This is a genomic window from Sorangium sp. So ce1504 (genome assembly GCF_051521635.1).
GTDB lineage: Bacteria > Myxococcota_A > Polyangia > Polyangiales > Polyangiaceae > Sorangium > Sorangium cellulosum_B.
The window spans coordinates 13,156,751-13,214,421 of sequence record NZ_CP150365.1 but is presented as its reverse complement, the minus strand read 5'-3'; the positions used below and the strand labels follow the sequence as shown (position 1 = coordinate 13,214,421).

The 57,671-nt window shown below is 71.6% G+C and carries 44 protein-coding genes and 1 pseudogene (1 of these 45 cut by a window edge); 9 read left to right on the top strand and 36 right to left on the bottom strand.

All coding sequences use genetic code 11. From position 1 onward, the window contains the following. On the bottom strand, positions 1-308 hold the 5' portion of the coding sequence (locus WMF39_RS49895) for a DNRLRE domain-containing protein (RefSeq protein WP_437748135.1). The gene continues 865 nt to the left of window position 1, outside the view; the window shows 308 of its 1,173 coding nt (coding positions 1-308); its start codon is at positions 306-308; its stop codon lies beyond the left edge, outside the window. Here WMF39_RS49895 and WMF39_RS49890 point away from each other — a divergent pair. After that, positions 277-471 carry a hypothetical protein gene (locus WMF39_RS49890; RefSeq protein ID WP_437748158.1) on the top strand — a complete coding sequence of 65 codons (195 nt, stop codon included), beginning with the start codon at positions 277-279 and terminating at the stop codon, positions 469-471. The two genes, WMF39_RS49895 and WMF39_RS49890, sit on opposite strands and share 32 nt — an antisense overlap. A gap of 366 nt (positions 472-837) precedes the next feature. Here the strand turns inward: WMF39_RS49890 and WMF39_RS49885 are convergent, their stop codons facing one another. From WMF39_RS49885 to WMF39_RS49865, 5 genes are all read right to left on the bottom strand, one after another. Then, on the bottom strand, positions 838-2,526 hold the full coding sequence (locus tag WMF39_RS49885; protein ID WP_437743467.1) for an alpha/beta hydrolase: 1,689 nt from the start codon (positions 2,524-2,526) through the stop codon (positions 838-840). 162 nt (positions 2,527-2,688) lie between these two features. Continuing rightward, entirely contained in the window at positions 2,689-3,498 is an 810-nt protein-coding gene (locus WMF39_RS49880; RefSeq protein ID WP_437743466.1) for a metallophosphoesterase family protein, read from the bottom strand. Positions 3,499-3,504: 6 nt separating this feature from the next. Further along, complete coding sequence (locus tag WMF39_RS49875) at positions 3,505-4,470, bottom strand: diacylglycerol/lipid kinase family protein (protein ID WP_437743465.1); 966 nt, start codon at positions 4,468-4,470, stop codon at positions 3,505-3,507. Positions 4,471-4,647: 177 nt separating this feature from the next. After that, positions 4,648-6,420 carry a sensor histidine kinase gene (locus WMF39_RS49870; RefSeq protein ID WP_437743464.1) on the bottom strand — a complete coding sequence of 591 codons (1,773 nt, stop codon included), beginning with the start codon at positions 6,418-6,420 and terminating at the stop codon, positions 4,648-4,650. Positions 6,421-6,623: 203 nt separating this feature from the next. Further along, the gene (locus WMF39_RS49865; RefSeq protein WP_437743463.1) at positions 6,624-9,293 is read right to left on the bottom strand and encodes a protein kinase domain-containing protein; all 2,670 of its coding nucleotides are present in this window, start codon (positions 9,291-9,293) and stop codon (positions 6,624-6,626) included. 58 nt (positions 9,294-9,351) lie between these two features. On the opposite strand from WMF39_RS49865, the gene WMF39_RS49860 reads away from it, so the two are divergent. Beyond that, complete coding sequence (locus tag WMF39_RS49860; protein ID WP_437743462.1) at positions 9,352-10,281, top strand: FHA domain-containing protein; 930 nt, start codon at positions 9,352-9,354, stop codon at positions 10,279-10,281. A 228-nt stretch (positions 10,282-10,509) separates the two neighbouring features. After that, the gene (locus WMF39_RS49855; RefSeq protein ID WP_437743461.1) at positions 10,510-11,166 is read left to right on the top strand and encodes a hypothetical protein; all 657 of its coding nucleotides are present in this window, start codon (positions 10,510-10,512) and stop codon (positions 11,164-11,166) included. Between the two features lie 67 nt (positions 11,167-11,233). On the opposite strand, the gene WMF39_RS49850 is transcribed toward WMF39_RS49855, so the two are convergent. From WMF39_RS49850 to WMF39_RS49795, 12 genes and pseudogenes are all read right to left on the bottom strand, one after another. Beyond that, positions 11,234-12,082 (bottom strand): mechanosensitive ion channel family protein, encoded by an 849-nt coding sequence (locus WMF39_RS49850; RefSeq protein ID WP_437743460.1) that lies wholly within the window; start codon positions 12,080-12,082, stop codon positions 11,234-11,236. An 84-nt stretch (positions 12,083-12,166) separates the two neighbouring features. Beyond that, entirely contained in the window at positions 12,167-12,823 is a 657-nt protein-coding gene (locus tag WMF39_RS49845) for a hypothetical protein (RefSeq protein WP_437743459.1), read from the bottom strand. A 292-nt stretch (positions 12,824-13,115) separates the two neighbouring features. Next, positions 13,116-13,418 (bottom strand): annotated as a pseudogene (locus WMF39_RS49840) (hypothetical protein); the annotation flags it as partial. Between the two features lie 412 nt (positions 13,419-13,830). Further along, entirely contained in the window at positions 13,831-15,498 is a 1,668-nt protein-coding gene (locus WMF39_RS49835) for a cytochrome-c peroxidase (protein WP_437743458.1), read from the bottom strand. 414 nt (positions 15,499-15,912) lie between these two features. Continuing rightward, the gene (locus tag WMF39_RS49830; RefSeq protein WP_437743457.1) at positions 15,913-16,188 is read right to left on the bottom strand and encodes a hypothetical protein; all 276 of its coding nucleotides are present in this window, start codon (positions 16,186-16,188) and stop codon (positions 15,913-15,915) included. A 323-nt stretch (positions 16,189-16,511) separates the two neighbouring features. After that, the gene (locus tag WMF39_RS49825) at positions 16,512-17,366 is read right to left on the bottom strand and encodes a carbohydrate ABC transporter permease (RefSeq protein ID WP_437743456.1); all 855 of its coding nucleotides are present in this window, start codon (positions 17,364-17,366) and stop codon (positions 16,512-16,514) included. Further along, complete coding sequence (locus tag WMF39_RS49820) at positions 17,363-18,244, bottom strand: carbohydrate ABC transporter permease (protein WP_437743455.1); 882 nt, start codon at positions 18,242-18,244, stop codon at positions 17,363-17,365. Before WMF39_RS49820 ends, WMF39_RS49825 begins: the two co-directional genes overlap by 4 nt. After that, the gene (locus WMF39_RS49815; RefSeq protein WP_437743454.1) at positions 18,241-19,569 is read right to left on the bottom strand and encodes an ABC transporter substrate-binding protein; all 1,329 of its coding nucleotides are present in this window, start codon (positions 19,567-19,569) and stop codon (positions 18,241-18,243) included. The genes WMF39_RS49820 and WMF39_RS49815 overlap by 4 nt, the downstream gene beginning before the upstream one ends. After that, positions 19,566-20,675 carry an ABC transporter ATP-binding protein gene (locus WMF39_RS49810; protein ID WP_437743453.1) on the bottom strand — a complete coding sequence of 370 codons (1,110 nt, stop codon included), beginning with the start codon at positions 20,673-20,675 and terminating at the stop codon, positions 19,566-19,568. The genes WMF39_RS49815 and WMF39_RS49810 overlap by 4 nt, the downstream gene beginning before the upstream one ends. Positions 20,676-20,684: 9 nt before the next feature. After that, entirely contained in the window at positions 20,685-21,488 is an 804-nt protein-coding gene (locus tag WMF39_RS49805; protein WP_437743452.1) for an HAD family hydrolase, read from the bottom strand. 246 nt (positions 21,489-21,734) lie between these two features. Continuing rightward, positions 21,735-23,066, bottom strand: a complete 1,332-nt coding sequence (locus tag WMF39_RS49800; RefSeq protein ID WP_437743451.1) for an aspartate kinase — start codon at positions 23,064-23,066, stop codon at positions 21,735-21,737. Positions 23,067-23,204: 138 nt separating this feature from the next. Further along, entirely contained in the window at positions 23,205-24,470 is a 1,266-nt protein-coding gene (locus tag WMF39_RS49795; RefSeq protein WP_437743450.1) for a YkgJ family cysteine cluster protein, read from the bottom strand. Positions 24,471-24,946: 476 nt separating this feature from the next. On the opposite strand from WMF39_RS49795, the gene WMF39_RS49790 reads away from it, so the two are divergent. Further along, the gene (locus WMF39_RS49790; protein WP_437743449.1) at positions 24,947-26,407 is read left to right on the top strand and encodes a hypothetical protein; all 1,461 of its coding nucleotides are present in this window, start codon (positions 24,947-24,949) and stop codon (positions 26,405-26,407) included. Between the two features lie 75 nt (positions 26,408-26,482). On the opposite strand, the gene WMF39_RS49785 is transcribed toward WMF39_RS49790, so the two are convergent. From WMF39_RS49785 to WMF39_RS49745, 9 genes are all read right to left on the bottom strand, one after another. Further along, positions 26,483-28,066: an MSCRAMM family protein gene (locus tag WMF39_RS49785; protein ID WP_437743448.1), complete on the bottom strand. Its 1,584-nt coding sequence runs from the start codon at positions 28,064-28,066 to the stop codon at positions 26,483-26,485. Between the two features lie 251 nt (positions 28,067-28,317). Then, entirely contained in the window at positions 28,318-28,743 is a 426-nt protein-coding gene (locus WMF39_RS49780; RefSeq protein ID WP_437743447.1) for a hypothetical protein, read from the bottom strand. Positions 28,744-29,641: 898 nt separating this feature from the next. Continuing rightward, positions 29,642-32,875 carry a DVUA0089 family protein gene (locus WMF39_RS49775; RefSeq protein WP_437743446.1) on the bottom strand — a complete coding sequence of 1,078 codons (3,234 nt, stop codon included), beginning with the start codon at positions 32,873-32,875 and terminating at the stop codon, positions 29,642-29,644. A 438-nt stretch (positions 32,876-33,313) separates the two neighbouring features. Next, positions 33,314-33,955: an NAD(P)-dependent oxidoreductase gene (locus tag WMF39_RS49770; protein ID WP_437548267.1), complete on the bottom strand. Its 642-nt coding sequence runs from the start codon at positions 33,953-33,955 to the stop codon at positions 33,314-33,316. A 101-nt stretch (positions 33,956-34,056) separates the two neighbouring features. Then, on the bottom strand, positions 34,057-34,830 hold the full coding sequence (locus WMF39_RS49765) for an endonuclease/exonuclease/phosphatase family protein (RefSeq protein ID WP_437743445.1): 774 nt from the start codon (positions 34,828-34,830) through the stop codon (positions 34,057-34,059). An 18-nt stretch (positions 34,831-34,848) separates the two neighbouring features. Continuing rightward, positions 34,849-36,081 carry a phospholipase D-like domain-containing protein gene (locus tag WMF39_RS49760; protein WP_437743444.1) on the bottom strand — a complete coding sequence of 411 codons (1,233 nt, stop codon included), beginning with the start codon at positions 36,079-36,081 and terminating at the stop codon, positions 34,849-34,851. 84 nt (positions 36,082-36,165) lie between these two features. Further along, positions 36,166-36,732 (bottom strand): cytochrome c maturation protein CcmE, encoded by a 567-nt coding sequence (locus WMF39_RS49755; RefSeq protein WP_437743443.1) that lies wholly within the window; start codon positions 36,730-36,732, stop codon positions 36,166-36,168. A 270-nt stretch (positions 36,733-37,002) separates the two neighbouring features. Then, positions 37,003-38,616, bottom strand: coding sequence for a sigma-70 family RNA polymerase sigma factor (locus WMF39_RS49750; RefSeq protein ID WP_437743442.1), 1,614 nt, complete (start codon positions 38,614-38,616; stop codon positions 37,003-37,005). Positions 38,617-38,738: 122 nt separating this feature from the next. After that, positions 38,739-39,392 (bottom strand): sigma-70 family RNA polymerase sigma factor, encoded by a 654-nt coding sequence (locus WMF39_RS49745; RefSeq protein WP_437743441.1) that lies wholly within the window; start codon positions 39,390-39,392, stop codon positions 38,739-38,741. A gap of 496 nt (positions 39,393-39,888) precedes the next feature. On the opposite strand from WMF39_RS49745, the gene WMF39_RS49740 reads away from it, so the two are divergent. Further along, positions 39,889-40,269 carry a hypothetical protein gene (locus tag WMF39_RS49740; protein ID WP_437743440.1) on the top strand — a complete coding sequence of 127 codons (381 nt, stop codon included), beginning with the start codon at positions 39,889-39,891 and terminating at the stop codon, positions 40,267-40,269. Here WMF39_RS49740 and WMF39_RS49735 read toward each other — a convergent pair. Further along, on the bottom strand, positions 40,232-40,699 hold the full coding sequence (locus tag WMF39_RS49735; protein WP_437743439.1) for a hypothetical protein: 468 nt from the start codon (positions 40,697-40,699) through the stop codon (positions 40,232-40,234). The two genes, WMF39_RS49740 and WMF39_RS49735, sit on opposite strands and share 38 nt — an antisense overlap. A 956-nt stretch (positions 40,700-41,655) precedes the next feature. Between WMF39_RS49735 and WMF39_RS49730 the strand changes: the two genes are divergently transcribed. After that, positions 41,656-42,741 carry a hypothetical protein gene (locus tag WMF39_RS49730; RefSeq protein ID WP_437743438.1) on the top strand — a complete coding sequence of 362 codons (1,086 nt, stop codon included), beginning with the start codon at positions 41,656-41,658 and terminating at the stop codon, positions 42,739-42,741. Positions 42,742-42,903: 162 nt separating this feature from the next. Here the strand turns inward: WMF39_RS49730 and WMF39_RS49725 are convergent, their stop codons facing one another. The 4 genes from WMF39_RS49725 to WMF39_RS49710 all read right to left on the bottom strand — a co-directional run bounded on the left by WMF39_RS49725 (position 42,904) and on the right by WMF39_RS49710 (position 47,072). After that, positions 42,904-43,980, bottom strand: coding sequence for a hypothetical protein (locus tag WMF39_RS49725; RefSeq protein WP_437743437.1), 1,077 nt, complete (start codon positions 43,978-43,980; stop codon positions 42,904-42,906). A gap of 256 nt (positions 43,981-44,236) precedes the next feature. Continuing rightward, on the bottom strand, positions 44,237-45,010 hold the full coding sequence (locus WMF39_RS49720; protein WP_437743436.1) for a phosphoenolpyruvate--protein phosphotransferase: 774 nt from the start codon (positions 45,008-45,010) through the stop codon (positions 44,237-44,239). 495 nt (positions 45,011-45,505) lie between these two features. After that, on the bottom strand, positions 45,506-46,420 hold the full coding sequence (locus WMF39_RS49715; protein WP_437743435.1) for a DUF2726 domain-containing protein: 915 nt from the start codon (positions 46,418-46,420) through the stop codon (positions 45,506-45,508). Between the two features lie 145 nt (positions 46,421-46,565). After that, positions 46,566-47,072: an alanyl-tRNA editing protein gene (locus tag WMF39_RS49710; RefSeq protein ID WP_437743434.1), complete on the bottom strand. Its 507-nt coding sequence runs from the start codon at positions 47,070-47,072 to the stop codon at positions 46,566-46,568. A gap of 330 nt (positions 47,073-47,402) precedes the next feature. Between WMF39_RS49710 and WMF39_RS49705 the strand changes: the two genes are divergently transcribed. Next, complete coding sequence (locus WMF39_RS49705) at positions 47,403-50,792, top strand: hypothetical protein (RefSeq protein ID WP_437743433.1); 3,390 nt, start codon at positions 47,403-47,405, stop codon at positions 50,790-50,792. Here the strand turns inward: WMF39_RS49705 and WMF39_RS49700 are convergent. Next, positions 50,760-50,939, bottom strand: coding sequence for a hypothetical protein (locus WMF39_RS49700; protein ID WP_437743432.1), 180 nt, complete (start codon positions 50,937-50,939; stop codon positions 50,760-50,762). The two genes, WMF39_RS49705 and WMF39_RS49700, sit on opposite strands and share 33 nt — an antisense overlap. A gap of 94 nt (positions 50,940-51,033) precedes the next feature. On the opposite strand from WMF39_RS49700, the gene WMF39_RS49695 reads away from it, so the two are divergent. Further along, a complete protein-coding gene (locus tag WMF39_RS49695; RefSeq protein ID WP_437743431.1) occupies positions 51,034-52,197 on the top strand; it encodes an acyl-CoA dehydrogenase family protein in 1,164 nt (387 codons plus the stop codon). 204 nt (positions 52,198-52,401) lie between these two features. After that, positions 52,402-53,592 (top strand): glycosyltransferase, encoded by a 1,191-nt coding sequence (locus WMF39_RS49690; protein WP_437743430.1) that lies wholly within the window; start codon positions 52,402-52,404, stop codon positions 53,590-53,592. Between the two features lie 76 nt (positions 53,593-53,668). Here WMF39_RS49690 and chrA read toward each other — a convergent pair whose 3' ends face one another. The 3 genes from chrA to WMF39_RS49675 all read right to left on the bottom strand — a co-directional run bounded on the left by chrA (position 53,669) and on the right by WMF39_RS49675 (position 57,543). Continuing rightward, the gene (gene chrA, locus WMF39_RS49685) at positions 53,669-54,874 is read right to left on the bottom strand and encodes a chromate efflux transporter (protein ID WP_437743429.1); all 1,206 of its coding nucleotides are present in this window, start codon (positions 54,872-54,874) and stop codon (positions 53,669-53,671) included. A gap of 63 nt (positions 54,875-54,937) precedes the next feature. Next, on the bottom strand, positions 54,938-57,106 hold the full coding sequence (locus WMF39_RS49680) for a VWA domain-containing protein (protein ID WP_437743428.1): 2,169 nt from the start codon (positions 57,104-57,106) through the stop codon (positions 54,938-54,940). A 242-nt stretch (positions 57,107-57,348) separates the two neighbouring features. Further along, positions 57,349-57,543: a DUF5522 domain-containing protein gene (locus WMF39_RS49675; protein WP_437530338.1), complete on the bottom strand. Its 195-nt coding sequence runs from the start codon at positions 57,541-57,543 to the stop codon at positions 57,349-57,351. Positions 57,544-57,671: the final 128 nt, after the last annotated feature.

The window sequence follows — 57,671 nt, the reverse complement described above, 5'->3', positions numbered from 1 at the left end:
GCGCTTCCGACCGTGACATCGTCCGGCGCCGACGCAACCGGGATCGGCGTGACATTGAGATCGCCCGCGCCTCTGGCAGTCACGACACAGACATCATAGTCGTTGTTGAACACGTTGTAACATGGGTGAAGCCTGGCCGAATCAACATCGACATCAAGCATCGTCGACGGTTCCAAGAAGTCGGGGCCGACCAGAACCTTCTTGGGAGGGGACGGCAAGCAGCAGTGCGCGGCGGTGAGCACGTAGACCTTGTCGCCATCGGCGCTCCGGCGAACGATGGTGCCGCTGCAGCCTCCGTCGAGGGACACCACCGCCGTGTGCGTGTTGTCCGCCCGGGCGTCGGCGCCGACGATCGCCGACCGCTCCTCCCCGCTCTCCTCGCGCGAGCCGTTCTCGGTCGGTTGCGCGCAGGCCGCCGGCAAGAGCGCGGAGATGACCAGCCGGGCCACCGTGAGCGTTCTCATGATTTGACCTCCCCCAGACCACCAGACGCTCGGCCGGCGCGCGCGACGCCATCACGCGTTCTCGACCGCTCCCGATGTTCATCCGTCCGAGAGGAATCTTGCTGGCGGTCCAGGCGCTGTCAATCGATCGTGCAGCGCTCCCGCGCTCGCGCTGCACCCCGCACCCAGCCCAAACGGCGGTCCCGATCAGCTTGAAAAGCTCATTTCCACCCATCTCGCGAAGAACGAGACGACGCGCATTCTCCAGAGATCGCCCATTTCGCATCGCGAGCGCACGGATTGAGTCGGCACCACGCATAACGTGCCTGTCGGATCGCAGCGCGCGTCGTTCTCGTGCGCGACCGCGAGCGGGACGCGCCTGGCGGGTCGCGGGCTACCGGGGCCTCGGGCCCGTGCCGAGGATGTAGCGAATCCAGATCGGGAGCGCGGTGTGAAAGTCCGGCGAGAAGGAGTGCTGTTGCTGCTCCGCGTAGGGCTTGTGGAAGACCTCGGCGCCGAGCGCGCGCAGCCGCGTGGCGTCGCGCTCGGCGAGCCGGACGTTGCCCGGCGACTCGCCGGCGCCGACCACCACGACACAGCGGCGCTGGGCGAGCTCGGGCGAGCGCGGCACGCCGCCGAGCGAGAGCTCGGTGACGGACCCGGGAGACATGACGACGGCACCGGCGTAGTTGCGCGGATCCCGGGCCGCTATCTCGGCGGCCATCTGGCCGCCCTGCGAGAAGCCGATCAGGATCACCTGGCCGGGGGCAACGGTCACCCGGTCGCGCACCTCGGCGAGCGCCTCGTCGAGCCGCGCGCGGTCGCGCGCGGGCGACTCGGACCATACGAACTTGCGTGGTCCGCGCGGCAGGGTGCCGCTCACCGAGACGAAGGCGACCGAGAGCGCGTCGGCGGCGCGCTGGACGCTCTCGTCCATGAAATCCTCCGGCTGCGACCCCAGGCCGTGCATGCCCATCACGACCGGGATCGGCTTGCCGGTGCGATAGCCCTTCGGGAGCACCAGGAGCGTCTTCTTGATCCCGGACTGCCCCCAGTAGCGCCCGGCCCGCGCCAGGTAGGGATAGACCGTCGCCCATCGCGCATCGCTGCGCAGCGCCTCCAGGTCGGAGTCCCGGGCTGCCCAGTCCGGGTCGACGCCCTCCTCGACCGCAGCGCGCTCCAGCCAGTGGAAGGAGGCGTCGATCTGCCCGGTGCGGGCGTAATAACACGCCAGGTCGTATCTCCCGTCCACCCCGCCAGCCACGGCCCAGTGCTGGATCTGCGCCGCGGCCTGGTGATCGCCGTGCGCGGCAGCCCTCCGCGCTTCCATGAAGAGCCGCGCGGGCTCGCTCTTGCGGAGATCGTGGCCATCGCGCTGCGCGGGCGGCTCGGGCGGAGCCGGGAGCGCGAGGGGGCGCTCGGGGAGCGCGCGCTGGGGAGGCTCGGGCGGCGGCGGCTCGAAGGAGCGAAGCATGGCCTCGATGTCCGGGCGCACCTTGGCCATCGCCTCCGCGGGGACGATGCCGGCCAGGTGATAGCCGATCTGGTCCTGGACGAAGACGCCCGTCATCAGCTCGACGCGGTGCGCGTCCTTCTGATCGCGCGCGTGGACGACCACCCCGCCGGCGGCGCGGCCAGGGAACGGCTCGCGGCGAGTCTCGTCCAGACCGGGCATCCCATCCCGCATCCTCTGCACGAAGGTGTTCGCGACGTCATCCGCGGTGAGCGCCTCGTTGGCGACGGGAAGCACCTTCACCGAGAGCGAGGCGGACGTAGGCTCGTGAAGGAACGCGATATCCACGCTCCCGTCCTGCGCGGACGGCCCCCGCTCGAGGTGAATCCTCTTCCATGCAGGGCTCGCCGGCGTGATGCGGTAGCGCGCGGCGATGCCCTCGACGGCCGCGCCCGGGCGCGCTCCGGGTTCGACGGCGCCGCTGTGCGCGGTCGGGCTGGGCGGCGAGCCCTCGGGGCCGCCCGCAGGCCGCGCGGTCCACCAGGACGTCAGGCCGACGGCTCCCGCGACGACGAGGGCGATCAGCGCGATCCTGGCATTCCCTGGGCGCGGCAGCGCTACGGGCGGCACGCCAGAGCGTTCACGGGACGAGCTCTTTGTGCGGGGCGGGGCCAACGTGACCCCATGCTACGCCCACCGCGGCGCGCAGCGCGCGAGATTCAAGCGAGCGGCGTGGCCGCCGCGCGCAAAGGCGCAAGGTCGCAAAGGCGCAAGGAGAAGACTCTCTTTTGCCTACGCCGCCCGCACCCAGCCGCGCGACGTCTCCTCGAAATGCTCGGTGCTCGCGACCCCGAAGAGGCCGCCTCCCGGCTGCCAGAAATACCGCTCGATATGGATCTTCTTCCCATCGACGCGGATCACATTGAAGGCGTTCTGCTCGCCCCGGCCACGCGTGGAGGTCGCGGTCCCGGCCTGGACGATCAGCGAGGAGTGGCCGCCGACCTCGAAGCGCTCCGCGGAGTGCCCCGTGTGGCTGAGGTGCAGGTGCCCCGACAAGATGACGTCGACGCCGCAGCCCGCGAGCGCCGCCATCGCCTGCCTCGCGCGCCCGACGATCGCATGCGGCGAGTTCTCCGGCAGATCGAACGGGTGGTGCGTGACCACGATCTTCGTGATCTCGGGCCCGAGCTCGCACATCCTCGCCTTGATCCCCTCGACCTGCCGCGCGTTGATGCGCCCCTCCTTGATGGTCAGCGAGCGCGCGGTGTTGATGCCCAGGATGGCGATCTCCGCGTCGAGGTGGAACGGCGAGAGGTCGTCCGTGATGTGGCTCCGGTACCTGTCGAGCGGGCGGAAGAACCGGTCGAACAGGTTGTAGAGCGGGACATCGTGGTTGCCAGGCACCACGATCTGCGGCGAGGGCAGCGCGTCGAGGAAGGCGCGCGCCTCGGCGAACTCGGTGTCGCGCGCCCGCTGGGTCAGATCGCCGGAGATCACGACCACGTGCGGCTCGAGCCCCCCTATCCTGTCGATCAGCGGGCGGAGGATGGCCTTGTCGACGCGGCCGAAGTGCAGATCCGACAGGTGCACGAGCGTGCGCACGGCGCCTCATCCCCCCAGCGCCGCGACCGGGCGAGGCGGGTCCTCCTGCCGCCGCGAGCCCGCGCGGAGCTCGGACGACAGCGGCACGATGACGCGCAGCGCTGCAGGCCGCACGCGATAGCAGAGCGGCGGCGTCATCCTGAGGACCTCGCCGTCCGCGGCCACATGGAGGCGCCGGTGGGGCGCCTCCACCCGGAGCTCCGTCGTTCGTAGGATACTGAAATCGTTCGATTGATGAATGCGCCCGACGGCCGCGCTGGCGATGAGCTTGATCGTGGAGAGGCGGCTCTCCGCGTGCGCCACGCACACACCGAGCTCACCCGAGCACGGCGGGCGCTGGCGGCCGATGTCCACGTCGCCAAGCTTGAAATCGTTGTTCGCGACGAACACGAACGGCGTCTCCAGCTCGACCTCCTGCCCATCCAGGACGAGCCGGAGACGGACGCTCTCGTGCCGCCGGATCCCGGAGATGGTCGACAGCGCCAGGGCCATCCACTTGTTGAGCCCACGCCGCTTCCGGAGCGCCTCGCGGGCGCGCACGATGCCCGGGTAGATGCCCAGCGTCGAGTTGTTCACGAAGACCCGGCCGTTGACCTCGCCGACATCGACCCGGACGCGCCGCCCCTCGACGAGCGTGCGCACGGCCCCCTCGAGGGACAGCGGAACGCCGAGGTGCTTGGCGAAATGGTTCACCGTGCCGAGCGGAAGGACACCCATCGTCTTGTCCGTGCCGGCGATCGCGGCAGCGACGGTGTTCACCGTCCCGTCGCCGCCGCCGGCCACGACGAGGTCGCAAGGCCCCCGCGCCACACGGCGGGCGAGCTCCCCGAGCTGCTGCCCCTTCTCGGCGCACAGCACCTCCGCCGTGAGGCCGCTCTCTTTCAGGAGCTCCCCGAGCCGCGCGCGCTGCGCCGCCGCGCGGTTCGACCGGGAGGAGCAGTTCAGGAGGATCGCCATGGATCGATGTTTCACCGTCGCGCTCCCGGCATGGGGCAAGGGCCCATGCCCACCCGACAGCGAGAAAGCAGATCGCGCGCCACCGCCCCGCGGCGAGCGGCCGCGACGCTCCGGCTCCGTCAGGCGGCGCGGAGCGTGGCGGATTGCCACGCTCGCCTCGCGCCGCGCGCGCCGCGCCACAGCCGGCGCTCCTCAGCGCATGCCGAGCCCGCCGTCCGTCTCCATCCGAGGCCAGGTGAAGAAGAACGTGGCGCCGGCGCCCTGCTCGGACTCGACCCACACACGCCCCCCCTTGCTGAGCACGATCTTCTGGACGATCGCGAGCCCGATGCCCGTCCCCTCGATGTTGTCGCGCGCGTGCAGGGTCTGGAAGATCTCCCATACCTTCCCGTGGTATCGCGGGTCGATCCCGGGTCCGTTGTCCTTCACCGAGAACTCCCAGAGATCGCCCAGCGCCCGCCCCCGCACATCGACGCGCGCGTCGGGGCGTTCGGCATACTTCAGCGCATTGCCGATCAGGTTCAGGAACACCTGCTCCAGCGGGATCCGCTCGGCGAGGAGCGTCGGCATGCCCGTCGCGACCTCGATCGACGCGCCCGCAGGGACGGTGAGCAGGGCGACGACGTCCTCGAGGAGCTTCTGGACGTCCACGATCTCGGGCTTGTCGCGGAGGCGTCCAGCGCGCGAGTAGCGCAGGATCCCGTCGATGAGCGCCTCCAGCCGGACCACGCGCGAGCGGAGGAGCTCCATGTACTGGCGCGTCTCCGGCGTCGCCTTGTCCACGAGATCGTCCTCGATCCACTGCGAGAGGTTCGCGATGGCGCGGAGCGGCGCCTTCAGGTCGTGGCTCGCCACGTAGGCGAAGCGGTCGAGCTCGTTGTTGCTCCGCTCGAGCGCCTGGATGAGCTGCTGCGCCTTCCGGAACAGATGCGCGTTATCCATCGCGATGGCGGCCTGAGCCGCGAGGCCGACCACCAGCTTCTCCGCCCGCTCGGTGAAGACACCCCGCTCGGAGTGCCCGAAGAACAGCCCGCCGATGACATGCCCCGAACGGGAGACCACCGGCACGGCAAGGTAGCTGACGACAGGCAAGTGGCCCTTCGGCATCCCGTGGTAAGGGGCGTTGTTCCCGTAGCGCGGGTCCTTCGTGACATCGTCGAGCCGCACCACGCCCTCTCCGTTGAAGGTCGGCGCGAACACGGCCGTGTTGCGCGGCATCGGGAACCCGGAGAAGTGCTCTCGGGGCACGCCAGAGATGGTGTAGAGCATGTAGCTCTTCCCCTCGGCGTTCGTGACATTGTAAAAGAACGCGCCGAACTGGGCGCCGCTCAGGCGGGTGGCCGCGTCGGTCACCGCCTGCACGAGCTTCTCCAGATCCAGCTCGGCGGCGAGCTGCTTGCCGGCGCGATTGAGCAGCTCGAGCGTCTCCCCTTCTTCCTGGAGCCTGTCCTCCGTCTGCTTGCGCTCGGTGATGTCGAGGACGATCGTCCCCACACCCATGACGGGCCCGCCATTCGCCCGTACAGGAGCGTAATTGACCAGCCAGGAGCGCGGTCGCTCCGACGCCCGCGTCGTCCCCGTCACCTCGGCGGTGAACGCCTCGCCCGTCTCAAGGACGCGCCGGAGATTGGCGACGATCACGTCGCTCATCTCCGGGAGCAGCTCGGGGATCGTCCTGCCGAGGTGCGCCTCGAGGGGGATCCCGTTGATGTCCGCCAGCGCCTGGTTGAGCCGCACCACGCGGAGATCGCGGTCGATCACCGCCAGCCCCGCGGTCGTGGCCTGGAAGAAGGCGTCGACCAGCGCGCGGTCCGCGGGGGAGTCGTGCAGCGCGAGGCGCTCCTGATCGAGCCGCGCAGCCCCCGCCTCGCCGCGCTGCAGGGGCGCCGCAGCGGGCTCTGCCGCCGCGGGCGAGGCCGCTTCGGAGAGCTCCGCCGTTTCTTGACGCGAATCCGTGTTCTGCATGGACCTCGTGGACACAGGCTGTCCCCACGACCTTAGCGCTCGAGTGCAAACGCGACATCCGCCGTCTGTCGCCGTCTGTCGCCGTCTGTCGCCGTCTGATACCAGGCCGTTCCCCGGCGCCAGCGCTGCGATGCGGGCTCAGCAGCCAACCACGGCCGGTCGCCGCGTCCGACCGCATCCCCCTGCGCGCCGGCGACCGCCGGCTACCCGCCAGCGACGACTGGCCGGGCGAGACGGAAGCCCACGGCGCTGAAGCGATCTTCCGGGCGCGCGGCGAAGCGACCTGCCGCGCGGCACACCGCGGGGGGCCCGGAGCTCCACGCGCCCCCGCGGATCGAGCGGAGCCCCGGAGCCGCCGCGTCCGCTGGCTGGAGGCGCGCGATGCGGTCGACCACCGTGGGGCCGTCGGGCATCCACAGCTCGGCGCACCAGTCGCGGATGTTGCCCGCGAGGCCCCGGGCGCCGTGGGGGCCCTCGTCCGTCGGATGGTCGTCCACCGGCGCCGGGCTCGCGGGGCCGGGGCGGCCGCCCACCATGCAAGCCCACGTCGGCTCGGGCTCGTCCCCCCAGGGGAAGAAGCGCCCGTCGACGCCGCGCGCGGCCTTCTCGCGCTCGAGCTCGCCGACGAGGCGCCACGGCGCGCCGGTGCGCGCCTCCAGCCAGGACGCGTAGGCGACGGCGCTGCGCCAGTCCACCGAGGCGACCGGGTGCCGCGCCTGCTCCGCGCGCGCCTGCGGGCCGAGCACGAAGCGCCCGTCCCCGTCGCGCGCGAACAGCGGGATGTCCACGTTGCCGGCGATCGCGCGGGCCGCGCGCGGGCACGCCGCCGCGGCCTCCGCCTCGCGCCCGCCCGCGAGCAGATCGTTCAGGAAGGCGAGGTACTCGGCCTGCGTCACCGGGTGCCGCCGCACCACGAAGCCGTCGACCCAGATCCGGCACGCCGGCAAGCCGTCGCCGGCCTGCGGGTCTCCGCCGGCCGAGAAGAAGCCCGCCGGCACGTAGACGTCCTCTTCGCCGAGCGCCTCCGAGGGCAGGAGGGGCACGACGAACGGCTCCGCGCCGCCCGGACGCACGCCGTCCCAGTGCTCGCCGCGGCCGATCTTCACGGGGTACGACGCCTCGCAGTACCCGGGCGCGCGGATCGAGAGCAGGTAGCTGCCGCGCGCGAGCGGGACCTCGCAGAGCGGCGTGTGACCGAGGAGGCCCTGGGGCTCGGCGCGAAGCCGGCGCCCCTGCTCGACATAGCGGAGCAGCCAGACCTGCGCCCCCTCGGGGTCGGTCCGCAGCGAGAGGGCCCCGGTGCCGCGGAGCAAGACCGCGTGCCGCTCACGCGCGTGCGCCCTGAGGAACGCCTCGGCGCGCGCCGCGGCCTCGGCGTCGCGGGCCTCCTCGGCGGCCCGCAGATCGGCCAGGTGGGCATCGGCGAGCGCCGCGTGCGCTTCGTCGAAGTCCGGGGCCTCGTTGAGCGCGGCGCGGAGCTTCTGGTGCCAGGTCGCCTCGTCCAGGGCGGCGGCGCGGTCGAGCGCGCGCGCCTCGTCCTCGAGCGCCCACCCCTGCGCCTTCTCGGCGGCGGGCGCGAACGAGTCGAGGCGCCCGAGCACCGCCTTCGCCTCGGCCCGGAGGGCCCGGGCGCGCGCGCGCAGGCCCTCGATCTGCGGCGCCAGCGCGCGCGACTCCTCGACCAGGGCGCGCGCCCGCTCGCGGCGGCGGGCGCCGTCGAGGAAGCCGCGGATCTCCGCGGCGAGCACCTCGGCGCTCGCGTAACGCGAAGGCGGCTCGCGCGCCATCGCCCGCTCGCAGATCGCGATGAGATCCCGAGGGATCTGGTCAGGGCACCGGACGGCGAGCCGCTCGGGCGACCGCTGGACCACCTGCGCCAGGACGGCCAGCGCCGTCCCCCGGAACGGGGGCTCGCCGCAGAGTAGCTCGTACAGGACGGCCCCGAGGGCGTACACGTCGCTGGGGGGCCCGAGCTGCTCGGCCTCGCCGCGCGCCTGCTCCGGGGGCATGTAGACCGGCGTCCCCAGGACCAGGCCCACGTGCGTGTGGTGGCCGCTGTCCGGGAGCGCGTCCGCCAGCGCGCCGCGCGCGGTCGCGCGGGCGATGCCCCAGTCCATCACGAGGACCTCGCCGAACTCGCCGATCATGACGTTGTCCGGCTTGAGATCGCGGTGGAGGACGCCCTGGCCGTGCGCGTACGCGACGGCCTCGCAGACGCGGACGAAGACGTCGAGCACGCGGCGCAGCGCCTCGGGCGAGGGGCCCGCCTCGCCCGAGGCGTGGAGCGCGCGGATCAGCGCGCTCAGCGTGCGGCCGCGGACCTCCTTCATCGTGAACCAGAGCTGGCCGTTCGGGAGCATCCCGCAGTCGTGGACGGGGACGATCCCTGGGTGCTGAAGGCACGCCGTGAGGCGCGCCTCGTCGAGGAAGCGCGCCCGGCCGTCCGCGTCGTCTTGCCCCTCGATGCGCAGCAGCTTCATGGCGAGCACGCGGCCCATCACGCGATCGCGCACGCGCCGCACCTCGCCCATGCCCCCGCGGCCGATGAGCCCGAGATCCTCGTAACGGTCCCAGGGCCACGCCGCGACCGGCGCGTGGACCGCCGGAGGCGCGGCGCTCGGGCGGCGCTCGGCCGCCGCCGATGCGTCCCCGGTCAGCCCGGGCGCGCCCCCGGCCGCCGCCGGCGCCTCCCCGCTGGGCCCCGGCGCGCTTCTCGGCGCCGCCGGCGCGTCCCGGACCACGGTCGCCGGCAGCTCTTCCGTGAGGCTGCGCGCGGCGTGCTCGGCGAGCGCCCGCTGGATCTCCGCGCATGCCGAGGGAGACAGGTGCAGCTCACCCGCCAGCTTCCTGAGGAGTGCCGCGGGATCGCTCATGGGGGCCTTGCCTTCGACGCCGTTGATGTGGTCGGCGGCAGCATCTTACGCTGCATCCATGGCGGTCTTGAAGCATGAAGCCCACGGCGTTCGCGTGACGCTCCCGGCGCGCGCGCGGGTCGGCCGAGCGCGCGACTGCGCCGTGCGCCTCCGGGACCGCTGCGCCTCCGGCGAGCACGCCGTCCTGTTCTGGGACGGGGCTCGCTGGTGGATCCGCGACCTCGGCAGCACGAACGGCACGCACGTCAGCGGCCGGCGGCTCACGTCCGCCGAGCGGGTCGCGCTCGACGCGGGGACGGAGCTCGTGTTCGGCGGCGACGCCGAGCGCTGGACCGTGGAGGAGGCCGGCGCGCCCGTCACGAGCGCGCGGGCCGAGCTCACCGGCGAGGTGCGCCCGGCGGAGGAGGGCCTGCTCGCGCTGCCGGACGCCGCCGACCCCCGGGTGACGCTCTTCGAGGATCAGCACGGCGTCTGGCAGATCGAGATCGACGGGAGCACGCGCCCGGCCGTGGATCAGGAGCGCATCGAGGCCGGCGGCGCCTGGGTCCTGCGCGTCCCGCCGCAGGCGCTCGACGCCGTCGTGCCGACGACCGCGTCGAGCGCGGCGAGCCCCAAGCTCCTCGGCCTCACCGTCCTGCGCTTCGAGGTGAGCCACGACGAGGAGCACATCACCGTCGCCCTGGTGCAGGGGGAAAAGGTCATCCAGCTCGCCGCGCGCGCCCACCACGAGCTGCTCCTCATGCTGGCGCGCTCCCGGCTGCGCGACCGGGAGACCGGGCTGCCCCCGGCCGAGCGCGGGTGGCGCTACGTCGATGACCTGCTCGGCAAGCTGCGGCTCGACCTCCATCACCTCAACGTCAACGTCTTCCGCGCCCGCCAGCAGCTCGCGCGCGCGGGCGTGCTCGACGCCGGCTCGCTCGTCGAGCGCCGGACGACGTCGCGGCAGATCCGGCTCGGCACCGAGGCGGTCGAGGTGGTCCGGTACTGAACATCGGGCCGCGGCCGGAGCGCGCCGGCCCTCGCGCGTGACCGCCTGTCATCGACGCCGCGGCCGGGAGGATCCAGGTTTCCTTTCGTCGACGCCGGGTGAGGCCGCGCGGGTCGCGCGTCGTGAACACACACGCGCGACCGCGCCGCCGCCGGAGCGCGGGCTGGGCAGGGCCTGCGCGCTGCGATCGATGCTGTCGTGATCGTCATCCCAGGAGAGAGCGCAACCATGAGCAACGATGCAGACTCAACGTTCGGTGCGCCCGCCGCCGGCGCTTCCATCTCGACGCGCAGCCCGGCGAAGGCCAAACCGGGCTCCGGTGTGACCGACCAGATCCCGCCGGACGTGAGGCTCAGGATCTTTTCGAACGCGGATCTCGTCCGGATCGTGGCCCTCGGGAGCAACGGTGTTTCCAATGGCCAGCTCACCTTCCAGGCGCAGACGGAGTACTGGCGGTGGGCGAACACGCTCACCTTCTCGAACACATTGACCTTCACGTCCGAGGTGATCCCGAGCTTCACGGCGCCGGCGCTCGACGCGTTCCTGGACGTCGTGAGCCCGAGCAACCAGTTCACGGCCCCCCGGAACCCGACCCAGGGCGACTGGACGCAGGGGACGCGCTCCGTCCCGGGGACCCGGACCGGGTACCTTTACCGGTTGCCGAGCCCCGACGACAGCCAGGTGAAGATGGGAGTCCTGTTCGAGAAGGACAACCAGACATCGGCCCTGATGGCGGCCGCCTGGTACGTGAATACGCAGGCGCCGAGCAACGGCCTTGCGTTCAACAAGAAGATCTTCACGCGCACGCTGACCCGGGTGAGCGGGACGCACCCGAACGCCATCGAGGTGGGCACCTGGTATTATCTCCTGATGGGCACGCCCTGACCTGGCGCAGGGGCGAGAGGCGGCGCGGCGGGGTCGCCTCCGGGCCCTCTCGAACGCGCGCGCCGCCTCAGAGGAACGGGGTAGAGCGCCGCTCCGGCTCGCGAAGGGGGATATGCAGCTCGCGCTGGGGGATCGGGACGACGATCCCCTCGGCGTCGAGCCGCTCCTTGAAGTGGCGCGTGAGCTCGAGCCGCGCCGGGAAGAAGTCGGCGGGGAGGGTCCAGGCGCGGACGAGCAGGTTGACCTTCTCGTCCGCGAGCTCGACAACGTCGACCGACGGCGCCGGCTCCGGCAGCACGCGCGGCTCGTTCGAGAGGACGTCCCGCAGCGTGGCGATGGCGTGAGCGATGTCGGCGGTGGCGCTCACGCCGATCGTGAGGTCCATGCGCCGGCGCTGCGCCCGGGTGAAGTTCTGGATCTTGGCGGACCGGACCTTGGAGTTCGGCAGCGTGATCGGGACGCCATCGAAGCTCGTCAGCTTGGTCTGGAACACGTCGATGGCGTCGACGACGCCGGAGGTCCCGTCGACCTCGATCGCGTCGCCGACATCGAACGGACGGAGCACGAGCAAGACCAGCCCGGCGGCCACGTCCGACAGCGTGTCCTTGAGGGCGAGGCCGACGGTCAGACCCGCGGCGCCGAGCACGGCAAACAGGCTCTTCGTGTCCACGCCGAAGCGCTCGAGCACGGCCATGGCGGTGACCGTCAAGATGGTGAGTCGGCTTACGCTGGCCAGCAGGGGGATGAGGGTCGCGTCGACCTGCGTCCATTTCTTGCCGAGCGACCGCACGCTCCGCGCGGCCCAGGCCGCGGCCGTCCACCCGACGACCGCGATGAACAGCGCGCTCGAGACGCCGGGCCCGTGGCTCTCCAGGAGCTCGATAGGCGTGCCCCACGTCGGAATCCCCTGCTCCACTGCGCATCCTCCTCGGCTTCGACGCAGCGCGCGACGCCGCGCGCGGCCCAGCGCCGGGGTGTCTCCGCGCGCGGCCGGCGGGAGTCAACCCGCGAACGTGACGAGGCGGCGGAGCCGCTGCGCCGCGAGCTCCATGCCGTTCACGAGGCCCCGGAGGAGGTGGGCGGCGACGTCGTCCTTCGCCGCCCGCGTCGCGCGCATCGGGCGCGCCGCGAACCACGCGAGCTCGTCGGCGACCGCCTCGACCAGAGGCCTGCGCATCGACAGCCAGCGCGCGCACCACGCGGCGAGGGGCGTGTCGCCCTCCACGGTCGCGACGTACTGGAGCAGCTCGACGAGGTCGACGCCGTGCCGCATCCCGAGGAGCGTGCCGCGGTAGGACCTCTCGGTGCTGAGCAGGTGATCGGCGAGGTGATCGCGCAAGGCCGAGAAGGCCTCTCCCACCATGCTGCCGCCCGCGCTGATGGGCAGCCCGCGCTCGCGGAGGAGCGGGCGGACCTCCGAAAGCGCGGCCTCCGCGTGGGTCGAGACCGCCCGCATGGCGTGCGCCGGCGGCACATCGCCGAGGCGCTCCGCCTCGATCCGCGGGTGGATCATCGCCGAGCGCTCCGTCTGAAACAGCTCCCGGACAAGGGTCGTGAGGAACGCGCGCCCTCTCCGGCTCTCTACCTGCGGCCCGGACTCGTCGCCCAGCAGGCCGCCCTCGCCATTCGTCGCTCCGTTGCTCTGAAGTTCCTGCATGGTCGCCCCCTCTCCTCTTCTTGCCGGGGCGTCAGGACCCGCTCGCGGCGCGCCGCGCTCCGGTCCTCGCCCCCGAGGTCGTCTTGCGCGAGGCCCCGCGCCGCGCTCCGGTCTTCGCCCCCGAGGTCGTCTTGCGTGAGGCCCCCGCACCGCCGCGGCGGGCCGTGCCCTGCGCGGCGCGGGAGCGGCCGCTCGTCGACGTGGCCGAGGAGCTGCGCGAGCGAGCGCTGGACGCGGCCCTCTTCTTCGCCCTCGCCGGCGCCTTCTTCGCGGCCGTGGTCCGTCCGGCGCTCGCCGCGGCGTTCCGCTTGCGGGTCGCGGCCGCCTTCTTCGCCGCCGCGCTCCTCGCGGCGGCCGGCCGCGCCTTGGACGCGGCGCCTCCCTTGCGGCCCCCCTTCTTCGCCGGCTCCTTGTTCACTGGCTTGCCCACCCCCGATCCCGACTTCTTCCCCCCGCCGGTCATCTTGTTGACGGTCGCCCAGGCCCGCCGCTCGGCCTCTTCCTCGGAGACCCCGCGCTTCTCGTACCCCTCTTCGATGTGCTCGGCCTGCCGCTTCTGCTTGGTCGTGTAGCTGGATTTGTCGCCTCTAGGCATGGTGCCCTCCTTGCGCCCGCTCCACCTCGCGGGTCGGCAGCTTCGTCGGAAACGCCGGCTCGCCCCGTCGTGAGAGCGTGAGAATCGCGAGATCGTGCGAACGTGGGAACGTGCGGAAACATGCGGGGAAGACAGACCGTGCGTGTGGCCCGGGTCCATCGAGCCGCGATGTCCGTTGCGTCGGTTGCGTCGGTTGCATCGACTGCGCCTGTTTCGATGGACGAGCAACGGCTGTGCCGTCGGAGAGCGCGGCGCCAGCCGCTGGCGGCGCGTCCGGGCCGGGCGCCCCGTCACACGCGGTTTCCCCGCTCCGCGGGCGGCCGGGTGATGAGGGCTCGTAGCGTGGCAATCGGCCCCGGATGTCGAGGAACGCCTCGGTCGTACCGCGCGAGGAGCGCGGCGCGCCGGAGGCTCAGAGGGACTCGAGGTAGGCGACCAGATCGTCCAGCTGCGCGGGGGCCAGGCCGGAGATATCGCCGTGATCGTCGCCTCCGCACAGCGGATCGAAGCGATCGTGGAGCGTCGCCGCGCAGCCGTCGTGCATGAACGGGGCGCGCCCGGAGATGCCGAGGAGCGAGGGCACCTGCAACCGCTCGCCCTTGCCCACGTCCTCGTTCCGGTTGTTGGTGAGCATCGGGCCACCATGGCACTCCGCGCAGCCCACCTGCTTGTCATGGAAGAGCACCTCGCCCCGCGCCACGGCGGCGTCGTCCTCGGGCGGCGACGCCGGGAAGGCGGGCAGGCTGTCGATGTAACGGGCCATCAGGTCGAGCCGCCGGGCGCCGGGCTGCTGGCCGCCCATGCGGGAGACGAACACCTCCCCCATCAGGCCCTCGAGATCCTGCAGATCCCCGCTCCAGTGGAGGGGCGCCGTCTTCAGGATGCCGCCGCCCAGCGCCTGCGTCCGCCGCAGGCCCACCGGATCGAAGTCCCACGTCCGCCCGTCCTCGTGCCCTTCGGGGTGGCACGACGCGCACGCCACGGCGCTCACGCCGTTCGGCGGGCGGTGGAACATCTCGTGGCCGGTGTCTTTCACGCTCGCTCCCGGAAGCGCGATGATGCGCCGGCCGACCAACTCCAGGGCTGCCGGCTCCCGCAGCTGCACGACGATCCCGCCCTGGCCGTCGAAGGCCACGGCGACCGGCTGCCCGCTCAGCGCGTTCGCGGTGACCTCCGGGCTGCAGCTGGCCGTCTCGGCGTCGCGCTCCAGATTGTCGACGGTCGCGCTCACGACGGTGCGTCTGCCGGCCGCCACGATGGCCATCCGCGCGCCGTCGGGCGCGACCGCGATGTCGACAGGCAGCGAGACATTCGGGATCGCGGCCGCGGGCAGCGAGGGGATCGATGTGTCAGGAACGTCCGCCGGGTCGATCCTGCTGACCGCGGCGTGCACGATGTTCCCGTCGCAGTCGGCAGACTGGTAATAGCCGCCCGGGCTGAGGGTGACCTTCGACGACATCGCGCGCTGGTGCACCATCAGCGCACCTCCGCCGGCGAGCGGCGCCATGCGCCAGGCCACGGACGGCGCATACTCCGAGTTGGCGAACCCGTTCGAGTAGAAGACGGGGAGCGTGCGGCGCGAGAGCACCGCGCCGTCGGGGCCCACGACCAGCGTCTCCGCGGACCTGAAGCGGCTGACCAGGAGCCGGTCGCCCTCGACCACGACGTCGCGCAGGTCGGGGGCGAGGCGGAGCTTCCGGACGGCGGGGCCGCCGGAGGCCGGGAGCGTCACGAGCTCGCCGCCGGCGCAGGCGACGTGGAGGGCGTCGCGCGAGGCGTCGTAGGCGACCCCGCGCGGCGCGCGGCAGACGTCTCTGCGTGCGATGACCGACCGCGCCTCGACATCGAGGGTCACCACCGCGCCGGCGCGCCGGAGCGCCACGTGAACCCGGCCGCTCGCGTCCTCGACGAGGCGCCCGGGCTCGTCGCCGCGCTCCAGCAGGACCGCCGTCGGCTCGCCGCCCTCGAGATCGACGATCCAGACGCGATCGCGGTCGGCGTCCGCCGCCACCGCCGTGCGACCGTCGCCGGCGACGATCAGCGTTCCGCCGCTGATGGCCGGCGGTGGCACCTCCGTCACCGTGATCTCCTGATCAGGGTCGCCGACAGGGGCCCCGGCCACCGGGGATGGATCCCCTGGGCCGCACGCCGTGAGAGCTGACGAGAAAACGCCCGTGGACAAGAGCCCTGCCACGACAAGAGAACGAGAAAGGCGCAGACGCATGGGTTCCTCCGTTCGCCGCGCGCGCGAGCTTAGCAAGGAGGATTCCAGGCAGATGTCGAGATTTGGACGGCGGCGATCCCCGCGGGCGGCGCGCCGTCCGGAGGTGGGAGCGGGAACGCGTGTTCTCGTGCGAGGCGCGAAGGGCGTCGCGCGCCGCGCACGCCGGGGCGGGCGCTCGACCCTGGGGTCGCGACGGCGCCACGGAGGGCGCCGAGCAGCCGGCTGGATGGAGGCCCGAGCTCGCGAGGCCCGAGCCCGGGAGGAAGGCTGTCAGCGATAGGCGCCGTATCCCAGCTCGTGCTCGATCTTGACCAGCTTGTTGTACAGGCCGATCACGAGCAGAGATGGCGCCCACTGGCCGATGAAGTTCGCGATCTGCTTCTTGCCGGCCAGCATGAAGCCGGCCGAGACCGCCATCGAGCCGATCGCCAACCCGAGATAAGCGCCGGACGGAATCCTGCCGGTCCTCTCCTCGATCTTCGTCGTGATCTTGCCCTCTTCCTTCTGGACCATCTGCTTCTGCATCATTGGCTCGGTGGTGGTCATCGTGGCTCTCCTTCCGCAGCGCCTGGCCGGCGCTGCCCTGGCCGGCGCTGCCGCGGCCGGCGGGAGCCGGTGCGACGACCGGGCCAGAAAAGAGGGCGTCCGGACGAGAACAAACCGCGCAGCGCTCTCTTCTGCCGCCGACGCTGCGGCGCGCTGTACCCTCCAGTCGACCCCCGCCGGAGCGAAGCGCAGGGGGCAGCGACAGCGACGATGGCAGGGCTCGATCGCGCCCGACGCTCACTGCCACGTCGATGCACACGCCGGCTGGTAGGCCGCTCGATCGCCGGCCTCCGGCGCCGGGCCTGCCCGGGCGCCCGCGCCGCTCAGATCCGCGCCGTCACCGCGCGCAGGATCTGCCGCTGGGCCGCCGCGAACACGAGGAGCACAGGCAGGCTCAGGATCACGTTGCCGGCCATCACGAGGTGCCAGCGGACCCCTGTCCCCTGCTCCCGGAGGAGGGCGATCGCGAGCGGCAGCGTGCGCACCTGGTCGTCGGTCGTCATGACGAGCGGCCAGAAGTAATCGTTGTAGTGAAAGACGAAGCTGAACAGGAACAGCGCCGAGAGCGTCGGCCGCAGCATCGGGCCGAGGATCAGGTAGACGATCCTGAGCTCGCCAGCCCCATCCATCCTCGCCGCCTCGATGATCTCGTCAGGGACCGAGAGCAGCGCCTGGCGCACGAGGAACGTGCCGAGCGCGCTCACCCCGAAGGGCAGGATCAGCGCCCCGAACGTGTTCACGAGGCCGACCGAGCCGAGCATCGTGAAGACCGGAACGAACGTCACCTGCGCCGGGATGAGGAGGCACGAGAGCACCAGGACGAACGCGGCGCTCCGCCCCACGAACCTCAGCTTCGCGAGCGCATAACCGGCCGGGAGCGCGAGGGCGATCTGCAAGAGCGCGATGGCCGTCGCCATGAGCACGGTGTTGACGAAATACCGCATCACCGGCACCGCCTGGAGCACCTCGCGGTACGCGCCGAGCTGGAGAGCCTGCGGCAAGGGGTAAGCCGGAGCGCGGGTGATCTCGGGCAGCGTCTTCAGCGAGGTGATCGTCATCCACGCATACGGCCCGAGCCACACGATGGCCACCACGACGAGCACGGCGTCCGAGACGAGGCGGCGCGAGCGCGAGTTGAAGAGCCCCGCGCCGGCGCCGCCGCTCTGCCCCGCCGTCACGACGGCCGCCTCGCCTGGCGCGGCGCGCCCGCGCGGAGCGCCCAGAGCTGCAGGACCGTCAACAGGAGCAAAAAGACGAAGAAGATCACGATCATGGCGCTGGCCCGGCCGACCCGCAGGTTCACGAAGACGTGCTCGTAGATCGCGTAGACGAAGAGGGTCGTCGCTTTGACCGGCCCTCCCTGCGTCATCACGCGGATCACGTCGAACGCTTGAAAGGAGAGGATGAGGCTCGTCGTCGCCACGAAGGCGGCGCTCGGACGGAGCAGCGGCCATGTCACGTGGCGGAACCGCCGCCACGGGCCGGCGCCGTCGAGCGCGGCCGCCTCGTGGAGCGCGCGGGGGATGTCCTGGAGGCCGGCCAGGAAGATGACCATGGCATAGCCGGTGATCTTCCAGACGCTCACCGCGGCCAGCGCGAGCAGCGCCGAGCGGGGATCGCCGAGCCAGCTCATCGTCGGCAGGCCGAGCCAGCGGAGCGCGACGGTGAAGAGCCCCTCGGCGTCGAGGATCCACATCCAGAGGAGCGCCACCGCGACCCACGACACGACATAGGCGCTGAACACCGCGCCCCGCACGAAGGCATAGACCGGCCCAGGGCGATCGAGCGCCACCGCCAGCGCGAGCCCCAGGGCGCCGGAGAGCGCCACCACGACGGCGCTGTAGCCGAGCGTGCGGAGCAGCGTGCCGGCGAGCTCGCCGCTCTCGACGAGGACCTCGTAGTTCCGGAGCCCGACGTACCGCGGAGGCGTGAGCAGGTCCCACGCAAAGAAGCTGTTCTTGGCCGCGAGCAGGAGCGGGACCAGGAAGAACACCGCCAGGAAGGCCGCCGTGGGCAGGAGGAGCAGGTAGGGCGAGAGGGGGTGTTTGGGCTTCATCGCTCGCGCGCCGCGCGGACGGCCTCGGAGAGGGTCTCGGCGGCGTCGCGCGGGGCGAGCACCGCCTCTTCGAGCCGGGGCTGCACCGCCTCGCGCTGGACGCGGAACAGGTCCGGAGACCAGGGCCAGGGCGCGGCGTGCGCGAGCTGGTCCACGGCGACGCGGTCGTTCGGGTGCGCGGCGTAGTAGCCGCCCTGCCTGAGCACCTCGAGGCCGCGACGCGAGACGGGGATGTAGCCCGTCCGCGTCGCGAACGAGTTCGCCTGCTCCGGCTGCATCATCCAGCGCAGGAACGCGAACGCCGCCTCCTGCGCCGCCGGCGCGGCGCCCCGCGGCATCACGAACATCGTCCCGCCCGTGGGCACCGAGGCGCGCACGTCGCGCGGCAGCGGGGCGGCGCCGACCTCGAACCTCCCCGCGCCCGCCTGGCTCGCGTTGTCCTCCAGGTACCGAAGGAACGCGGTCGACGTCCAGATCATCGCGACCCGGCCTGCCAGGAAGTCGGTGTTCGTCACCTGCCACGCGTTGTAATCGCGCCCAGGCGGCGGCTTCATCGTGCGGTCCTCGTGCACGAGGGTCTGCCAGAACCGGAGGGCGCGCACGCCCGCCTCCCCGCCGAGCGTGGGCGTGCCGTCCGGGGCCACGACGTCGCCGCCCGCTTGCCCGACGAGCGCGGCCCAGAACCACCAGTCGACCGGGCACTCGAAGCCCCACCGCCGCGTGCTCTCGCCGTCGCGCACGACGAGCCGCGCGGCCGTCGCGCGGAGCTCCTCCCAGGTCGTCGGCGGCGACAGCCCGAGCTCGCGAAACACATCCCGGTTGTAGTAGGCGATCGGCGTCGATCGGTTGAACGGCAGGCACACGAGCGGGCGCTCGCCGCCGCCCACGAACGTCCCCGACTGGCCGAGGGCCTCGACCACATCGAGGTCGCCGCCCGGCGCGTCGGCGAGGAACCGATCGAGCGGCTCGAGCACGTCCGCCTCGGCCAGGTAGGGCACCACCTCGCCGACCACGTGCGTCAGGGCGGGCGCCGCGCCCGCCGCGAGCGCGGTCCGCAGCTTGGCGAGCGCCTCGAAGTAGTCGCCCTGGTACACGGCGTCGATGCGGTAGCGGCCCTGCTCGCGGTGGAACTGGTCGACGAGCGACAGGAGCACCTCGCGGTTCTTGCCGCCGTACGCGAACCACAGCGAGGCCTCGGCGCGCGCGTCGACGACGCGCGCGCGCCGCGCGCAGCCGATGGATCCCGCCGCGGCCGCGGCGAGCGACGCGGCGAGCGCCCGGAGCGCGTCGCGCCGCGAGCGCACGGCGCGGCCTTCCCCGTTCATGACGCCGCCCGCGGCGGGGCGATCCGCGCGCCGGAGCCCGCGTCGAACCAGAGCACGTCGCGCGGATCGAGCCGCGCGCGCACCGCCTCGCCCGGCGCGGGCGTCGCGAAGCCGTGCGCCCGCGCCCGCAGCCGCGTCCCGCCCGCGTCGAGGTACAGGAACGTCTCGGCGCCGAGCGGCTCGGCCACGACGACGCGCGCCTCGACCTCCACCTCGCCCTGCGCCCCCGCGTCGCCGTGCGATCCGCGCCCCGGCGCGACGCGCAGGTGCTCGGGCCGCACGCCGGCGATGGCCCGGTCGGGGAGCGCCACCCCCGGCGGAGCGGGCAGCGAGAGCGCCGCGCCCTCGTAGCGCTCGCCGGAGCGCTCGAGCGGGAGGAGGTTGATCGCCGGCGTGCCCAGGAACCCGGCCACGAAGGTGTTCGCCGGCGCCTCGTAGATGGCGCGCGGCGGGCCGACCTGCTGGAGCTCGCCGGCGCGGAGCACGGCGATGCGGTCGCCCATGGTCATGGCCTCGACCTGATCGTGGGTCACGTAGACCGACGTCGTGCCGAGGCGGCGCACGAGCGCCGCGAGCTCGACGCGGAGCTCGGCGCGCAGCGCGGCGTCGAGGTTCGAGAGCGGCTCGTCGAAGAGGAACGCCGCGGGGGCGCGCACGATCGCGCGCCCCATGGCGACGCGCTGGCGCTCGCCTCCGGAGAGCTCGCCGGGGCGCCGCTCTAACAAGTGGCCGATGGCGAGCAGCGCCGCCGCCTCCTCGACGCGGCGCGCCCGCTCCTCCCGCGCGACCCCGCGCATCCTGAGCGGGAAGCCCATGATGTCGCGCGCGGTCATGTGCGGGTAGAGCGCGTAGCCCTGGAAGACCATGGCCACGTCGCGGTCCTCCGGCGCGACGCGGCTCACGTCGCGCCCGCCGATCGAGACCGTGCCGCCGTCGGGGCTGTCGAGGCCCGCGATCAGCCGGAGCGCCGTCGATTTGCCGCAGCCCGAGGGGCCGACGAGGACGAGCAGCTCGCCGTCGTCGACGTCGAGATCCAGGCCGGCGAGCGCGGGGCGCTCGGCGCTCGGGAACCTTCGGGTCAGGCCTCGGAGCGAGAGGGTGGCCATGGCAAGAGCTCAGGTGGCGAGCAGGACGAGCCCGGGGATCGTACCGGCGACCGCGAGCAGCTTGGGGCTCGGGGAGACCGCGACGGGCACCCGGGCCGTCCGGAGCAGGGCGGCGTCGTAGGCGCTGTCGCCGAAGGCCGCGAGCACCGCGAGCTCGGGGAAGATGCGCTCGAGGGCGCGGGTCTTCCCCTCGCCGTAGGTCGCGGGCGCGCCGAGCTCGGGGGCGAGCCGGCCCTCGCGGACGGCCGGGGTCATCGCGGCGATGCGCTCGGCCGGGACGCCGAGGCGCGCGACGGCGCGCACGATCACGGCGCGCGGCGACGCCGAGACGACATAGACCGGGACGCCGCGCGAGCGCGCCCAGTCGAGGATCGGCAGCAGCGCGGGCCGGATCCGCCCGGCGTGGCCCCTCTCCTCGAGCACGCGGTCGACGAGCGCCGCGAGCTCGTCCTCGCGCCACCCCGCGAAGGCCCAGGCCATCATCGCGAAGGCCCTGTCCTCCGGGTAGCGCTCGGCGTTGAACGCCGCGTAGAGCGCGCTCGCGATCTCGTGCGCGCCGCCCTCCGCGGCGACGCCGAACGCCTCGGCCTCGCGGCGCAGCGCCGCCTCCGCCTCGGGCCGCGCGCAGCGCCCCGCGAGGAACGCCTCGAAGAGGTCGACGCCCACGTCCCCTTCCCAGAGGGTGCCGTCCGCGTCGAACGCGAGCGCGGGGCGCGGGGCGTACGTGCCGTGCGCGGCCTCGATCCGCCGCAGGATGTCCGTCGTGCTCTCGCGCGGGATCGTCGCGCTGCCGTCGAGGTGTGCCGCCGTCATGGTCTCCCCGGGGCCGGACGCCTGGTCCGACCGAGGCCTACGCCTACTGCGGCGCCCGCGTCGCGTCACGCCTGTCAACGTCGCGTCACCCGGCAGGAACACCGATCACGTGGAGGATCCGGGAGAAAACAACAGGGAGACGAGGAGGCGAGGAGGAAGAGAAAGAAAAATCTCCCCGTCTCCCCGCCTCCCTGTGAAATCTCCGCTGTCTCTCGGGGTTCAATCGGTTCGGCGCGCCAGGGGGCGTCACCGCGCCTTCTCGAAGAGGGAGTGGTGCAGGACGCCGACCGCGGAAGCGACGTGCGCGTCCTCGATGACCATCGACAGGTTGACGCTGCCCGTGGCGTAGCTGAGCATCTCGACGTTGACGCCGGCCTGGGCCATCGCGTCGAGCACCTGCGCGGCGACGCCCTTCTGCCTGGGCATGCCCTGGCCGACGATCACGAGGGTCGTCCGGTTGGGCAGGACCTCGCAAGCGCCGAACTGCTCGAGCTCGGGGAGCGCGCGGCTGAGCTTCCCGAGGTCGTCGGTGGTCATCGAGATCGAGACCTCGGACGTGGTGATCACGTCGATCACGACCTCGTGCCGGGCCAGCACGGCGAGCACCTGCGCGAGGAAGCCGACCTCGCCGAACATCCGGGTCGAGCTGATCTTGAGCACGACCTGCCGCTCGCGGTAGGCGATGCAGGTCACGGCCGGGGACGCGGCGTCGGTGTCGAAGTCGATGACCGTGCCGGGGTGGTCCGGCCGGTTCGTGTTGAGCACCCGCACCGGGATGCCCCTCTCCATGGCGGGCAGGAGCGTGGAGGGGTGCAGGACGCGGGAGCCGAAGAACGCGAGCTCCGCGGCCTCTTCGAAGCGCATCGTGGGGATGTTCCGGGCCGTCTTCACGACGCTCGGGTCGGCGGTCATCACGCCGTCGGTGTCGCTCCAGATCTGCGCCTCCTCGGCGCCGAGCCCCGCCGCGACCAGCGTGGCCGTGAGATCGCTCCCGTTGCGGCCGACGGTCGTGATCTCGCCGGCCTCGTTGCGGCCGACGAAGCCGGTGACGATCGGCACGATCCCCTCGGGGACGCGCTCGGCGAACATGGCCTTGATCCGGGCGTCGAAGCCGGGCAGCGGGCGCGCGCGGCCGAAGTTCGCGTCCGTGATGAAGCCGAGGTCCCAGACGTCGTAGGCGCGGGCCGGCACGCCGCTCCTCGCGAAGAAGTCCGCGATGCACCGCACGGCCATGCGCTCTCCGAAGCTCGCGATGTAGTCGAGGCTCCTCGGGCTGAGCTCCTTGACGAGGCTGATGCCGCGCAGGAGATCGGCGATCTCCTCGTAGAAGGGCGCGAGGAGGTCGGGCGCGCAGCCGAGCGACTCGGAGACCGCGCGCTGCTTGTTCACCGGGACGGAGGGATCGAACCGCCCCGTGGCGGCGGCCTTGGCGGCGTTGATCAGCGCGTCGGTCATGCCCTTGTGCGCGGAGCTCACCACGACGGGGCGGCGGGCCAGGCGAGCTCTGACGATGTGAAGAACCTTCTCGATCTGCGCGCGGCTCTCGACCGAGCTGCCGCCGAACTTCATGACGATCATGCGCGTGCCTCCATGGGCCAGCTGGCCCGGTGGGCGCGAGAATAGTCGCGGTCGGCGGTGAAGCGAGCCCGGCCTGACGTTGACGCGAGGTGCTAAGAGCCTGTCGCGGTAGCCGACCCAACCAGGCGGGCGATGGGCCTATGCCTCGGTCGCCAGGAGGGCCCGGAAGCTCTCGCGCTTCGTGAGCAGGAGCCAGCGCAGGTTCTTCATGAGCGTGCCTTGCTCCGAGAGGGCCGCGTGGCTCAGGAGGACGAGCTCGGCGACGCTGATGCCCTCCCGCACGTCCTCCAGGGAGACCTTGACCCTGCCATCCGCCGCGGCGCGGCAGCGGGCGAAGCGGGAGATCACGACGGTGGCCAGCGAGAGGTCGAGCACGGACGCCAGGAGGTGCCTCGGCGCCGAGAAGATGTGCCGGCGCTGGAGCACGAGGCGCAGGTAGTCCTTCACGGCGGCCCCCTCGTCGCCGGCGAGGAAGCGATCGACCGTGCTCACCCGCTGGAGCTTGAACGGCCTGGGGACGAACATCATATCGACGGTGCCTCTCCCGAGCATCCAGGCGGCCTTGTTCCCGAAGCTGCGCAGCGCCTGGAGCTCCGTCCACGAGGCCTTCTCGACCCGGTGGGGCTCGCGGACCCGCGACGGATAGCAGAGGTTGCCGAGGAGATAGGCGAACAGCACCCGCGCATAGAAAGAGGGCTTCTTGCGGGGCGCGAGCGGCTCGGGCTCCTCCTTGCCGGCCTGCCCGAGGGCGGCGTCGACCGAGGCGTCCGTCGCGCGCCCTTGGCCCTGGGGGAGAGCGCGCTCGAAGGCCGCCGTCCAGTCGTAGAGCCGCGCCAGCGTCGACGCCGGCGACGCGCCGGTCGCGAGCTGCTCTTCCCAGTGCCTCGCGGCGCGCAGATAAAGCGGCTGGGGGAGGATCACGCCGCTCAGCGTCGCCAGCGCCGTCGACATCCGCTCCGTGTCGCCTCGCTGCTGGAGCTTCGCCTTGAGCTGGCGATCCACGGGCTTGCCGTAGTTGTCGCGGATCGACGGGCACAGCTGGGAGAGCTGCGCGACGACGACATCCTTCTCGTCGCGGACGAACCCGAACGGGAACGCCTGGCACGACTTCGGGATGTACTCGTGGCCGAACCGCTTCTGCATGCTGCAGAGCATGTCGTCGTCGAGGAAGACGCACTGGAGCTGGCGATCCCGCTCCCGCACGGGCAACACGCCGCGCCCGATGACGAGGGCCCCCTCGTCCCCGACGCGCTCCCGCACCCAGGGCTCGGCGAGGTACCGCCTGGCTTCGTCGCCGCTGAAGCGGATGTTCCACGGCATCCGGCAGCACCGAGCTGGGCAGTCGCGGCACTCGAACTTCTGATTCGGGGGGTGGCTCGAGGGAGCGATGAGCTTCGTCGCCATGGGGCGGCGGGACCATACAACGCCACGGAGATCGGCGCTCGATCCGGCGCTCGATCACCGCGTGCCGCGTGTCCATCGCGCCCGGCGTGGCGCAGCGGGCCAGTGGGCTCAGGCGTGGCGACGGCGATCGGCGAGACGACGCGAAACGAGGACCGACAAAAAGATAGCGCCGCCGGGGCCTCAGGGGGGCGAAGGCCACGCCGGCGGCGCTGCCTACCATGAAGCACTGACCGTGCCATCCGGACGACCCCTAGGTAGCACCCCGAATTGCGGCCATGCGTCAGGGACATCCCCTACAGGGTTTCGTTTTTGAAACGTCACGGTCTCAGCATTGAACGATTGTAAGGGTTCTTTTCTTACCACCGTATTTCGTTCCGGACGTAACAATTCCAGTCAATCCATGCTCTTTTTGCTGTTGTCGCAAGTTTTGCTGCGTTCCGTGGTCGAGCGCTGTACCTCTCTTTCAGGAGAACGACATGCGACTTGCTCTTCCCCTGTCAGCGGTCACAGCGATGTCTCTCGCGCTCGCCGCCTGCGGCGACGACGATGAGATCTCTCCGTTGGGAGCGGCGTCCAGCGCAGGCGGCCAGGGCGGCCAGGGCGGCCAGGGCGGTGACGACGGCGAGGGCGTCACGCCGGACGGGAAGGCGGACGGCGCGGCCTGCGCGGTCAACGAGGACTGCCTCGGCGGGCTCTGCTTGACCGAGGAGGAGTTCGGCTGGGCGGGCGGCTACTGCACAAGGCTCTGCGACACGGCGCTCTTGCCCTGCGGTGAGGGCTCCGAGTGCCTGCCGCAGGGCAGCTTCTCGCTCTGTCTCAAGTCCTGTGAAGAGACGTCCGACTGCGGGAGGGCGGGGCATACGTGCGTCGACGTGACCGACGACGGGTGGACGATGTGCTTTGGCGGCTGCGACGACGACGCGCAGTGCAAGAGCGCCTGCGACGAGGACTCCGCGTTCTGCGTCTCGACGGGTGAGATCTGCGACAGCGCCGAGGACGAGGACAAGGACGGCCTGCAGGACTGCGAGGAGCGCGACTGCTCGACGAAGGCAGCGTGCGTCGAGGGCGTCGCCGCGGCGTGCGCGGAGGCCACCGACGTCTCGGAGGGCGGGAGGTTCACCGGCACGACGGAGGCCGGCACCAACCTGTTCGCGGCGCTCTGCCCTGGTATCACCACGTCCGTCACGGGCACGGGCATGCGAGAGCGGGTCTTCCGGTTCGTCGCGCCGGCGAAGGGCGCGGTCCAGATCGCCGCGACGGCGACGGCGCCGGAAGCCGACTTCGACTGGTACATCCGGGAGAGCTGCGACGACGAGGCGACGCTGCTCGGCTGCGTCCCTGCGTTCGGACCGGAAGACGCCCCGCTGGAGCTGCTCACCGAGGCCGGTCAGACCTATTTCATCTTCATCGAGGGCAAGAACGGGATGGACGCGTCGTATACGCTCGACGTGTCCTTCGCGGAGGAGATCTGCGGGGACGGAGCGCGCGTCGGCACGGAGGAGTGCGACGACGGAGACGCCGTGGATGACAACGTGTGCAGCGGCGAGTGCAAGGTGAACCTGGAGCCCCTGTGCGCGGCCACGGCGACGCTCACGGAGGCAACGACGGTGGGCGACACCTCCGAGGGCACGCAGGGCGTCACGGCGTCGTGCGGCGGCGAAGGCGGGGAGCTCGTGTACCGGTATACCCCGGAGGAGAGCGGCGACCTGACGATCACCGCGACGCCGGAGGGCCACTCCGATGTCGTCCTCTACGCGCGCAGCGACTGCGCAGACCAGGGCAGCGAGCTCGCCTGCGTGGATGATCCCTTCGAGTCCGGGTGGCCCGAGTCGATCACGGTGACGGGGACAGCAGGCCAGCCGATCGACATCTTCGTCGACAGCTACAACGCCGCCTCCTCGGGGCCGTTCACGCTGACCATCACCCCGGCGGAGTGACCTGAAAACGCGGACCGGCCGTCCAGGAGGCTCCGCCTCCGGACAGCCGGGAGATCGCCGCTGGCGCTGCGCTCGCTACCGCAGCGGGAGATCGGCCTCCTTGCCCTTCATGCTGGGCAGGTCGATCACCTGGAGATCCGCCGTCATGACCTCGCCCGGCTTCACTTGCACGCCGGTCCCGATGCTCGTCGACTCGACGTTGATGATGTAGCCGCCGGTCGGGAGCCCGGACGCGCGGAACGAGCCGTCCTCCGCGGTGACGGGGTAGAACATGCCGATCGCGCCGTCGTCCCCGATCTGGGTGGCCATCATGAGGCGAGCCCCCGGGAGCGGCTTGCCGGCCACGGTGACGCGGCCGCGGATCTCCCCGGTGCCCCGGGGCGCAAAGGCGATGTCATGCTGCGTGTTCTTCCCCTCCTCGATGCCGACCGCCGCGAGCATCACCTCCTCGCCTCGCCGCATCATGACGCGGAGCTCGCCGGGCGGGACCTGGTCGAAATTGAAGCTGCCATCTTCGTCGCTCACCGTGTTCACGAAGCCGATCGGGCGGTGCATGAGCGTGAGCCGGGCGCCGGCGACGGGCTTGCCCTCGGCGTCTCGCGCCACCCCGGAGAGGCTGCCGCCGGGCGACATCACGAGCTTCACCGGCTTCAGGCCGTCGCAGCCCGCGACCTCGATCTCGGTCGAGCTCACGGCGTTGCTGCCGTCATAGCCGCGGACGACGATCGTGCCCTTCGGCACGTGCGGCAGGCTGAAGGAGCCGTCGTCCTCGGTCTGCGCCTGCGCGGCGGCCTCCATGGACAGGCTGCTCAGCTCGCCCACGGCGAAGAGCGACTCGGCGTCCACGTACACCCCGGGCAGCGGAGCGCCGGACGAGTCCACCGCCTGCCCGCTCAAGGTACATCCCTTCGAGAGGGTCAGATCCATCTTCTCGACGTCTCCGGCGCGCACGTTGACGTTCGTGGAGAACGCGGGCGCGAACTCCGCCGCCGTCGCCCTGACGACGACGTCCCACGAGGGCAGCTGATCGACGCGGAACGAGCCGTCCGGGCTCTCGAACGTGCGAGAGAACAGGGGCGGCGTCGCCGGCGTCTCCGCCGTCACGGCCGAGAGGATGTCGATCGAGAAGCGGCGCACGGGCTCGCCCCGCTCGTCCAGCACGCGCCCCTCGATGACGCCGCTCTTCGGCAGCACGAGGCTCACCGCCTCGCCGGGGCGCGCCGTGGTCGACGTGGTCCCGTACCCATCGACGCTCGCGCTCAGCTGATAGGTGCCGTCCGGGAGCGTGAGCTCGAACCGCCCTCCATCGTCGCTCTTCACGGAGCCCGCGGTCGAGAGCACGTTGCCGGCGACCTCGAAGGTCATGGCGACGACGGTCGCTCCGGCGAGGGTGTTCCCGTCCGTGCCATAGACGAGGCCGCTGATCGTGGGCCGCGCCTCCTCCTTCGCCGCCGGCGCCGGGCCGCGCACGAGCGCCCTGTTGCGGTAGCGGACGTGCTTCTCGGCCCCGGCGGCCGGGCCACTCGCCCCGGCGGTCTGCTCGTCCCCGGAGCGGAAGGCGAGGAAGAGGGCGACGCCGGCGAGGGCGGCCAGGAGCAATCCGGCGGCGATCCACAAGGGCCGGCGCGAGGGGTTCCGTTGCGACGAACTCGGTTGCATCATTGTTCCTCCAGACAAGTTGACCTGGCTAGAGCCCTGCGGCCGGGAGCTCGGCAGAGGCGGAGAAGAGAAAGGGGCCGCCGGCGTTCCGCCGGCGCCCCCTCCCCAATCCGCACGACGCGATCGACGAGCGCCTCCCCGACCTGCCCGGGGCCGTTACTATGGGCTTTCTGCAGGGAGGCTCTCGCCGATCGGTCGGACGCCGGGCGCCGTCTCAGAGCCCAGTGAAGACCGGTCTCAAAGGCACGCCGTCAGTAGCAGTGCGGGGCGTACGTGACCGGCACGGGCATCGACAGCGCGGAATAGAACTGAATCGTGGCCTTGATCGTGCCGGTGAAGTCGTCCTCCATCCCCACGAAGTTGCAGATAGGCGCCTTCTGGAGCCGTGAGGTGATGCCGGTGCTGGGCGGGAACGCCACGGTGCTGGGCGGGATCGGCACAGAGGGCAGGAGCGAGATGCTCCCGTCCGTGAAATAGAAGGAGTTCCAGTCGCAGTCGTTGCTCCCGATCGTCGTCTGCTGGCGAAGGAAGATGTTGGCGGCAACGGCGGCGCCCGGGGCCGCCACGACGCCCCACTTGCACACGTAGCCGCACTCATCGTTGAACGGGGTGCCCGCCTGCTCGGCCAGCTGGCAGACGGTCGTACCGACCGGCACCTTCCTCAGGCCGGTCTTCATCGACACGTTATAGATACAGTCGTTCCGGATGGCCAAGGCGCTGCCCGAGATCGACGTGACGGTTGCGAAAGCGAGCACCCAACGAGCGAAATTCTTCATGAGAAATACCTCCGAGGAATCGAATCTGTGGTGAAGTTTGATGCAGATACCTATCCAGATCGTCACCCAAGGGATGCAATCCCCCGGGGCCAGCGCCAGGAGAGCGGTGCCCCGACGGGAGCGACGCACGTCGTCGTCGTCCCGTCACGGTCACGCTCCCGGAGGAACCCGCCCCGAGGTCATGACGCGAACAACAGGAGACTATTCTCCCCGCGGTCTCACGCAAGCACTTTTGACTGGCATCTTTCCGGTCAAAAACAGGACGGAGTTAGAACCAGGGAGAATACCGGCACTCCTCGACAATAAACTCATGTCCTCTGCCTCGAACGCACCCCGCGGGCTCCTACATCCAGCCGAAGTATCACGCACCCACGCGATAGAGGCGATGTACGCCGGCGCCGCGAGGCGCGGCCGAGGGCGGGAATCGCCGGGCGACGCCAGGGCGGGCGCGCGCCGGGGGCGCGGGCGAGGCAAAAGGCAGCTCCGTGCCGCCCCCGGCGCTCGATCTACCTACCTACCTACCTACCTACCGAAGACGCCTCGCGAAGGCGCTTGTGGGTATGGCCCCCCCATGCGGCTCCGATGAGGACCGCGGAGCCACACCGCGCGGCGGCGCGCGGAGCGCGGCAGTCTCGCGATGATGGGATATCGAGACATCGAGTCGCCGAGCGGCGGCGGGTGCGTCCCGGCCTCCCGGCGGCGCCCGGCGCGCGGCATCGGACGCGCGGCGGCGGACGCGCGCCGTCCCGGCCGGACGGGGCCACCGGTGATCCAGGACGTCCGGCGGCGTCCGCGCTCGTCAGCGGAGCGTGACGGCCAGCCGGTACTCGAAGAGGGCCGCGGTGCCCGAGGCGCCAGACGCGGCGCGGACGCGGAGGAAGTACCGCCCCGCCGGTAGCGCGTGAGCCCCGGCGTGGCGCGGGGCGTCCCCGGCGCCGTCGAGGAGCGAGCAGTTGCCCCGGCCGCCGTCGTCATCGTCCGCGATGAGCGAGCCCGCGGCGTCGAGCAGCGACAGCCGGCTGTCGATCTCGAGCGACTCGCACGCCTCCTCGCCGCCCTCGATGATCTCCGCGCGGATCGACCGACCCTCCGGGACATCCACGGCGTAAAAGTCGAAATCGTCGGTCGTCCGCGCGCCGGCGATGAACCCGTCGGATCCGACGGATTTGCTCGCGGTGGCGATGGTGCCATTCGGCTCTTCCTCGGCGCCCGCCGGCGCGAGGATCTTGGCCTGGAGGAGGTAGAGCGGAAATTCCGCGCCGCCCTCGCGCGCCGCGACCTCGACGTCGTGGTCGCCGGAAGGCAACGCCACGACGAGCGCCGAGCATCCGCCGATGCCGCCCGCGTACGCTGCGTCGGAGAGCCCCTCGTCCGTCGCGACCGTCCCGCCCGCCGCGTCGAGCACGCGGAGCGTCGTGAGGAGGCCTCCCTCGCAGCCCGCCGCGGTGCCGTCGAAGACCTCGAGGCGCACGACCGAGGCGACAGGCAAGCTCAGGCGGAACACGTCCCTGTCGCCGCCCGCTGCGAGGCTCGCCGCGAGGAGCGCGTCGCCCGAGATCACGAGATCGCTCGCCCCGGCCTGCGCGGGGGTGTCGTTCGGCTCGATCTCGGCGGTCACCGCCTCGAGCTGGCAGGCGGGGCTGCACCCGTCGCCGCCCGCGGCATTGCCGTCGTCGCACCCCTCCGGCGCGTCGAGCAGGCCGTCGCCGCAGACCGGGAGCCTCTCGCAGCGGGCGCTGCACCCCGCGCCGCCGTCGCACTCCTCCGCGCCCTCCCTCACGCCGTCGCCGCACGAGGCGTCGAGCGAGATCCGCAGCGTGTAGCGGGCCCCCGGCTGCTCCGGGAAGCCGCTGACCCGGACATGGTATGTCCCGGGATCCAGGCGGCGCGCCGCGGCCCCGCCGGGGCTCCTCGAGTCGATGAGCGAGCAGGCGCCGATCCCGCCGTCGTCGTCGGAGGCGAGCACGGTCGCCCCCTCCGGGGAGAGGAGGGAGAGGACCGTATCGACGCCCTCGGCGCACCGCGCTGGGCCGCTCGAGTCGAAGGTCTCGAGCCGGAGATCGGATACGGTCGTGACCTGCAGGGCGAACAGGTCGACATCGCTGTCCGGCTCGATCGCGCCGGACACGAGCGCTCCCGGCGCAACAGCGCCGTTCGCCTCGGCCTCGGCAGGGGTCGAGTTGGGCTCGATCTCGGCGATCGCCCCCTCGATCCGACATGCGGCGTCGCAGCCATCCCCGCCTCCGGTGTTGCCGTCATCGCAGACCTCGGGTTCGTCGATGAAGCCGTCGCCGCACACCGGGACGCGCTGGCACGTCGCCCCGCACGCGGCGCCGCCGTCGCACTCCTCCAGGCCCTCGACCACGCCGTCGCCGCAGACGGCCGTTGTCCGCGCGCGCACGGTGTATCCAGCGATGGAGTCTCCTCCATCGTCCTGGACGCGCACGTAGTAGACGCCCGGCGCGGTGACGGCGGCGCGGATACGGGAGCACCTGGCTTCGCCGCCGTCGTTGTCCTCGGCGATCACGGCGCCGTCGGGCCCGAGGAGCTGCACCGCTGTGTCGATGCCGCGGCACGACGTCGGGCCGGTCGCGTCGAAGGTCTCCACCTCCAGCTCGGCCAGGCCGGGGACGTCGACGGCGAAGAAGTCGACCTCTCCCGGCGGAGAGATCGACGCGGTGAACAGCGCCCCCGCCGCGGTCGCCCGACCCGCGGTGGCCTGGCCTCGCGCGTCGTTCGGCTCGATCTCCGGGAGGGTCCCCTCGAGCTGGCACGCGGCGCTGCAGCCATCTCCGCCCTCGGTCCCGCCGTCGTCGCACGCCTCGCCGCCGTCGATGGCTCCGTCGCCGCACACCGGGATCCGCGCGCACTCCGAGGAACACCGCTCCCCGCCGTCGCACGCCTCGCCTTCCTCGATCACCCCGTTGCCGCAGAGCGAGGTGAAGGCGACGAGGAGGTCATACCCGGGGATGGAGGCATCGTTGTTGAACTCCTCGACGGTCACATAATACGTGCCCGGCTGGAGCCGTGTCGCCCTGTCGTCGACGCTCGAGTCGATGAGCGAACAAGCCTCGGGGCCGCTGTCGTCGTCGCTCGCCAGCGCCGTCGCGCCGTCCACGTCGAGCAGCTGGAGGAAGGTGTCGACTCCCTCGACGCACTCGTTCAGCCGCCCGGGGCTGAACGTCGCGAGCTGGACGTCCGCGAGGCCCGGCACCTCGAAGGCGAAGACGTCGATATCGCCGAGGGGCTCGATCGCCGCCGAGACGAGCACGTTCGGCCGGAGCACGGCGCGCCCCTCCGCCTCCGCCGCGGTGTCGTTCGGCTCGACCTCGGGAGAGCGGAGCTCCAGCTCGCACGCCGCGCTGCAACCGTCACCGCCGGTCGTATCGCCGTCGTCGCAGAGCTCCGGATCCTCCAGCACGCCGTCGCCGCACACCGAGGTATCCAGCGTGAGGGAGAGCGTGTAGTCGAACGTCGCGGGCTCCACTTCAGGGGAGATCTGCACGCGCACGAAATACTCGCCAGGGCTCAGCTTGCGCAGCGCCAGGAAAGAACAATAATCGTCGTCGGCGACATCGTCGTTGTCCTCGATGCTCGCCAGGCTCGCGTCGAAGATCGTCACATGGGTATCGACGCCGAGCGAGCTGCACGTCGTGCCCAGCGGGCCGTCGAGCGTCTCTGCCTTGATGCGCCCTACCGACCCCTCGGGGACGGTCACCGAGAACACGTCCACGTCGGATTCGGGGTCGATGAACGCGCGGATCCGACCGCCGGGCGCGATGGCGAAGGCGTCGTTGGCCGAGGCGAATCCGTCGTTCGGCTCGACCTCACAGCCGGACTCGATCTGACACACGCGCGAGCAGCAATCGCCGTCCTTGTCGCCGCCGTCATCGCAGGTCTCCGCGCCGCCCAGCGCGCCGTCGCCGCACCCGCTCGTACACACGCTCGGCGCCCCGGCGCACGCGAACCCAGGCTCGATCGCGCAACCCGGATCGCACCCGTCGCCGGCCGTCCGATTCCCATCGTCGCACACCTCGGCAGGAGCGCTAACCGCCCCATCGCCGCACACCGGGCCGGCCGCGCCGCCCTGCCCACCGCTGCCGCCTTCTCCGCCGCTACCGCTCTCTACGCCGCTGCCGCCTTCTCCGCCGTTACCGCTCTCTACACCGCTGCCGCCTTCTCCGCCGTTGCCTCCGGCTGCGGGTGCGTCGATCTTGCTGCGGTCCGCTGAGACGAGCAGCTCGCACCCGCTCAGTGAAATCAGCGCCAGACCGAGGAACCATGGGAGAGCGGTCCTGGGGGAGAAAATCATGGTTTATGAGGCCTCTGCTCGGCAGCACCGCGAGGATCACGGCGATCGCGGCATTCGTGGCGATCACCGCAGGCGCGCCGCAGGCTGGCCACGACGGCGGGGGCGGCAGCAGACCGATGCTCCGCGGCTGCGTCAAGAGATGACGACCGCGCCGCGCCCTCAGTACGTCACGACGATCGCCTTGCGGAGGTACTCTTCGCTCTCCAGCTGGGAGAGCATGAAATACGCCAGATCCTCGCGCGAGATCGTGGGGCCGCCAAAGAGGTAGCCCTCCGGCGGCGAGGGGTCGACTTCGGCGCGGCACTCCTTGGTGAGCCGCCCGTCGGTGAGCTTGGGGACGCGCACGACGGTCCAGGCCACATCGCTCCGGCGGAGGGCCTCTTCCATGCGCAGCATGTCGGAATACCTGTTGCGGAGCATCGGCTTGACCAGGAGCCGGAACCAGAGCGCAGGCTGCTGCTCCTCGCCGATGCCCGCGGCGGTGACGGCGATCAGGCGGCGGACGCCATGCTCCTTCATCGCGCGCAGGACGTGGACGATGCCGTCCGAGTAGACGCGCGTCGGACCCAGGCCGCGCGATCCCAGGGCCGAGAGGACGGCGTCGTGGCCGGACACGGCGCGCGACACCTGCTCGGCATCCATGATGTCGCCGCGGAGCGCGCGCAGCCGCTCATGGTGCGGGACAGGGATGGTGGCGGGCGTGCGCGCGAACGCCGAGACCTCGTGTCCAGCCTCCAGCGCCTGACGGATCAACGCGGCGCCCGTGCCGCCGGTCGCCCCCAAGATCAGCAGCCTGCTCATGTGCCGCCAGCCTACCCGGTCCGCCGCAGCGGGTACAATTTGCGCGCGAATGCCTCATCCATCGAGATCTGCTGGAGATCCGGGCGAGCGGGGCCCGCCCTTCAGGCGCCGAGCCGCAGCCACGCGGCCACGCCGTGGTGATCCGAGCCGGAGAACGGCGCCCGCTCGCAGCGCGTGATCGCCCACCCCTCGCCCGGTTGAACGAAGACATAATCGATGCGGCGCAGCGGCAGGCCCGCGGGCCAGGTGCCGCCCGCTTTGCCGGGGTGCGCCTGCGTCCAGGCGTCGAGCCAGGAGCCGTTTCCGGCGCTCGCCTGGAGATAACAGACCGCCTCTTCGCTGGGGAGCGCGTTGAAGTCGCCCATCAGCACGGCGCCGTGGCTCCCCGACTTCTGACGCTCGCGCGCGGCGAAGCTCACGAGCTCACGCACGGTGCGCGCCCGCGCGCGCTTCGACAGCGAGAGGTGCGTGACGAGCACGTCGACCACCGCGCCGGCGTGCCGGATCGCGGCGCGCAGGACGACGCGCTGGCTGTCGCGCTCGAACGGGTCGTCGCGATCGAGCGTGAGCGCCTCCACGGAGTGATCGAGCACCTCGATGTCCTCCCGGCAGAGCAGCGCGACCCCCTCGCACTCGCCGCTCGCGGCGACCCTGCCCGGCGCGAACCAGGCCCGGTATCCGCCGGCGAGCCGCGAGAGCTCCCCGGCCTGGCCGAGGTCGCCGCTCGCCGCCGGCGCGTGCACCTCCTGGAGCCCGAGGAGGCAAGGGCGCAGATCGCCGATGAGCCTGGCAAGCATCGTCCGGCGCCGCTCCCAGAGGGCGACTCCCCCCCAGATGTTCTGCGTCAGGACGACGAGATCGCGATCGTGGCTCAAATGCCTCCTCCTCGGGCGTCAGTCCGGGGATGTCTTGACCAGCTTGTCGAGGAGGCTCAAGGCCCCGTGAGCGAGCCAGTCCGCGGCCTTGCCCCGGAGCGACCGCGCCGCGAGCGTGCCCCGGGTCACCGGCCGCGAGTCCGCCCTGTCCCGCGAGAACAGGTCCGCCACCTGCGCGACGAACGCCGGATCGAACACGAAGAGATTCACCTCGTTGACGGCGCTCAGGCTGCTCGGGTTCGCGTTGAACGTGCCTATCGTGCACCAGTCGCCGTCGACCAGCGCGAACTTCGAGTGCAGGACGCCCCGCTGGTACTCGAAGATCGTGAAGCCGCGATCGAGCCACGCGGCGTGCTCGGCGCGCGCGGCGCGCTTGATGATCGGCAGATCGGTCTCGCCGGGGAGGATGATCTGGACGTCGACGCCGCGCGCGGCCGCGTCGACGAGATCCTTGAGCATCCCGGCGGGCGGGAAGAAATAGGCGTTCTCGATCCAGATGCGCTCCCGCGCTCGCCGGATCGCCTCGCGGTAGCGGGCATAGACGCGCGCGTTGTCGTCCGGCGTGTCCGCGACGAGCTCGAGATCCGGGTACTTGCGCCCCGTCGCGTAGTCGCGCACCCCCTCGGATCCGCCGTCGGCCTCGCGCCAGCGCTGCTCGAAGAGGAAGGCGAAGTCTTCGACGCAGGGGCCCTCGAGGCGCATACAGACGTCGTGCCACCCCCTGCCCCCGCGCCGCTCCGGGAGCCACTCGTCTCCCCACGCGGCGCCGCCGGTGTAGGCGTGATCGTCGATCACGATGGCGCGCGAGTGATCCCGCGGCAGGAGCCCGCCGTGGCCGAGCCCGGGCGCCATGGGGCGGTAGGCGCGGACCTCGATGTCGCGGCGCCGGAGCTCGTCGAAGAACGGGGCGTCGGTCTCGTGTGAGCCGAGCGGATCGTAGAGGAGCCGCGCGCGCACCCCGCGCGCCGCGGCCCGCCCCATGACGTCGGCGAACGCGCTCCCGAGCAGGTCGTCGCGGTAGATGTACGTCTCGATGTCGACGCGCCGCTCTGCGCGCTCGACGTCGCGGAAGATCGAGCCCAGCACCGCCTCCATGCCGGGCAGGAGGGTGAGCGCGTGCTGCGCCGTCAGAATGGGGCCGATCGGCTTCGATGCGCCGCCGCCGGAGCGGCCCGCGGGCGGATCGCCCGGAACAGGCGAGCTGCGTCCGTCGCCCACGGGGCTCAGCAACCGGCGGTCACGGGAGATCATCGCCGAAGTGTGGAGGATGCGCGGGGGAAGACGAGCGCTACCCGGCCCGCCGGCGCTGCGCCGCGCGCGGGCGGGCGCGTTCGCTCACTTGAGGGAGAGCGGGCCCTCGCCGGGCTTGGCGCCGCCCTTCATCTCGTGCGAGTTGGGATCGTACTTCGAGGTGCACTTGGCCATCACGAGGCTCGCCTCGAAGTCGCCGCCCTGCGAGAGCGCGCCCTCGACGGTCACCTGGACGCCGCCGCTCGGGACGTCGCGGAAGGTGTCGGGGATGACGCACTGGGCGTAGCGCACGGGCAGCGGCGCCTGCGTGCCGTGGATCTGGAAGCGGTACTCGCAGGGCGAATCGCGCTTGACCAGCGTGCCGGGCACGAGCTCGCCCTCGACCCGGACCTTGCGGCCGGCGAGCTTGTCCTTCGACGCGAGCAGCTGATCGACGGGCGTCGCGTAGACGGCCGCTTCCTTGAAGCCGACGAGGAACAGGGCGACGAGCGCGCCCACCATGACGAGCAGCGTCGCCAGCAGGCCGAGGCTGCGCGACGGGCGCGGCTTCGGCGCCTGGCTCGCCGCGGCCGGCTTCACCACCGCCGGCGTATCCTGCTGCTCTGCGAGAGACAGCGCCTGGGCCAACTCGTCGTCCAGCTTCTTGCTCATCGGGGATAGGTACAGGCTAGCCCGCGCCCCGCGGACGGTCGAGCACCACCTGCACGGCCTCGGGCCCGGCCGGCGGCATCCTCCCGTTTGGGCGCCGCGGCGGACAGCCGTACCGGAGTTCTCCCTCGCGAGCGGATCCGACGAACCCGCGCGCCCGCTCGCGGAGGGCCGAAGCGCGGGCCGAGTCCTCGGACGCGAAAGCAACACCGAGGCCGCGCGGCCCCTCGACGCCCCTGCCGCGCGCGCCCGTGCGGGCCAATGCCTGGGCCCTCATGGGCTGTTGATGGCCGCCTCGATGGCGGGGAGAAACACGGCGTGAGGGAACGCCGCGCGGAGCCGCTCGGCGCGCGCGCGGGCGTCGGCGCGCCGCCCGGCCTGGACGAGGGCCTGGATGGCCAGCGCCTCGCGCAGCTGGGCTCTCGGGCTGCGCGGGTAACTCCGCTCGTGCAAAGCCAGCACGTCGAGCGCCTCTGTCGCCTTCCCTTCGCTGAGCGCAATTCCGGCGCTGCTGAGCAACGCGCTCTCCTCGGTCGTGTGGTGCTCGCTGGGCGGAGCCGCCTTGCGGGAGGGGGCGCGTGACGGCCCTGCTGCCGCGATCTCGACAGCCGCCGGGGATCCAGCGCTCCCGACGGTCGCGGCCACGGCGCGCCCGTCCGCGGCGCCCCCGCTGCGCCCGGCCCCGGCGCGCTCTGCTCGCTCGGGCGCGGCGCGCTCGGCTCGCTCGGACGCGGCGCCGTCGGCCTCGGCGCGGACGGACACCACCGGCGCCGCAGCGGGCGGCGGGAGCATGGCATAGACGAGGCCGGCGCCGGCCCCGGCGCCCCAGACGAACAGCGCCGCCCCCGCCTTGATGAGCCTGGATCGCGCGATCGTGACGACCGGCGGCGTGCGCTTCTCCCCGGTGGCACCGGCGGCCTCCACCGCGTTCCCGGGGCGGCGCCGGTGGGACGACGTAGCGCCTGCGTCGGGCTGTGTTGCAGGGGCGCCGGCGAGGCTGTCCGCGCCGCGGGCCAGCCCTCCTGTCAAAGCGAGCGACCGCTGGAGCCGCGCCCAGAGCGGCCCGGCGAGGTCCTGCGAGAGGCCGAGCCGGACCCCGCCTGCGTCGAGCAGCAGGGGTCTGTCGGCCAGGGCGAACGGCGCCAGGGCGAAGCGCAGGCGGCGAAGGCCGAGCGCGTCCGGGTCCCGCGCGGAGAGTCGTTTGACCGCGGCCGTGAACTCGCTGCGAGCGCGTCTCAGCCGATCCCATGCGGTGTTCACGGGGATCTGGAGGGCCTGCGCGACGTCGCGCATGTCGCTGCCCTCGAGGTCGTAGAGCACGAACACCGCTCGTCGTTCCCTCTCGATGCGCTGGATGAGCTCGCGGACGATACGCTGGGTTTCGACCTGTGCGACCCGGCGCTCGGCGTCGAGCCCGGGGTCTGCGAGCTCGATGGGTTCGCCATCGTCGAGCGCGAGCAGCTCCCGCTGGTTCCGGGCGAGCTCCCGGTGGCGAAGGGCGACATGCGCGCTGATGCCCGCGACCCACGACTTGAGCGACAGACAAGGATCGTGGTCCTCGAGGCGCCGGTGAACGACGAGAAACACCTCGTGAGCCACGTCGTGAAGATCCCGAGACGCGACGCCGAGCCGCCAGAGCACCGCCAGGACGTATGGAAGCAAGGTCTGATAGACCTCCTCGAACGAGGGCCGCGGGGACGACCCGATGGCGGACGCAGGCTCCCGATCGGGGACGGCGAGCTCGGAGTCGGGCGCCGGCGCCGCCTCCTGGGCGGGTGCAGGCGCCGCCTCCTGGGCGGGTGCAGGCGCCGCCTCCTGGGCGGGTGCAGGCGCAAGCGCCGGGTCGGGCGCAGGAGGGGGCGCTGGGCGTGCTCGGGGCTCTTTCATGGATAGGTAGTCCGGCGACGCCGCCCGGCTCGTTGCGAAATCGTACACGGGCTCGGCGCGGCCGGCCGAGCGGGTGCCGAGCGAAGGCCTCACCCCGGCAGCAGCGTCACCGAACGGCGCCCTCACCGAACGGCGCGCTCACCGAACGGCCACCTCGGTGAGGCGAGCCTTTCAGCCAGCGCCCTCCTGGCGCGACGCAACCGGCTGGCGGCCGAATTGGGGTTCATGCGGCGCGTCCGTGCCCAGGCGACGAGGCTGAGGGGCCCGGCCGCCGCGAGGAGGACCTCGCGATGGCCCGCGGGGAGCGCGGCGACCTCGCGGAGCGCGGCGCGGGCGAGGAGCTCTCCCTCGATGTCGACATGCGCCTGGCCGGCGGGCGCGGGCGGCGCGCCGCACAGGATCTCGCGGCGGACGGAGGCGCGCTCCCGGTAATGGGACACCTGGCGCCAGACGACGCCGTGCAACCATGCGCGCAGCGCGGCGCGCGGGTGCCGCCGTGGGTCCGGGCGGTACCTGCGCGCTCGGATGGCTTCCCAGGCGCCGAGGAGCACCGTTTGGCGGAGATCCTCCAGGTCGCGTGCGGGGACGCGGAGGGCGCGGAGCAGGAGGGCGACGAACGGTCGCTCGGCCCAGAGGACCTCGATCGAGGGCGACACCACCGGGTGGAGCGCCTCGTTCGGCGCGCTGCGCGCGCGGTGGCGCGCCCGGGGTTCCAGCGCATCGGAGGACAGGCGGCGGCCTTCCCGCCGGCGGGGGATCGGCAACGGGGTCTTCATGGGAGCGGAGTCCGGGACCGCCCCGCTTCTCGCTGCACAATCGACAGGCCCGCGTATCGGTGGGGCGCCGGAGCGCTCGTTCTGGCGGCAGGCGGGGGACCGGCGCACGACGGGGACAGCTCGGGTCCTTGTGAAAGGCGACTTCCCTTGCGGCGGCCCCGAGGCTCCCGCGATCTCGTTCGTTGCCCCTACTGGGTGGGACGGGACATGCACCTCGGTGAATGCCGTCGAGGGGTCGCGGAAATCATCGCCGGCTTCCGTGCTGCGCGGCGAGCTCTTCGCCGATGCACGCCCTCCGGACGATGTTCACTCCTGCGGATTCTCGTCGTCCTTCAACCTCAGAATGGACACCAGATGCCCCTGCCGCATGGCACCGTCCCACTCGGCGGACGTGGGCCCGCTGGTTGCGTCGGTCGCCGGTACCATGCGAATCGTTCCAACGGTTGCCGCCCTCGTTTCTCTCCATGGAGTCGCTCTATGCGTTGCATCTTGTATCGTGCACCCATCAGAAAATGCCGATGAGAGGGAGACCGACACACCAACCAGCGAGCCAGAAGCTGACAATCTGACACTTGACGACGAAACGGAGGACGTTTCCACGACCGAGCCGGAGGCGATCGGCAGCTTCAAGATCATCCACTGCAAGAGATATGAGCACGGCGCTGACTGCATGATGAAGTGCGCCGATGCAGGAATATCTTGTCAGGCCGGACGAAAACATCCGTACAAATCCAACGTCAAAACTGGACTACTGATGGAATGCAGAGGCCTCGGCGTGGCCACCAGCTGCTGGTACTATTACGAAAACGGAGATATCTGTCGGTTCGTACTCGGGGTTCCTATTCTGTGCCGCTACGAGGGTGGAACTCCTGATTGAGAGCGCGCGCGTAGGACGCGGCTTTCCGCGCGGCGCGCTTCCAGTCCGGTCCGAACAGAGACTCCATGCACTGAAGAGCGAGCGGGCCGAGCTCGGGCGACCGCTCACCGCCCGAGAGCGCAGCGGAACCCAGTTCGCGGAGTCGCCGCATCCGCTCGACGTCTTCCACGGTGATGGCCGTAGGCCCGTGCAGGCGACCGCGAATATGCTCCGCCATCGCCCCCTCGGCGGCGGTCAGGGTGTTTTCCCACGCCACGGGATCCACCTGGAGATCGGCGTCGCCGCGCTCGATGGCGTCGGCGAGGATGCGGATGTAGCCGACGGCGTAGAGCTCGGCCGTGGCCGCCCAGTCGAGGAGATCCTCTTCGTCTTCGTCGAGCAGAGGCTCTTCGTCGTCGTCGTTGGTGAGGGGCTGATCCGGGTGAGGCATGCCCGGAGTCTAGTGCAGTCTCACGATGCGGAAAGGCGCGGCGGCGTCGCCTCGTCCGAGGACGGTCTGGAGCGCGATAAAAGAAGGTTACCGAGCACCAGACCGCGCCTGGCTCCCCTCGTCTGCTGGTGGGGGGTCACGGCCAGGCGGACTCCTGGCGCCGCACCTCGCTCGGTCCGCTCGCCCCTCGTGCGGGGCAGGCGGGGCAGACACCCTGGTATGACGTTCGCGCTGTAACTCCCGCGCAACGCTCACCGTTGCGCCGGAGATGGCTCCGCGCAGCAGGATCGCCCCGGCCGTGGCTGCCCTCCTGGGAGCGCCAGCTTGCGGGGTGGCGGACGAAGCTAGCGATGCAGATCGGAGCGACGTGGAAGACGTCGATCGGCGCGCTGCATGTGCGGCGGCGCGTCCGGGATCCGGGCGCATCGGAGGACGGGCGGCAGCCCTCCCGCCTGGGAGGGATCGGCGACGGGGTCTTCATGGGAGCGGCTTCCGGGACTGCCCCGCTTCTCGCTGCACAATCGACGGGCCAGCGTAACCGTAGGGTGCCAGAGCGCTCGTTCTGGCGGCAGGTGGGGGACGGGCGCACGACGGGGACAGTTCGGGCCCTCGTGAAGGGCGACGCGGGCTGTCGCCCGGAGAAAGATGAGAAAAGGACCTCGCTCTTCGTAATGCGATCGCACGGGGGTGGTCTACCCCGGGGTTGGTCTGGCGGCGTCCTGGGCTCCCCTGGTAACGTGGCCGCACTTACGGCGGCGCGCCGTCAACGGCGCCGCAGATCATGAGGAGCGGCGATGGCGACGCGGACGCGACGTTGGCAGCGTGGGATCGTGGCGGTGTGCTGTGCGAGCACGCTCGGGCTCGGGGTCGGGGTCACGTCCGGCGGATGCGGGTCGTCGACCGGATACATATGCCCGTGGGATGAGGACCAAGGACCCAAGGGAACGCCTTGTGAGGTGCTCGAGCCCCCCGACGCCGGCGGAGCTGGCGGGTGCGGGGGTGGCGGCGATGGCGGCGATGACTGCGCGGCCGAGGACGACACGGATGTCGCCATCGCGTCCGATTTCGGCGACCTGATCCCGGCAGCAGAGGTCTGCGCAGGGCAGTGCGTACCGAAGGAGCCGCTCGGGTGGTCCGAGCCTGCGCTGCTCTGGATCGGCTCCCCCGACGGCGTGCCGAGCTGCCCTGCGACCGCGCCGATCGTCGGCTACGAGGGCTACGCGGATTTCGCGGCTCCGGCCCCGCACACGTGCCCCGCCTGCGCGTGCGACCCGCCCGAGGCGACGTGCGAGGTGCCGACGGAATGGAGGGCCTTCGCCAGCTTCCCGTGTGGCGGCCCCGAGGCTCCCGCGACCTCGTTCGCTGCCCCGGATCGGTGGGACGGGACCTGCACCTCGGTGAATGCCGTCGAGCCCGGACGGACCTGCGATGGCGCGCCGTGCGTGCAGTCGCTCGCGATCCAGGCGCCTCGCGTGCTCTCCGCAGGTTGCGCACCGAGGGTCGCGGAGGCGCCGGAGAACCCCGACGAGCCCGCGACGGCGGGCAGCTTCGCAATCGTCGCCCGGGCGTGTAGCGGCAACGCGTCCCCCCCGTGCGCGGATCCGGGCATGACCTGCACGCCGGCACCGCCGATCGGCGACGCCGCGCCGCCGGAGGGGTTTCTCACGTGCATCCACCACGAGGGAGAACAGGACTGCCCCACCACGTACCCGGACCGGCATGTCTTCTACGCCGGCGTGGAGGACACGCGCGGCTGCGCGCCTTGCGGCTGCACCGAGCCCACCGGAGCGACGTGCAGCGTGCTGGCCTCCGCGTTCCGCGACGAAGGGTGCTCGCAGCTCGTAGCGGGCCAGGTGATCACCTCCGACGCCCCCTACTGCGGGACCGTCGCTTCCGGGACAGCGCTCGGGAGCAAGTCGGTGAGCGTCGTCGGCCTCGATCCCGGACGATGCGAACCATTCGGCGGCGAGCCGGTGGGCAGCATCGCGCCGACCGCGGCGGCGACGTTCTGCTGTCACCGCACCAGCTCTGTACCGGCCTGAGTCGACGGCTCGTTCCGCATGGGGCGCAACAGCGGCCTCGCCAGGAGGTGGTAGGCCGCGAGAGACGCGCCCGCGACCCCAGCGCGCTGCACGCGCTCGCAACCGCCTCATGGGAATCGCTCCCGCGGGCGCGTCCGACGCTTCGCGAAACCACACGGAGGTTCAGAAGAAAGCGACCAGGCGGAGTGCCACCGCCTCCGAGACGGGCGCCGCGGACCACCCTTCGCCATGGAGCGGTCGAATGTGCGTCCGATGTATGTTGATCAAGAGGTCGCCGCTGAGCTGCCCGGCGAGGCGGGCCGAAAGCGGCACCTCCAGACCCGCACGAAACCCGAGCCCTGCATAGGGCAGCGCGAGCTCCCTGCCGGTGCTGTCCCTGACGTTCCACAGCCCGCCTGCCGTGGCGAGGGCGCAGCCGAAGAACCAGTCCGCGTGACCGCAGGGAACGAGCGAGCCGCTCACCCCGGACACGCCGTAGATCCAACCGCGGTAAGGCTCGGCATCGATCGGAAGATCCCCGCGGGCCTCCAGCGAGAGCGAGAACCTCTCCCAGCGGACGCCGGCGAACCCCGAGAACCCGACCGCCACCGACGGCGCCACGCCGGCGCCGAGGAGCACCCCGGCGCCCACCTGGAGGCGCGGGCGATCCGGCGGCGGCCTCGGGCGCGGAACGGGTCGGGCCGGCGCAGCGACCGGGTGGGGCGGCTTCGAGGCCGGCGCCTTGGGCGGCGCGTCCGGCGAGACGGGTGGCGCGGCGTCTCCCGGCGCCGACGGGGGCGGCGGCCCTGAGGGCGGCGAGGTGGGAACGCTCCCCGGTGCAGGCCCTGGTGGCAGCAACGGGCGCATGACGGCGCTGAGGGCGAGGCCGATGTCCCCCACGAGCACGCCGCAGATCGGGCTCGAGAGCTCCTGGCGGCCGAGCGCCCGGCCATCGCGGTCGTGAAGCGCGATCTCTCCCTGGAACGCCGGCCCTTTGCGCCGGATGACCACCTCGATGTGCCACGCGCCGTCGCGCACGAACGGGTCGACCCCGCCGAGCTGGCTCGCGACGATCTCCCGGAGGCTCGGCTCCTCGGGGCACCCCTCGGTGTCAGGGCCCCGCGTGTAGGACAGGCGCGCGCCGCGCGGCGCGACCTGCGCGAGCGCCACGGGCGCCGCCAGGAAGAGCGATGCGGCGAGCGGCAGCGCGGCGCGGTTCATCCTCCGGATCCGGTTGCGGGCGAGGAGCGGGCCGGACATGAGCGGAGCGCCGTCATCCGTCACCTGTCGTCATCCCCACTATTTCCGGGAAGGTCCCCCGGATTGTTGCGAAATCGTGCGCCGGCGCCGAAAAAGAGTGCGCGAGGTGTACCGGCGACATCTCCCTCCAACCTGAGAGAGATGTCACCTGGAATTGGGACTGGAGCGGCGTTGCGAGGTGACCGGCGAACGGCGCCGTCCTCGGGCGATGGGTGGGATGGCCGGTCGCGTGCCGGCGGACGTGCGAGGAGCGGCGCTATCCGATCGGGTCGGGCTCGGGCTCGGCCTTCTTCCTGGCGCTGGCGGCGCGGGCCCGCTGGTCGGCGCGCCGCTCTTCCTCTGCCGCGTCCTCGTAGGGCGAGAGCAGCCGGTCCCGGAGGAGCGCGTGCGTCTCGTCCTTGTCGTCGTCGTACTCGGCATGGGCCTGGACCAGCAGCGTGCCATAGGCCTCGTGCCACGCCTCGACCGCCTTGACGGCCGGATCCGCGGCCTTCGCCTCCGTGACGCCGAGCTTCTTGCCGTACAGCTCCGTCCAGCGCTGGAGGCGGCCTACCTCGGCCGAGAGTCCGAGACGCTCGACCGCCGCCTTCACGTCCTTGCCCTCGATCGCCTTGATCATCGCGCTCATGCGCACCCACTGCTGGGAGTAGACGAGGCGGATGAGGTCGGTGCCCGACGACAGCACCTCCGAGCGCACCAGGAGCGCATCGCGACGGCGCACCGCCTCGTCATCGGTCAGCGGCAGGATGTCGTCGTGATCGAACGCGCGCTCGATGCTGGCGAGCTGGCCGCTGAACGCTCCGATGCACCGGTCAGTGCCGCGATCGATCTCCACCATCGTGGCGTCAATGCTCCCGAGCGCCTCGAGGGCCTCGGTGGACGCGATGACCGACTGGACCGCTGCGTCGACCTTGGCAGCGAGCTTGATCTTCTTCGATTTCAGGGCCTCCCGGTGAGCGGCGAGCTTCGTACCTGCAACAATACACCCGCTTGGCGTGAGCCGGCGGGCGAGTAATGCGGCTTTTCCCATCAGACCTGGCTATCGGGCTGGCGATGGCCGGGCAAGGCGACAGCATGGTATCGATGCGCCGCAGCATGCCGGCCGGCGTGCCCCCACGCCCCGCCACACGCCGGCGGGCGTCCCCCCACGCGCCGCTGCACGCCGGCGGGCGTCCCCCCACGCGCCGCTGCATGCCGGCGGGCGTCCCCCCACGCCCCGCAGCATGCCGGCCGGCGTCCCCCACTCCCCGCCGCACGCCGCACCCCGCCGGGCGTCCCCCCACGCCCCGCCGGGTGGAGTCCAGCGTCGCTGGCCTTCCGAACCCCCGAGGCGCGGCCCCAATCGCGCTGAATGCCTACCGAGGATTATCGGGCGGCTCAGTCGGGAAGACTGGGATCTGGCTGCTGCCATGTGGCCGCCGCTGGAGGCGGAGCTCTGATCAGCAAGCATGGCATTGCCCGCGGCTTCGACGGCTCCGAGATCGCCAAGAGGTCGGCAGGGCCAGTCGACAGGGGGTCGGACGGTTCAGGAACGCGAGGAGCACGCTCTGCCAACGCTATGCGAGCTCCGAAGCTCATACGTTGTCCTGAACGATCGGATCATCAGATCCACTCGCTTCATGTCGATGAGCCGAGCATCCCCGGAAAGCACGCGCTGAAGCTCGTGGTAGATGTCGAAGATCACGATCTGTTCGAGCGCATCGCCGAGCAATACCGGAAAACTTTGGTTGCGCATGCCTGTTGTGACGCAAACCGCTCGGCCGTGAGTGACCTCCAGAAAGCAGATGGCATGGTAGTTGTTCTTGGAGTCGGCTCCGATGATGAAACTCGGTGCCGGTTCAAGACACTTGCCGGCCTCCGACAACGCTCGTATTTCCTGCTGGATGTCGAGCGTCAGCCATAGGGGGAATCGTCGCTTGTGATCCGACCATGTGACGAAAAAAGCTGGTTCAAACGGCTCGTCCCATGGAACGAGCCCGTTCTCTTGAGCATCCTCAAACGCCTGGGCAGCAAACCAGACGTCCACGAACCAGCTCAGCAGGTCCATGCCGCGGTACTTCTTGGTCAGGTGCCGGGAGTTGATGCGTAGGAGGGGAAACTGGAACCGCTCGCAGAGCGCGTTCTTCTTCACGTCCCGCCGCTTCTGTTCCTCGTACCGGTGAGAGGCGCCATCGAACTCAACCGCGAAGAGAGGGATGCTGGCGCGGTCAACAACCACGAAGTCGAAGTGGGCCTGGAGAGCATAACGGAAGAGCTCGAATGGCAGGCCGCTACCCTCGATGGGCAGGACCTCCTTCAGTCCGACCTTGGGGCACACGCGGGCGCCGAGCCTGCTGCACGCCTCTTGAAGCCTGGCGTCGGTGACCTTCTCGTAGTCGTCGACCAGGAGCCGCTTGAACGTCGGCGGCTTCGACGCGTCCTTGGGGAAGGGGTCGGACATCCGGGGCAAGCCTACCACGGGTACGGCCGGGCAGCCTGGACCTGTGGACGAAGCCCGAGGGACGTCTACGACCCGGGCCGGTGGTCGACAGATTCACGACCCCACGCCGCAAGCTTCGGTCCGTCGAGAGGCTCATGTTCAGGAATCAGGAAGGTAGCGCGTCATAGGCGACGCGAACGCGGTTCCCTTTCCTCTTGATGCTCAGGACTCGTAGAACGGAGATCTCGGACAGAGCTCGCACGTGGGTTCCACCGCAAGGTATCGGAGGGAAGTCCCCGATCTGGATCGCTCGCGAGCTGTACGGATCACCCGTCACCTTGACCTCGATGGGTTTCGACAGGAGATCTCCCAGGTGTCTCGAGAGCTCTGTGGCAAGCCCATCAACGCAGCAAGCCTCCGCCTGCCCTTCGAACTCGACGCGCGCTTCTCCTGGCCACTGATGACCGGCCACGGCGGTCAATCCATGCTGAAGACTTTCCACCAGCCCGGCGATCAGGTGCCCGGACGAATGGTAGACCGAATTCAGCCTCCGCCAGGCGGAGTCGACTGCGAAGCCGTAGGTTCCCCCGACGGACAGGCCCGCGAGCGAGTCCACGAAATGGTCCACCATGCCGCCATTGTGAGCCACATGCAGCACGCGCGCTGGACCCATGGTGCCTCGTTCGGATTTTTGACCGCCCCCCTGAGGGTGGAACCAGGTCTCAGCCACTCGGACGACGGGGCTCTCACCTGCGATGAGCTCTGTGACGACAACATTCCCTGTCGCATCGGCGCGCTCTAGATAGACCTTTTTTGTACTAGACTCCATCTCCCCTGGACCTCGCGCCCCTTGGTGTCCTCTCTGCCATTTCCGAACCAACCGCGAGCGTGCGGACGGCGCCCGCGCTAGGCTCGGCCGCCGCCCCGGGCAGCCACGCGGACAAGGAGACCCGAGCGCGAGCGAAGGATGCGTCGTCCCCGATCCCCCCTCTCCCCCCGATCCGTGCTCCTTGCCCTGCTCGTGCCGCTCGCCTGCGGCACGAGCGCGTGCTCCGGCGGCTCCCTGCGGGACGCGCCCGCACAGACCGGCACCGCGGCGCACGCGCCCGGCGCGAGCCCGGCCCCGGCCCCCGCCCCGGAGGGCGCGCCCTCGATCGGCGCTGCCGTGGCCCCCCTGGCGAGCGTGGCTCCCCCCGGCCGCACGCCGCTCGGCACCGCGACGGTGCAGCCGCTCCCGTTCACGATCGAGCCGTCGCTTGACCGCCGCTCGGTGCTGCTCCTCTCCAAGCTCTCGTCGGATCGCGCCGGCTGGGTCAGGCGGCTCGACGCTGCCACCGGCGAGCTCGGACCGCCGCACCTGCTCCTCGACGAGGACCTCGCCGGCGCCCACGCCTCCCCGGACGGGACCACCACGCTGCTCACCTCGCAGGGCGGCGAGCTCTGCGTGACGGCCATCCTCCCCGGCGAGGCCTCGGCCGCGTCGCGCACGTGCGCCCCGATCCGCGCGCACGCCCTGGCCGCCGTGGGCGAGCGCGTCGCGCTGCTCGAGCTCGCCGAGACCGCGCCGCGCGGCAGCTCCGCGACGCCGGCCCAGCGCGCCGCGCGCGAGCGCTCCGCCGCGGCGAAGCCCGCGCGCAAGACCCCCGGCCGCAAGGCGACGGTGGCGAAGCCGAAGCCGCCGGCAAAGACCTCCGGCGCGAGCGGCAAGGCCACGCGGAAGAAGCGCGGCGAGCACCGCGGGCGCGACGGTCGGCCCGCGAAGACCGCGCGCCCCGCGCCCCGGCCGAAGCGGCCGGACCCGCTGCCCGAGGTCGAGGTGCGGCTCCGCTGGGTCTCGCCGTCCGAAGGGATCGCGGCCACGTCGTCCCCCACCGGGCTGCGCTTCCGGCCGCCGCTCGACGGCATGGGGCTGATCGACGCAGGCGGGCGGCCAGGCGCGATCGATCTCTTGTTTTACGCGGCGAGCTCGAAGAAAACGAGCACGTCGTGGCTCGGGAGCGCGCAGATCGCCTTCGCCTCGCTCGGCGAGGACGGCAAGCTCGATCCGGGCCGGCGCGCCGTCGTGGTCGAGGGCGACCTCGAGTACGGCGCGCTGCGCGGCCACCAGGATCCGCGCCTCGTGACGGCGAGCGCAGGCGCCGTGGTCGTCGACGTCACCGGCCGCAACGGGGCCTGCCAGGCGACGCGCGTCGCGCCCTCGCTCCAGCGGCTGGTCGCCGGCGCCGCGCCCAGGGCGGTCTGCTCCGTGGATCCGGCGCGCCTCGCGGACGCGACCCCGGTCACGCCGGCCGAGATCGGCGCGCTCGAGCGCATCGCCGCGAGCGGCGCCCGGCGCGCCCCGGGGCAGCCGGGGTACGATCCGGGGCTCGCCGCGTGGGCGGGAGATCGCGCGTACTTCCAGACGATCTCCGGCGGGCTCTTCTCGGCCTCGCGCGCCGACGGGCAGCCGCGCCGCGAGCCGGACCCATTCCCGGCGCGGCGCGCGCGCATCGCGTGGGGCGCGCTCGCGACGGACGGCGAGGGGCTCGCCTTCGCCGCGGGGCAGCTCCACCGGCTCGACGCGCGCGCCCTGGTCACCGCGGCGGCGGCGCCGGAGAGCCTCGGCGCAGCGCCGGCAGGCGCCGCCGGCGGCGCGCCGGGCACGCCGATCGGCGAGCCGGAGCGCCCCACCGACAGGCGGCGCGCCGCGCGCATCGGGTCGTCCTGGTGGCTCGCGAGGACCGACGTGGCGCGGTTCCTGCCCGAACCGCTCGTGGTGCCCGCGCTGCGGGGGCGCGCGCACGAGGACAGCACGGCGCTCGTCGGCGGGCACGAGCGCGGGCTCTTCCTCGAGGTGCTCGGCGACAGGCTCCAGATCACCGGGATCGACGCCTCGGGCGCGCTCACCGGGCTCGGCGCTCAGGGCGGGCTCGCGCCCGGCGCGCCCGACCCCGACGCCGCACGCCGCGCGCCGCACGCCCTCGCCATCGCGTCGCCGGTGCGCGCGGGGTTCGACGCATGCGAGCGCCGCGGCGGCGGGGCCATCGTCGCCGGCGTGAGCGCCGCGGATCCGCGCAAGGTCGTGGCGCTCTCGATCGACGCGCTCGGCCGGCCCGGCGCGGCGCGCGTGACCTCGCTGCCGATCGCCGAGGGCGACCTCGCGGTGCGGCTCGTCGCCCTTCCCGAGGGGGGCGCGCTGCTCAGCGACGCGGCCCGGCGCCACGTGGTGTGGCTGGACGACGAAGGCGTCGAGCTCGCGTCGCAGCCCTGGCCGGCCGACGACACCGGCGCGCTCTGCGTCGACGGGCAGCCCGCGCGGCGCGCGGTCCCGACCCCGGCGCCCGGCGCCTTCGTGACCGTCCCGGAGCTCGCGGCGCCAGGCGCCTGCGTGGTGGGCGATGCGGTCTGGGCCTCCGACGGCAGCCTGCGGTGGTTCGGGAGCGCCGTGAGCGGCCTCGACGCGCAGGCCGAAGCCGGCGTCGCGCGCGTCGCGCTGCCCGCGAGCGCGGGCGCGGCGCGCTCGGCCGCAGGAGAGCCCGCGGAGGCGCCCGCCGCCGCGCTGCCGGGCGCGCCCGCGTGTCCGGCGGACATGGTGGCCATCGACGGCGGCCGCTTCTGCGTCGATCGCTTCGAGGCGATGCTCGTCGACGGCGCCACCGGACAGGCGCTCTCGCCCGACTACCCGTCGACCCCGAACCTGCTCGAGCTCACCCTCGCCGACTGGTCGACCGGCCTGCGGCGGATCGGCGACGTCCACGCGCGCGCCTTCCCCCTGCCGCTCCTCGCCGCCTGGCAGCGCGGCCGGGCGATCGCCGCCCTTGCCCGCTCGCGGTCGGGGGTGCGGCCGAGCGGCTACGTGACCGGCCTCGTGGCCGAGAGCGCCTGCGCCGCGGCCGGCAAGCGGCTCTGCTCGGTCGAGGAGTTCGTCACGGCGTGCCGGGGCGAGGACGACACGCTCTACCCGTACGGCGACACGTTCGAGGAGGGCGCGTGCAATGTCTACCGGCCGGCGCACCCCGCCGCGCTGCTCCACGGCAATGCGTCGATTGGCCACCTGGATCCCCGGCTGAACCGCGTGCGCAGCGCCCGGGAGCCGCTGCTCCGGGAGACGGGCGGGAGCCCGCGGTGCAGGAGCCGCTGGGGCAGCGACGCGGTCTACGATCTCGTGGGCAACCTCGACGAGTGGGTGAACGAGCCGGGCGGAGCGTTCGCCGGCGGCTTCTACGCGCGCTCGACCCGCGCAGGCTGCGAGGCCCTCATCACGGCCCACCCGAGGAGCTACCTCGATTACTCGACCGGCGTCCGGTGCTGCCAGGACGGGCCCTCGCCCTCGGCGACAGCGACGGACGCGCCGCCGGGCGCCCCGGCCGCTCCCGCCGGCTCAGAGCCGCGGCCGCCCGGGCATCTGCCGTAACATCCCCGTCACGGCGAAGGCGGCGGAGATCACGAGGAGCGCGGGGGTCCACGGGTGCACGGTCAGCACACCGACCACGGCGAGCAGCCAGGTCAGCAGCGAGACCAGCACCACGCTCCAGAGCACCACATCGGTCCAGCTTCTCATTCGTGCCCCTTTCGATGAGGTCCGTCCGGGGACGAGGCGAACGGCGTGCCACCCCATCGCTGATGCGCGGCCGCGCGTGCTACGTTGGGCCGCGATGAGCGCGTCATCCTCCGCAATGGCAGGCGATCTGGAAAACCCGACGGAAGAGCACCGGATGCTGCGGCAGATGGTGAGGGATTTCGCCCGTGAGGTCGTCGAGCCGCAGGCCGACGAGCACGACCGGAGCGCCACCCTGAACGTCCCCCTGATGCGGCGGCTCGGCGAGCTCGGCCTGCTCGGCGTGACCGTGCCCTCGGAGCACGGGGGCGCGGGCATGGACGCGGTCGCCGCGGTGATCGTCCACCACGAGCTCGCGAAGAGCGATCCCGGGTTCACGCTCGCGTACCTCGCCCACGCGATGTTGTTCGTGAACAACCTCTTCCACGCCGGCAATGACGAGCAGCGCGCGCGGTACCTGCCGAAGGTGCTCTCCGGCGAGTGGATCGGCGCGATGGGCATGACCGAGCCGACGAGCGGGACAGACGTCCTCGGCATGAAGACGTTCGCCCGGCGCGACGGGGATCGGTACATCCTGAAGGGGCGCAAAGCGCTCATCACGAACGCCCCGGAGGCCCAGATCTTCCTGGTCTATGCGACCATCGAGGGCCGGGTCACGACCTTCGTTGTGGAGCGGGGGTTCCCCGGGTTCTCGACCGACGAGAAGACCCCGAAGATGGGAATGCGGGGGAGCACGATGAGCGAGCTCCTCTTCGACGACTGCGTCGTGCCCGCCTGGAACGTCCTGGGCCCGGAGGGGGGCGGCATCCGCAACATGATGAGGAACCTGGAGCTGGAGCGCCTCACGCTCGCGGCCATGAGCCTCGGAATCGCGGACCGCTGTCTGGAGATCATGATCCAGTACGCCGGAGAGCGGAGGAGCTTCGGCAAGCCCATCGCCGAGCACGGGCAGATCCAGCGCTACATCGCGGAGAGCTACGCCAAGACCGAGGCGGCGCGCGCCCTCATCTACGCGGTGGCGCGCAACGTCAGCCCCGAGCGGAGAAACCGGCTCGGGACGGACGCGGCAAAGCTCTTCGCCGCGCCGGTGGGCAAGGAGGTGGCCGACAACGCCATGCAGGTGCTCGGCGGCTGGGGCTACTGCACCGAGTACAAGGTGGAGCGGTTCTTCCGTGACGCCAAGCTGCTCGAGATCGGCGGCGGCACGCTCGAGTCGCACCAGAAGAACATCACGCGCGAGCTGATAGGCCGCATCAGCTGACGCTGCCCGGCCGCGCCGATGGGCTCGCGTGGCCTCGGCGCGCGTGTGTCGGCGACGGATCTCACGTACCACCCCGAGCTCGTACCGGCCATCACGGTGTGTCGTGGGCGATGAGGGGCTGTCACGCCTCGGTTGCGAAAAGTCAGCGCTGGGTTTGCGGTCCGGCCATCGAGACGCCACGCGGTTCGATCAGCATGGCCATCCATGGATTGGGGAGATCTGGCGACGGTCGCGCCGACGGCGCTGTCATCCATCATCTACGCGACGATCCAGACCTCCTTCCTCTGGAGGATGGCGCGGCACCGGCTCGTGGCGCCGGTCGAAGCGTCGCGGCCGTGCGGGGCGACCCCGTTCGTCAGCATCCTCAAGCCCGTCGCGGGCGTCGACGACGGGCTCGCCGACAACCTCGAATCCTTCGCCCGGCTCGATTACCCCTGTTACGAGATCGTCTTCGGCGTGGCCTCGAGAGAAGACCGGGCGGTGCCGGTGATCCAGGCCTTCCTCGCGGCGCACCCCGAGCTGAACGCGCGGCTCTGCCTGACGGATCCGAGCGAGGCGTTGAACCCGAAGGTGGCGCAGCTCCTCGAGCTCGAGCGCAGGGCCGAGGGCAGCGTCCTCGTCATCTCGGACGCGAACGTGTGTGTCCGTCCGGACTACCTCCGCTCGCTGCTGTCGATCTTGATGCGGCCGGGCGTGGGGCTCGTCTCGAGCGTCGTCGTGGGCACGGGGGAGCGGACGCTCGGCGCGGTGGTCGAGAACGCGCAGCTCGGGGCGTTCATCGCGCCCGGGGTCGTCGCCGCCGCCGAGCTCGCGGGGCGGTCGATCAGCGTGGGCAAATCGATGGCGATGCGGCGGGTCGATCTCGCGCGGGTGGGAGGGTTCGAGAGCGTGGCCCACGTGCTGGCGGAGGACGACATGCTCGGACAGCGCTTCAGCGCGCACGGGTTCGTGGTCGATCTCTGCCTGGATCCGATCGAGAACCGCAACACGAGCGGCTCTCTCACGCGCATGCTGGATCGACACACCCGCTGGGCGAAGATGCGGCGCACGCTCGTTCCGCGCTGCTTCGCGGCGGAGCCGTTCAACTCGCCGCTGCTCATCGCGTGGCTCACATTGCTTCTCAACCCGACGGGCCTCGCGCTGGAGATGTGGCTGTTCGCCTGGACGCTCCAGAGCCTGGGGACGTTCCTGGCCCTGAAGATGCTGCGCCCGGCGCGCTCCAACCTGGCGCTGGTGGCGGTGGAGCCGCTCCGGACGCTGTGCTGGTTCTTCTGCTGGCTGAACGCGTATTCGAACCGGCGGGTCGCCTGGCGGGGCAACGCGTTCCACATCGGGCCCGGGACGGCGCTGGTGGCCGCGGAGGAGCCGTCTTCCTTGCGATCACCCGCCAGGTAGCGGGGGCGAGGGATCCCGGGCTGCTCCCCGGGCGCGGGCACGGCGAGGAGGGGCCGGAGCAGCGAGGAGCGCCGGCTCAGACGTGAACCGACGCGACGCCGATGACGGCGCCGGCCAGGATGAGCCAGAGCGAGCTCACGCGGTACCGGATGAGCAGGAGCGCTGCCGCGATGGCCAGAGCGCCCGTGAGCCAATCGACCACCGCCGCGCGGGCGAGGCGGAACGAGACGACCGCCATCAGGGCGAGCGACGCCGCGTTGACGCCGTCGAGGAAGGCCGAGGCCACGGGGGAACGGCGGACGCGGGGGATCAGGGGTCCGCTCAGCGCGACGAAGAAGAACGCAGGAAGAAAGATGCCCGCCGTGGCGACCAGCGCGCCCGGGACGCGGCCCAGGAGATAGCCGATGAAGGTGGCCGCCGTGAAGACGGGGCCGGGCGTCACCTGGCCGACCGCCACCGCGTCGAGCAGCTGCGCCTCCGTCATCCACCGGTATCGCTCGACGAGATCCGCGCGGAGAAACGCGAGGAGCACATACCCACTCCCGAAGAGGACCGAGCCCACCTTGGCGAAGAACAGGAACAGCGGCAGGAGCCCGAACGGCACGCTCACCGCCGCCGCGGCCGTCGCGGCGGCGCCGCTGGCGAGCGGGACGGCGAGCGGGACGGCGACGGCGGCCGCGCCGGGAGGCGGACCCGCGGGGCGCCCGGCCACCAGCCGGTGCGACACGGCGAGCGCGCCCGCGCCGGCCAGGACCGCGAGCTCGTGGATCCCGAAGAGGCTCGCGCCCGCGCAGAGCGCCGCGAGGCCGAGCGAGCGCCGCGAGCGCAGCCCGGCGCGGCCGAGGCCCCAGAGCGCCTGGGCCACGACCGCGATGATCACCGGCTTCACCCCGTAGAGGAGCGCCGACATCTCCGGCACCGCGCCGAACCGGACATAGGCCCACGCGAACCCGAGCGTGATGAGCGCCGCCGGCACGATGAAGCACCCTCCGGCCACGAGCAGGCCCGCCCAGCCGGCCCGGCGATGCCCGATGTGGATCGCGAGCTCGGTCGAGCTGGGTCCCGGGATGAGGTTCGTGGCACCATAGAGATCGAGGAAGTCCTCGCGCGTCATCCAGCCGCGCCGGCGGACCACCTCGTCCTCCATCATGGCGACATGGGCCGCGGGGCCGCCGAAGGCCGTGGCGCCCAGCCGGAAGAAGAGCCGCGCGAGCTCCCAGAGCGCCGCGCCGCGGGCCTCCCCGGACGTCGGCGCCCCCTCGATGCCAGAGTCTTTGCTCATGATACGTGCCGCGTGAAACAGGCCTCGCCGGGCCTCCAGGGAGCCGCGAGCGCCGGATGCTCATCAGTCGATGGGGGGCACCGGGATCTCCGGCGGGACGAGGAAGAAGACCTTGCGGGTGCTGAGCGTGGTCACGCCGTCGCCGGTGACGACGATGTTCGCCGTGAACACCTGCGGCTCCGTCGTCGGAGGCACCGAGACGTTGGTCTTCGGAATCACGTCGAAGCAGACCGTGGGCCCGGGGAACACGTTGGTATAGGTATCCGCGACGCCATCGACGTTCTTGTCGATGACCCTGAAGCCGGTGGTGCAGGGCTCAGGAGCGCTGTTGTTCGCGATGATCCTGTCGATGAACGCGCTCGCGGCGTCGACCGCGTCGGTCTCGTCCGCCACCGCCGCCGCCGAGATGTCGAGCGTGACATAGGTCGTGAGCACCTTGATCGCCTGCACGACGGCCAGGTTCAGCCCGTCGCCGCTGCTGGCGACCCGGAACACGAGCGGGCATTTGCCGCTCTCGATCGTCACGCCGCTCCCGTTCTCGCCGACGCAGCACTGTCCCACCGCGCACCGCGGCGGGCGCATGCCCTCCGGTCCCCACGCCGCCGGCGGGACCACCGAGCCCGTCGCCACCGCGCCGGCCGTCAGGTCGGCTTGCGCCTCGACAGAGCTGGAGGCGACCATGCCGATGAGCCGGCCTCCCACGCCCGTCACCGCCTGCAGCGCCTCCGAATGGGTCGGCGACTCCACCCTGGACCTGGCGTAGTTGTGCTGCACGAACGTCCCGTTGTGGCTCGGCGTGTCGGTGATCATCACCACGATGGGCAGCGAGCCGAAGCGGAAGCCCACGCCACCGATGGTCCCGACCGTCTCGCCCGCCGGGGTCATGCCCGGCGGAGCGCTCAGCGGATTGAACATGGGCACGTCGGCGCCGCCCTCGTTCGTGCCCGCCCCGGTGGCGATCTGATAAAGAGCCTCCCAGCCGCTCTCCGGGATATCGCCGCCGGCCTCGGCCTTGAGGTAGTTCACCGCGTCCTGCACCGACTCGCGCCCTGCCGGCGTGAGGACGCTCATCACCCGGTGCTCCAGGTAGAACGGCTGGTCTTTGGGGCCCCCGTAGGAGTCGATCGGGAAGTCCTTGTACTGAGTCACCCCGATGCCGATGTTCGGGATCTCCTCGGCGAGCTGATCGATCATCTCCTGGAGCGCGCCCTTCAGATGAGTGATCTGGCCGCCCATGGTCGCGGTGGTATCCATCGCGAACACCACGTCGGCCTGCGAGATGTTGGTCGAGAAATCCAGCGTGTCCTGCGCGGGATCCGGGCGGCTCTGATAAGGCACGATGAACACGAAATCCCCGCTGGCCCGCGGGTTGTCCAGGTCGTCGTTCGGGTCCGTGCCGGCGGCCTGCTCGATGAGATCGTTCACGCCGTCCTCGTCCGTGTCCTCGCTCGCGGTGCTGGACTCGCCCGGGTCGAGCACGCCGTCGCAATTGAGGTCCTCGAGCTCGTCGAGCAGGCTGTCGTTGTCGCTGTCCAGGTCGAGGAAATCGCCCCCGCCGTCCTTGTCGCTGTCGCTGGGCGGCTGCTCGGGCTCGCCGTCGCCGCGCTCGATCGAATCGGGCCGGCAGTCACCGTCCGAGTCGAGATCTCGAAACGCCGGGATCCCGTCGCCGTCGGCGTCGAACTCTCTCTCGAACCGATCCAGGATGTCGTCGTCGTCGGAGTCCCTGTCACGGAAATCAGGCCAGCTGTCGCCGTCGGTGTTCACCGGATCGAGCGGGTCCGACCCGAGCTCGACAACATCCAGGAGGCCGTCGCCGTCATCGTCGAGATCCACATAATCGGCGGTTCCATCGCGGTCGCGGTCGCTGTCGCCGTCGTCCTCGTCGGGTAGCCCATTGTTGTCGGAGTCCTCGTCGCGGTAATCAGGCACCCCGTCGCCGTCGCTGTCACGCGGCTCCGCTTCGCCTGGGAAGGGAGCGCCCTCGAGCTTGTCGGACAGCCCGTCGCCATCGGAGTCGGTGTCCTCGAAATCCGGCTGACCGTCGCGATCCGTATCGACCGCATCGCCGCGCCCCTCCTCCGCATCGCTGATCCCATCGCCATCCGTGTCGACGCTCGGCAGCCCCGCCGGCGTCTCGTCGGGCGGCGGCCTGTTCGCCGACGTGGCGTCGCAGCCGATCGGCACGGAGAGCAAGAGGCAGCAGAGCAGAGGGTGAAGACTGCGACGCATAGGAGCTCCCGCGCGAATGTGGGCGCGAAATCCTAGACGCTCCACGCAATCCGGATCAACCGACATTCCATGGTGCGCCGGGGCTCTCCGCCCGTCATCAACCGCAGACGGATTGCCGCCCGCGGCCACCGCGGAACGCCGGCGCGCGCGTGCGCAGCAGCTTCTGCGATACCGTCACAGCGGCGCGTTGCATGGCGCCGCTCGCCGCGATCCGCCGCGGAGGCTCGACCGCTGCACCGGGATCAGGGGAGCTTCAGCCGAGGCAGCGCGACGGTGATCGACTCTGCCGGCGCCTTCTCCCGGTAAGGGCAGTGGCGGCACTTGGAATTACAGCAGTATCCCCGTTTCAGGTGATACGCCTCTGTAAAAACCACCCGGCCTCCCTCGAGGTAATAGTCTTCGCCTTCGACGGCCCTGGGAGGCTTCGGCCCGCTCATCTACGCTCGATCAAGCTACGCCGAAAGGCGCACCGGCGCCATCCGGCGCGCGGGCGGTTGGATGGCGCGCCGGCCCCACGACGCCCGCCCGCCGCCCGTGCTACTCCTGCGCCGCCCGCCGCACACCG

What these genes read in the sequence shown, in the direction of transcription:
- WMF39_RS49815 (WP_437743454.1), bottom strand. Translation starts at nt 19,569, where the DNA reads ATGAACGGGGAAGGCCGCGCCGTGCGCTCGCGGCGCGACGCGCTCCGG.
- WMF39_RS49735 (WP_437743439.1), bottom strand. Translation starts at nt 40,699, where the DNA reads ATGCCTCACCCGGATCAGCCCCTCACCAACGACGACGACGAAGAGCCT.
- WMF39_RS49680 (WP_437743428.1), bottom strand. Translation starts at nt 57,106, where the DNA reads ATGCGTCGCAGTCTTCACCCTCTGCTCTGCTGCCTCTTGCTCTCCGTG.
- WMF39_RS49675 (WP_437530338.1), bottom strand. Translation starts at nt 57,543, where the DNA reads ATGAGCGGGCCGAAGCCTCCCAGGGCCGTCGAAGGCGAAGACTATTAC.
- chrA (WP_437743429.1), bottom strand. Translation starts at nt 54,874, where the DNA reads ATGAGCAAAGACTCTGGCATCGAGGGGGCGCCGACGTCCGGGGAGGCC.
- WMF39_RS49830 (WP_437743457.1), bottom strand. Translation starts at nt 16,188, where the DNA reads ATGACCACCACCGAGCCAATGATGCAGAAGCAGATGGTCCAGAAGGAA.
- WMF39_RS49720 (WP_437743436.1), bottom strand. Translation starts at nt 45,010, where the DNA reads ATGGGAAAAGCCGCATTACTCGCCCGCCGGCTCACGCCAAGCGGGTGT.
- WMF39_RS49695 (WP_437743431.1), top strand. Translation starts at nt 51,034, where the DNA reads ATGAGCGCGTCATCCTCCGCAATGGCAGGCGATCTGGAAAACCCGACG.
- WMF39_RS49805 (WP_437743452.1), bottom strand. Translation starts at nt 21,488, where the DNA reads ATGACGGCGGCACACCTCGACGGCAGCGCGACGATCCCGCGCGAGAGC.
- WMF39_RS49750 (WP_437743442.1), bottom strand. Translation starts at nt 38,616, where the DNA reads ATGAAAGAGCCCCGAGCACGCCCAGCGCCCCCTCCTGCGCCCGACCCG.
- WMF39_RS49780 (WP_437743447.1), bottom strand. Translation starts at nt 28,743, where the DNA reads ATGAAGACCGGCCTGAGGAAGGTGCCGGTCGGTACGACCGTCTGCCAG.
- WMF39_RS49710 (WP_437743434.1), bottom strand. Translation starts at nt 47,072, where the DNA reads ATGGGTCCAGCGCGCGTGCTGCATGTGGCTCACAATGGCGGCATGGTG.
- WMF39_RS49785 (WP_437743448.1), bottom strand. Translation starts at nt 28,066, where the DNA reads ATGCAACCGAGTTCGTCGCAACGGAACCCCTCGCGCCGGCCCTTGTGG.
- WMF39_RS49820 (WP_437743455.1), bottom strand. Translation starts at nt 18,244, where the DNA reads ATGAAGCCCAAACACCCCCTCTCGCCCTACCTGCTCCTCCTGCCCACG.
- WMF39_RS49770 (WP_437548267.1), bottom strand. Translation starts at nt 33,955, where the DNA reads ATGAGCAGGCTGCTGATCTTGGGGGCGACCGGCGGCACGGGCGCCGCG.
- WMF39_RS49795 (WP_437743450.1), bottom strand. Translation starts at nt 24,470, where the DNA reads ATGGCGACGAAGCTCATCGCTCCCTCGAGCCACCCCCCGAATCAGAAG.
- WMF39_RS49870 (WP_437743464.1), bottom strand. Translation starts at nt 6,420, where the DNA reads ATGCAGAACACGGATTCGCGTCAAGAAACGGCGGAGCTCTCCGAAGCG.
- WMF39_RS49690 (WP_437743430.1), top strand. Translation starts at nt 52,402, where the DNA reads ATGGATTGGGGAGATCTGGCGACGGTCGCGCCGACGGCGCTGTCATCC.
- WMF39_RS49745 (WP_437743441.1), bottom strand. Translation starts at nt 39,392, where the DNA reads ATGAAGACCCCGTTGCCGATCCCCCGCCGGCGGGAAGGCCGCCGCCTG.
- WMF39_RS49845 (WP_437743459.1), bottom strand. Translation starts at nt 12,823, where the DNA reads ATGCAGGAACTTCAGAGCAACGGAGCGACGAATGGCGAGGGCGGCCTG.
- WMF39_RS49810 (WP_437743453.1), bottom strand. Translation starts at nt 20,675, where the DNA reads ATGGCCACCCTCTCGCTCCGAGGCCTGACCCGAAGGTTCCCGAGCGCC.
- WMF39_RS49800 (WP_437743451.1), bottom strand. Translation starts at nt 23,066, where the DNA reads ATGATCGTCATGAAGTTCGGCGGCAGCTCGGTCGAGAGCCGCGCGCAG.
- WMF39_RS49790 (WP_437743449.1), top strand. Translation starts at nt 24,947, where the DNA reads ATGCGACTTGCTCTTCCCCTGTCAGCGGTCACAGCGATGTCTCTCGCG.
- WMF39_RS49860 (WP_437743462.1), top strand. Translation starts at nt 9,352, where the DNA reads ATGGCGGTCTTGAAGCATGAAGCCCACGGCGTTCGCGTGACGCTCCCG.
- WMF39_RS49755 (WP_437743443.1), bottom strand. Translation starts at nt 36,732, where the DNA reads ATGAGCAAGAAGCTGGACGACGAGTTGGCCCAGGCGCTGTCTCTCGCA.
- WMF39_RS49855 (WP_437743461.1), top strand. Translation starts at nt 10,510, where the DNA reads ATGAGCAACGATGCAGACTCAACGTTCGGTGCGCCCGCCGCCGGCGCT.
- WMF39_RS49700 (WP_437743432.1), bottom strand. Translation starts at nt 50,939, where the DNA reads ATGAGAAGCTGGACCGATGTGGTGCTCTGGAGCGTGGTGCTGGTCTCG.
- WMF39_RS49865 (WP_437743463.1), bottom strand. Translation starts at nt 9,293, where the DNA reads ATGAGCGATCCCGCGGCACTCCTCAGGAAGCTGGCGGGTGAGCTGCAC.
- WMF39_RS49760 (WP_437743444.1), bottom strand. Translation starts at nt 36,081, where the DNA reads ATGATCTCCCGTGACCGCCGGTTGCTGAGCCCCGTGGGCGACGGACGC.
- WMF39_RS49890 (WP_437748158.1), top strand. Translation starts at nt 277, where the DNA reads ATGGTGCCGCTGCAGCCTCCGTCGAGGGACACCACCGCCGTGTGCGTG.
- WMF39_RS49725 (WP_437743437.1), bottom strand. Translation starts at nt 43,980, where the DNA reads ATGTCCGGCCCGCTCCTCGCCCGCAACCGGATCCGGAGGATGAACCGC.
- WMF39_RS49715 (WP_437743435.1), bottom strand. Translation starts at nt 46,420, where the DNA reads ATGTCCGACCCCTTCCCCAAGGACGCGTCGAAGCCGCCGACGTTCAAG.